General features: G+C 71.2%; 46 protein-coding genes (1 of these 46 only partly in view). 26 read left to right on the forward strand and 20 right to left on the reverse strand.

Translation table 11 applies throughout. The features are described 5' to 3' along the window. Positions 1–224 precede the first annotated feature (224 nt). Entirely contained in the window at positions 225–437 is a 213-nt protein-coding gene (locus K8612_RS33835) for a hypothetical protein (protein ID WP_223739556.1), read from the reverse strand. A gap of 181 nt (positions 438–618) precedes the next feature. Between K8612_RS33835 and K8612_RS33840 the strand changes: the two genes are divergently transcribed. The 8 genes from K8612_RS33840 (at position 619) to K8612_RS33875 (ending at position 13,375) form a co-directional block, all read left to right on the forward strand. Then, positions 619–1,887, forward strand: a complete 1,269-nt coding sequence (locus tag K8612_RS33840) for a hypothetical protein (protein ID WP_223739557.1) — start codon at positions 619–621, stop codon at positions 1,885–1,887. A gap of 136 nt (positions 1,888–2,023) precedes the next feature. Continuing rightward, entirely contained in the window at positions 2,024–4,174 is a 2,151-nt protein-coding gene (gene glgX / locus K8612_RS33845; RefSeq protein ID WP_223765267.1) for a glycogen debranching protein GlgX, read from the forward strand. 37 nt (positions 4,175–4,211) lie between these two features. After that, positions 4,212–4,877, forward strand: a complete 666-nt coding sequence (locus tag K8612_RS33850) for a class I SAM-dependent methyltransferase (protein ID WP_223765268.1) — start codon at positions 4,212–4,214, stop codon at positions 4,875–4,877. 579 nt (positions 4,878–5,456) lie between these two features. Further along, positions 5,457–6,581 carry a slipin family protein gene (locus K8612_RS33855; protein ID WP_223765269.1) on the forward strand — a complete coding sequence of 375 codons (1,125 nt, stop codon included), beginning with the start codon at positions 5,457–5,459 and terminating at the stop codon, positions 6,579–6,581. A 126-nt stretch (positions 6,582–6,707) separates the two neighbouring features. Then, positions 6,708–8,003, forward strand: a complete 1,296-nt coding sequence (locus tag K8612_RS33860) for an AAA family ATPase (RefSeq protein ID WP_223765270.1) — start codon at positions 6,708–6,710, stop codon at positions 8,001–8,003. Further along, positions 8,000–8,809, forward strand: a complete 810-nt coding sequence (locus K8612_RS33865) for a hypothetical protein (protein ID WP_223765271.1) — start codon at positions 8,000–8,002, stop codon at positions 8,807–8,809. The genes K8612_RS33860 and K8612_RS33865 overlap by 4 nt, the downstream gene beginning before the upstream one ends. A 145-nt stretch (positions 8,810–8,954) precedes the next feature. After that, entirely contained in the window at positions 8,955–11,459 is a 2,505-nt protein-coding gene (locus K8612_RS33870) for a VIT domain-containing protein (protein ID WP_223765272.1), read from the forward strand. A gap of 101 nt (positions 11,460–11,560) precedes the next feature. Further along, positions 11,561–13,375 (forward strand): acyl-CoA dehydrogenase, encoded by a 1,815-nt coding sequence (locus tag K8612_RS33875; protein ID WP_223739562.1) that lies wholly within the window; start codon positions 11,561–11,563, stop codon positions 13,373–13,375. Between the two features lie 78 nt (positions 13,376–13,453). Here the strand turns inward: K8612_RS33875 and K8612_RS33880 are convergent, their stop codons facing one another. Beyond that, a complete protein-coding gene (locus tag K8612_RS33880; RefSeq protein ID WP_223765273.1) occupies positions 13,454–14,380 on the reverse strand; it encodes a hypothetical protein in 927 nt (308 codons plus the stop codon). A 156-nt stretch (positions 14,381–14,536) separates the two neighbouring features. Between K8612_RS33880 and K8612_RS33885 the strand changes: the two genes are divergently transcribed. After that, entirely contained in the window at positions 14,537–16,207 is a 1,671-nt protein-coding gene (locus tag K8612_RS33885; protein WP_223765274.1) for a hypothetical protein, read from the forward strand. On the opposite strand, the gene K8612_RS33890 is transcribed toward K8612_RS33885, so the two are convergent. Beyond that, the gene (locus K8612_RS33890) at positions 16,198–17,289 is read right to left on the reverse strand and encodes a hypothetical protein (protein ID WP_223765275.1); all 1,092 of its coding nucleotides are present in this window, start codon (positions 17,287–17,289) and stop codon (positions 16,198–16,200) included. The two genes, K8612_RS33885 and K8612_RS33890, sit on opposite strands and share 10 nt — an antisense overlap. Before the next feature lie 207 nt (positions 17,290–17,496). Between K8612_RS33890 and K8612_RS33895 the strand changes: the two genes are divergently transcribed. The 3 genes from K8612_RS33895 (at position 17,497) to K8612_RS33905 (ending at position 19,371) form a co-directional block, all read left to right on the forward strand. Then, on the forward strand, positions 17,497–17,811 hold the full coding sequence (locus K8612_RS33895) for a hypothetical protein (protein ID WP_120575710.1): 315 nt from the start codon (positions 17,497–17,499) through the stop codon (positions 17,809–17,811). Between the two features lie 239 nt (positions 17,812–18,050). After that, a complete protein-coding gene (locus tag K8612_RS33900; protein ID WP_223765276.1) occupies positions 18,051–18,752 on the forward strand; it encodes a LysM peptidoglycan-binding domain-containing protein in 702 nt (233 codons plus the stop codon). Positions 18,753–18,984: 232 nt separating this feature from the next. Next, positions 18,985–19,371: a response regulator gene (locus K8612_RS33905; protein WP_223739567.1), complete on the forward strand. Its 387-nt coding sequence runs from the start codon at positions 18,985–18,987 to the stop codon at positions 19,369–19,371. Here the strand turns inward: K8612_RS33905 and K8612_RS33910 are convergent. After that, a complete protein-coding gene (locus K8612_RS33910) occupies positions 19,365–21,278 on the reverse strand; it encodes a PAS domain-containing sensor histidine kinase (protein WP_223765277.1) in 1,914 nt (637 codons plus the stop codon). The two genes, K8612_RS33905 and K8612_RS33910, sit on opposite strands and share 7 nt — an antisense overlap. Before the next feature lie 119 nt (positions 21,279–21,397). Further along, the gene (locus K8612_RS33915) at positions 21,398–21,658 is read right to left on the reverse strand and encodes a hypothetical protein (protein WP_223765278.1); all 261 of its coding nucleotides are present in this window, start codon (positions 21,656–21,658) and stop codon (positions 21,398–21,400) included. A gap of 189 nt (positions 21,659–21,847) precedes the next feature. Here K8612_RS33915 and K8612_RS33920 point away from each other — a divergent pair, with 189 nt between their 5' ends. Then, positions 21,848–22,534, forward strand: coding sequence for a response regulator (locus K8612_RS33920; protein ID WP_223765279.1), 687 nt, complete (start codon positions 21,848–21,850; stop codon positions 22,532–22,534). Positions 22,535–22,543: 9 nt separating this feature from the next. On the opposite strand, the gene K8612_RS33925 is transcribed toward K8612_RS33920, so the two are convergent. The 3 genes from K8612_RS33925 to K8612_RS33935 all read right to left on the reverse strand — a co-directional run bounded on the left by K8612_RS33925 (position 22,544) and on the right by K8612_RS33935 (position 27,829). Continuing rightward, positions 22,544–25,477: a bpX6 domain-containing protein gene (locus K8612_RS33925; RefSeq protein ID WP_223765280.1), complete on the reverse strand. Its 2,934-nt coding sequence runs from the start codon at positions 25,475–25,477 to the stop codon at positions 22,544–22,546. Beyond that, positions 25,474–27,291, reverse strand: a complete 1,818-nt coding sequence (locus tag K8612_RS33930) for a hypothetical protein (protein ID WP_223765281.1) — start codon at positions 27,289–27,291, stop codon at positions 25,474–25,476. The genes K8612_RS33925 and K8612_RS33930 overlap by 4 nt, the downstream gene beginning before the upstream one ends. 76 nt (positions 27,292–27,367) lie before the next feature. Next, the gene (locus K8612_RS33935) at positions 27,368–27,829 is read right to left on the reverse strand and encodes a hypothetical protein (protein WP_223765282.1); all 462 of its coding nucleotides are present in this window, start codon (positions 27,827–27,829) and stop codon (positions 27,368–27,370) included. Between the two features lie 244 nt (positions 27,830–28,073). On the opposite strand from K8612_RS33935, the gene K8612_RS33940 reads away from it, so the two are divergent. Then, entirely contained in the window at positions 28,074–29,045 is a 972-nt protein-coding gene (locus K8612_RS33940) for a protein NO VEIN domain-containing protein (RefSeq protein WP_223765283.1), read from the forward strand. Between the two features lie 158 nt (positions 29,046–29,203). Then, entirely contained in the window at positions 29,204–29,674 is a 471-nt protein-coding gene (locus K8612_RS33945) for an SRPBCC family protein (protein ID WP_223765284.1), read from the forward strand. Here the strand turns inward: K8612_RS33945 and K8612_RS33950 are convergent. The 3 genes from K8612_RS33950 to K8612_RS33960 form a co-directional block, all read right to left on the reverse strand. Continuing rightward, positions 29,666–30,421, reverse strand: a complete 756-nt coding sequence (locus K8612_RS33950; RefSeq protein ID WP_223739575.1) for a hypothetical protein — start codon at positions 30,419–30,421, stop codon at positions 29,666–29,668. The genes K8612_RS33945 and K8612_RS33950 overlap by 9 nt on opposite strands. Before the next feature lie 20 nt (positions 30,422–30,441). Then, on the reverse strand, positions 30,442–31,041 hold the full coding sequence (locus tag K8612_RS33955; RefSeq protein ID WP_223765285.1) for a hypothetical protein: 600 nt from the start codon (positions 31,039–31,041) through the stop codon (positions 30,442–30,444). 131 nt (positions 31,042–31,172) lie between these two features. Continuing rightward, complete coding sequence (locus K8612_RS33960; protein WP_223765286.1) at positions 31,173–32,330, reverse strand: AAA family ATPase; 1,158 nt, start codon at positions 32,328–32,330, stop codon at positions 31,173–31,175. Between the two features lie 45 nt (positions 32,331–32,375). On the opposite strand from K8612_RS33960, the gene K8612_RS33965 reads away from it, so the two are divergent. From K8612_RS33965 to K8612_RS33975, 3 genes are all read left to right on the forward strand, one after another. Further along, on the forward strand, positions 32,376–32,996 hold the full coding sequence (locus K8612_RS33965; protein WP_223739578.1) for a hypothetical protein: 621 nt from the start codon (positions 32,376–32,378) through the stop codon (positions 32,994–32,996). Between the two features lie 20 nt (positions 32,997–33,016). After that, positions 33,017–33,727 (forward strand): YqiA/YcfP family alpha/beta fold hydrolase, encoded by a 711-nt coding sequence (locus K8612_RS33970; protein ID WP_223739579.1) that lies wholly within the window; start codon positions 33,017–33,019, stop codon positions 33,725–33,727. Positions 33,728–33,789: 62 nt separating this feature from the next. Continuing rightward, positions 33,790–34,503 carry an esterase family protein gene (locus K8612_RS33975; protein ID WP_223739580.1) on the forward strand — a complete coding sequence of 238 codons (714 nt, stop codon included), beginning with the start codon at positions 33,790–33,792 and terminating at the stop codon, positions 34,501–34,503. 77 nt (positions 34,504–34,580) lie between these two features. Here K8612_RS33975 and K8612_RS33980 read toward each other — a convergent pair whose 3' ends face one another. The 5 genes from K8612_RS33980 to K8612_RS34000 form a co-directional block, all read right to left on the reverse strand. Beyond that, entirely contained in the window at positions 34,581–35,219 is a 639-nt protein-coding gene (locus K8612_RS33980) for a LysM peptidoglycan-binding domain-containing protein (protein ID WP_223739581.1), read from the reverse strand. A gap of 102 nt (positions 35,220–35,321) precedes the next feature. After that, positions 35,322–36,728 (reverse strand): MATE family efflux transporter, encoded by a 1,407-nt coding sequence (locus K8612_RS33985; protein ID WP_223765287.1) that lies wholly within the window; start codon positions 36,726–36,728, stop codon positions 35,322–35,324. A gap of 81 nt (positions 36,729–36,809) precedes the next feature. After that, positions 36,810–38,954, reverse strand: coding sequence for a beta-propeller domain-containing protein (locus tag K8612_RS33990; RefSeq protein ID WP_223765288.1), 2,145 nt, complete (start codon positions 38,952–38,954; stop codon positions 36,810–36,812). A 126-nt stretch (positions 38,955–39,080) separates the two neighbouring features. Beyond that, positions 39,081–40,253, reverse strand: coding sequence for a TIGR02266 family protein (locus K8612_RS33995; RefSeq protein WP_223765289.1), 1,173 nt, complete (start codon positions 40,251–40,253; stop codon positions 39,081–39,083). Between the two features lie 93 nt (positions 40,254–40,346). Next, a complete protein-coding gene (locus K8612_RS34000; RefSeq protein ID WP_223765290.1) occupies positions 40,347–42,173 on the reverse strand; it encodes an Hsp70 family protein in 1,827 nt (608 codons plus the stop codon). Between the two features lie 271 nt (positions 42,174–42,444). Between K8612_RS34000 and atpH the strand changes: the two genes are divergently transcribed. From atpH to atpA, 3 genes are all read left to right on the forward strand, one after another. Then, entirely contained in the window at positions 42,445–42,987 is a 543-nt protein-coding gene (gene atpH / locus K8612_RS34005) for an ATP synthase F1 subunit delta (protein ID WP_223739586.1), read from the forward strand. A 149-nt stretch (positions 42,988–43,136) separates the two neighbouring features. Then, on the forward strand, positions 43,137–44,621 hold the full coding sequence (locus K8612_RS34010) for a PAS domain S-box protein (protein WP_223765291.1): 1,485 nt from the start codon (positions 43,137–43,139) through the stop codon (positions 44,619–44,621). 215 nt (positions 44,622–44,836) lie between these two features. After that, entirely contained in the window at positions 44,837–46,384 is a 1,548-nt protein-coding gene (gene atpA, locus K8612_RS34015; RefSeq protein ID WP_223739588.1) for a F0F1 ATP synthase subunit alpha, read from the forward strand. A 79-nt stretch (positions 46,385–46,463) separates the two neighbouring features. On the opposite strand, the gene K8612_RS34020 is transcribed toward atpA, so the two are convergent. Next, positions 46,464–47,312, reverse strand: coding sequence for an HAD family hydrolase (locus tag K8612_RS34020; protein ID WP_223765292.1), 849 nt, complete (start codon positions 47,310–47,312; stop codon positions 46,464–46,466). Between the two features lie 217 nt (positions 47,313–47,529). Between K8612_RS34020 and K8612_RS34025 the strand changes: the two genes are divergently transcribed. The 3 genes from K8612_RS34025 (at position 47,530) to K8612_RS34035 (ending at position 52,092) form a co-directional block, all read left to right on the forward strand. Then, positions 47,530–50,112, forward strand: a complete 2,583-nt coding sequence (locus K8612_RS34025; protein ID WP_223765293.1) for a PAS domain-containing protein — start codon at positions 47,530–47,532, stop codon at positions 50,110–50,112. 74 nt (positions 50,113–50,186) lie between these two features. Then, positions 50,187–51,041: an OmpA family protein gene (locus K8612_RS34030; RefSeq protein WP_223765294.1), complete on the forward strand. Its 855-nt coding sequence runs from the start codon at positions 50,187–50,189 to the stop codon at positions 51,039–51,041. Between the two features lie 217 nt (positions 51,042–51,258). Further along, positions 51,259–52,092, forward strand: coding sequence for a hypothetical protein (locus K8612_RS34035; protein ID WP_223739592.1), 834 nt, complete (start codon positions 51,259–51,261; stop codon positions 52,090–52,092). 76 nt (positions 52,093–52,168) lie between these two features. Here K8612_RS34035 and K8612_RS34040 read toward each other — a convergent pair whose 3' ends face one another. The 3 genes from K8612_RS34040 to K8612_RS34050 all read right to left on the reverse strand — a co-directional run bounded on the left by K8612_RS34040 (position 52,169) and on the right by K8612_RS34050 (position 54,054). Further along, a complete protein-coding gene (locus K8612_RS34040; RefSeq protein ID WP_223739593.1) occupies positions 52,169–52,861 on the reverse strand; it encodes an NTP transferase domain-containing protein in 693 nt (230 codons plus the stop codon). Between the two features lie 228 nt (positions 52,862–53,089). Continuing rightward, positions 53,090–53,398: an HPP family protein gene (locus K8612_RS34045; protein ID WP_223739746.1), complete on the reverse strand. Its 309-nt coding sequence runs from the start codon at positions 53,396–53,398 to the stop codon at positions 53,090–53,092. A gap of 119 nt (positions 53,399–53,517) precedes the next feature. Beyond that, complete coding sequence (locus tag K8612_RS34050) at positions 53,518–54,054, reverse strand: hypothetical protein (protein ID WP_223765295.1); 537 nt, start codon at positions 54,052–54,054, stop codon at positions 53,518–53,520. Between the two features lie 201 nt (positions 54,055–54,255). Between K8612_RS34050 and K8612_RS34055 the strand changes: the two genes are divergently transcribed. Further along, positions 54,256–57,204 carry a hypothetical protein gene (locus K8612_RS34055; protein ID WP_223765296.1) on the forward strand — a complete coding sequence of 983 codons (2,949 nt, stop codon included), beginning with the start codon at positions 54,256–54,258 and terminating at the stop codon, positions 57,202–57,204. Between the two features lie 31 nt (positions 57,205–57,235). Next, positions 57,236–57,465 carry the 5' portion of an OmpP1/FadL family transporter gene (locus K8612_RS34060; protein WP_223765297.1) on the forward strand. It continues 961 nt past the right edge of the window, so 230 of the gene's 1,191 nt are visible here — the first part of the coding sequence; its start codon is at positions 57,236–57,238; the stop codon falls past the right edge of the window.

Raw genomic sequence — 57,465 nt, forward strand, 5'->3', positions numbered from 1 at the left:
CCGCCACCAACTACCTGGCGGTCCTCCATCTGGCCTGCATGATGCTCTGGCTTAATTAGGGACACCCCCTAGGCCCCTTCGGGCTGTCCCTGGAAGCGCCCGCGGCCTTCACGGTCGCGGGCGCTTCGCCATTTCCAGCGGCGGCGCTTCGCGCGCGAACAACGAGACCCCGCCGACGCGCGGTGGCGTCAGCGGGGTCTGGAGACAGCCGCGCCCTGGGAGGCTCAGGTCACCTTGACGCCCGGCGAGAAGGGCTGGCCCACCGGTTCGATGATGCGCGGGCTCCCGTTGTCCCCCGGCCCGTTGCCGGGACCGCCACCCGGGTCGAAGGTGGACGGCACGTGGCGTTCCCGCCGCTCCTCCTCCGTCCCGGCCTCGCGCGCGGGAGGCAGGTCCTCCAAGGGGATGTGCAGCACGTCTTTCTTGCTCTTGCTCATGACGAACGCCTCCTTTCCCCTCTGAGGTTGGGGTGGGCGGGGGCATTGCGCCACCGGGCGCCCCCCCGCCCGCATGGTCCCCTGCCTCCAGAATGCGTCTCTCTTGGATGACAGGGAGCGGGCGGGGGCTTATCCAAAGAGGTCCAGGCAGCGCGCACCCATCACCGAAAGCGTCCAACGCATGAAGCTGTTGCTGGCAGGCCGACGAGGAGCAAGCGATCCGCTGTTCGCCCCCCCGGAGGCGTCCCTGCCCTGGCTTCAGCGCGTGGAGGCCTGGTTCCAGCAGGTGGCTGAAGGCGTGCTGGAGAGCAGCCACATCGAGGACGGCCCGCAGGGCGCGCCCGTGCTGCACCTGCGCCTGCACCCGGCCGCGGCGGAGGTCATGCTGCTCGCGGCGACCCAGGAGCGCGTCGTCGTGTCCGCGGACACCAGCGCCGCGGGGCCCGGCTACCACCGCTACCTGGTGGACCTGCTCAAGGGGCTGGGCGACCTGTACGGCATCTCCTGGGCCCCGCCCGACGAGGACGTGGGCGTGGGCGACGCCACGGGCTACTTCCACGGCGGCGACGTGGACCTGGTGGAGAAGCACTTCCTGGGCTGGCTCCAGCACTCGGTGGGTCAGGTGCTGCGCATGCGCAGCCTGGGCAACTCCGGCTTCGCGCTGTCCATGCGCTTCGGCCACACCTTCCAGCACCCGGGCGCGCTGCTCACACCCATGGGGCCTCGCGACGAGCGCTGGCTGCGCACCGTGCACGAGGACCCGCGGCAGGGCACGGACGTGTTCCCCTGGTGGAACCCCGGCGTGGACGCGCGCGAGCGCTTCACGCGCGCCCTGTGCCGCCTGTGGACGGACGTCGTCTGGCGCCCGCCGCTCCTGGAAGAGGAGCGTCAGCGCCTGCGCGACGTGGCCCGGCTGCTGGAGCAGGCCTGGCGCGAGGACCCCTCGCTCCCCTACCCGTGGCGCGAGTGGCAGGAGGTGCTCGGCTACCTGGGCCTGGGCGGGACGGTGGCGGAGGAGGTCCACCGCCGCGCCCTGGAGTCGCCCGGCGTGGGGCCGTCCATCGGCTACCGGCGGGGCTCCGTGCAGGTGGCGCTCCCGGAGGGCTGGGAGATCCGCATCCCCGGCTCGCTGGCGGAGGCGCGCCTGGGCGACGGAAGCTGGGTGGCCCGCGACCACCGCCGCACCGTGCGCGTGGTGCCCCTGGAGGACTCCGCGGAGGAGCCACTGGCGCCCACCAGCCCGGAGCGCAAGGCCCTGGAGCTGGAGCACCACGGCGCCCGCGTCAGCGGCCGCGCGTCCCTGCACATGGGCCCCGGCGAGTGCCGGCTGACGGCCCTGTGCCGCTCCGGCAGCCGCCGCGCCCTCTGCGTGGTCAGCTTCGATGATCCCGAGGAGCAGGACTGGGCCCTGGGCACCTGGCGTTCGCTGGACCACGCCGTCGCGGCCTGACGGGCAGGTTGTTTCAGCACCGACCACTTGCCAGAGCGCCGCCCGGTGGACAGTCAGCGCACCCGGACGTCTTGCCGCACAGCGCAGTCGCACCCACATTCCGGCGGCAGTTTCCCCACGGAATCGAGTGAGACGCATGAGCAGCAAGCGGGAGATCTGGCCGGGAAAGCCCTGGCCGCGAGGCGCGACCTTCGACGGCTCGGGCACCAACTTCGCGGTCTATTCGCAGGTGGCCACACGCGTGGAGGTGTGTCTCTTCGACCGGGCGGACCCGACGAAGGAGATCGAGCGCTTCGACTTGCCGATGAGCACCGAGTTCGTCTGGCACGGCTACGTGCCGGACCTGGAGCCCGGGACGCTGTACGGCCTGCGCGTGCACGGCCCCTACGAGCCGGAGAAGGGGCACCGCTGCAACCCGCACAAGCTGCTCGTCGACCCCTACGCCAAGGCGCTGTACGGCGAGGTGGACTGGAAGCAGCCGGTGTTCGGCTACCCCCTGGAGCATCCGAAGAAGGACCTGATGCGCGACGAGCGCGACAGCGCGGCCGGCATGCCCAAGGGCGTGGTGGTGAGCGACTTCTTCGACTGGGGCAACGACCGGCGCCTGGACATCCCGTGGCGCAAGACGGTCATCTACGAGGCCCACGTGCGCGGCCTCACCATGCGCCACCCGGGCGTGCCGGAGCACCAGCGCGGCACGTACGCGGGCCTGGGCTCGCCGGCCATCATCGAGCACCTGCAGAAGCTGGGCGTCACCGCGGTGGAGCTGTTGCCGGTGCAGGCGTTCGCGGACGACTCGTTCCTCAACGACAAGGGCCTGTCGAACTACTGGGGCTACAGCACGCTGAACTACTTCTCCCCGGAGCAGCGCTACGCCAGCCGCAAGACGCCGGGCGGCGCGGTGGCGGAGTTCAAGTCGATGGTGAAGGCGCTGCACGCGGCGGGCATCGAGGTCCTCCTCGACGTCGTCTACAACCACACGTGCGAGGGCAACCACCTGGGGCCCACGCTGTCGTTCAAGGGCATCGACAACGCGTCGTACTACTGGACCATGCCGGAGGCGCGGCACTACCTGGACTTCACCGGGTGCGGCAACAGCCTCAACGCGTCCAACCCGCAGACGGCGCGCTTCATCGTGGACAGCCTGCGCTACTGGGTGGAGGAGATGCACGTGGACGGGTTCCGCTTCGACCTGGCCACGGTGCTGGGCCGCAGCGGCAAGGGCGGCTACGACCCGAACGCGCCCATCTTCCAGATCATCAACCAGGACCCGGTGCTGGGCCGCGTGAAGCTCATCGCGGAGCCGTGGGACGTGGGCCTGGGCGGCTACCAGGTGGGCGGCTTCCCGTCGCCGTGGCACGAGTGGAACGGCAAGTACCGGGACGCGCTGCGCAAGTACTGGAAGGGCGACGAGAACCAGGCCGCGGAGGTGGGCTACCGGCTCACGGGCAGCGCGGACCTGTTCGCGGCGGCGCGCCGGCGTCCGCAGGCGTCCATCAACTTCGTCACCGCGCACGACGGCTTCACGCTGCACGACCTGGTCACGTACAGCAGCAAGCACAACGAGGCCAACGGCGAGCACAACCGCGACGGCGCGGATGACAACCAGGCGTGGAACTGCGGCGTGGAGGGAGAGACGGACGACACCGACATCATCTCCCTGCGCGAGCGCCAGAAGCGAAACCTGCTGGCGTCGCTGTTCCTGTCCACGGGCGTGCCCATGATTGTCGCGGGCGACGAGATGGGCCGGACGCAGCATGGCAACAACAACGCCTACTGCCAGGACAACGAGCTGTCGTGGGTGGACTGGAACCTGGACACGACGCGCCAGGACCTCCTGGAGTTCACGCGCAAGCTCATCCAGTTCCGCCACGGGCAGTCGGTGCTCCAGCGCCGCCGCTTCTTCCAGGGCGAGCACCTGTGGGAGTCCGAGCACAAGGACCTGGCGTGGTTCCGGCCGGACGGCACGGAGATGGGCGCGGAGGACTGGCAGAAGCCCTTCGTGCGCTCGCTGGCGTTCCTGCTGGGGGGCGACGCCATCCCCACGCCGGACGAGCGCGGCCAGCGCGTCAGCGGCGACTCGCTGCTCGTGCTGCTCAACGCGCACCATGAGCCGGTGACCTTCACGGTGCCGCCGCCGGGCGAAGGCGGCGCGTGGCGGCTGGAGCTGTACACGGCGGACGACAAGCGTGGCGACGAGGAGATGAAGCCCGGGAAGTTCGAGATGGCCGGGCGGTCGCTCGCGGTGTTCCGCAAGCCTGGACCGGGGTTCAACGGCGCGGCGTGATAGAGCGTGCGCACCTTGTTTTCGAGGAGCGCACGGCATGGCGGACGCGGACGACGGCGGCAGGAGGGAAGAGGCCGCCGTCGCGCGGGTGTACGGGGAGATCGCCTCCGCCTACGAGGTGCTCTACCCGTCCCTGCATCGCTACGGGGAGCGGGTGGAGCGCTTCCTCGCGGACGTGATGAAGCCGGGCCTGCGCGTGCTGGACGTGGGCTGCGGCCCGGCGCTGCACACGCGGGGCCTGGACGCGTCCGTGGACGTGGTGGGCCTGGACCTGGCGCCGGAGATGCTGGAGCTGGCGCAGCGCGCGCGGCCCGCGGGCACGTGGCGCGTGCACAGCTACATGGAGCCGGTGCCGGAGGACCTGGGCACGTTCGACGTCGCGCTGGTGATTGGGTGTCTGGACTTCTGTGACGACCTGCCGCGCGTGCTGGGGCACCTGGGCCGCGTGCTGAAGCCGGGCGCGCGGATGTTGTTCACGGTGCTGGAGCGCAGGCCCGGGCTGGAGGCGCACGAGGCGTCCACGCGCCGGGCCCGCACGGCGGACGCGGACGTGACGCTGCACCTGTGGAGCGCGGAGGAGACGGCGCGCGCGGTGGAGTCCGCGGGCCTGCGGGTGCGTGGGTACGTGCACGGGCCCGGCTGGGAGATGATGGCCGAGGAGCGCGTGATGTGGTTCGGCTGGTGGGACGTGACGCGCGGCTGAAGGGGCGCTGTCAGGATTTCCGCACGCCCGCGTCCGGTGGCCCCGTCGGCGAACTTCAGGGGGCGCACGGGGTTGTCCCGAGGCGTCCGACTCCATGCGCGGGCGCTTTGCGCCAGGGCATGCCACTCGGACGTTCCTCACGGCCATCACCGCCGGGTGTTCCTGCCGCTATCGAAGGCCGTACCGGTCGCGCGCCACCATGAGGCGCGCATGGCTGCCCTTTGCTGGGCAAAAACCGAACTAGCTCAACCTGGTAGAGCACGAGACTCAAGATCTCGGTGTCGAAGGTTCGAATCCTTCGTTCGCCCGGGACCCCGTCGTTTGTCGCTGGTGCCAACGCGAGTCCACCGCGTCCTCCTCCCCACGCCGCACACTGGCCGGTCGCCAGGGCCTCTGGAGGCTTCCGTGCTGTTCGCGGAAGCGCTCCGGTCGCCGTCCGTGACCGGCATCCGGTGCGGAAGCCCGGGAGGCTGAACGCGGATCCGGACGGTCTGTTCGCGCGACGCGCCCGTGGGGCGGCGGGGTCCTCTTCCCAGCAGCCGGGCTGCACTCCTTTTCTTGTCGTCGAGGTGACGTGTCATGGGCATTGGTCGGGTGGAAGTGGCGCAGAACGAGCGGCTGTTCGTGGTGGTGAACGGGAAGGCGGAGCAGTACCTGGGGCCGGGCCGGCACTGGGTGGTGCGTCCGTTCCAGACCGTCCGCTTCGAGCGCGTGCCGCTGGAGCCACCGGTCACCCGGCTGGATGAGGCGAAGCTCGCGTTGGTGCCGGAGAAGGACCTCCAGGTGCTGGAGCTGGGCGCGGACGAGCGCGCGGTGGTCTTCCATCACGGCCAGCCGGTGCGGTGGCTGGGGCGGGGTCAGCACCAGGTGTGGACGGCGCAGCGGCTGCCCGGTCGGACCGGTCGGCCGGAGACGCCGACGGTGCGGGTGGAGCGCGTGGACGTGTCCGGGGTAGCGACGGAGCCCCCGCGGGACGAGGTGCGCGCGCTGATTCCGGCCAGCGACTACGTGGAGACCACGGCCACGGAGGGCACGGTGGCGCTGCGGTACGTGAACGGCGTGCTGGATGCCGTGCTGCCGCCGGGCCGTCACGCGGCGTGGACGGTCGCGCACAAGGTGCAGTTCGCGGTCATCGACCTGCGCGAGAAGCTGCTCCACGTCACCGGCCAGGAGGTGATGACGAAGGACCGCGTGACGCTGCGGCTCAACCTGTCCGCGGCGTACCGGGTGGTGGACGCGCGGCGGCTGGCGGTGGTGGCGCGGGCGCCGGATGAAATCCTCTACCTGGCCATGCAGCTCGCGGCGCGCGAGGCCGTGTCCACGCGCACGCTGGACGAGCTGCTGACCGCGCGAGAGGCCGTGTCCACGGAGCTGTACGCGCAGGTGAAGTCGGGGGCGGAGGGCGTGGGCCTGGAGCTGCTGCGCTTCGGCATCAAGGACGTGGTGCTGCCGAAGGAGATGAAGGACCTGCTCAACCGGGTCATCCAGGCGCAGAAGGAAGCGGAGGCCAACGTCATCCTGCGGCGCGAGGAGACGGCGGCGACGCGCTCCATGGCGCAGACGGCGAAGGTGCTCGCGGAGAACCCGCTGCTCGTGCGCCTCAAGGAGCTGGAGGCGTACAAGGACCTGGCCGCGAAGGTGGGTCAGGTGCACCTCGTGCTCGGTGAGGGCGCGGTGCCCACGCTGCATCTCAAGGGCGGCTGAGGTTTCTGTGGGAGTCGAGGCCCTCGGACCGGAAGTACGGTCCGGGGGCCTTCGTGCGTTCAGCGGGTTTCGTAGCAGTACCGGTACAGGTTGACCCCTCCCCCCGTTTAGGGCGAGCTAGGGCGCATGTACGTGAAAGAGGTCCACCTCTCCAACATCCGGTCCATTGCTTCTCTGGTGTGGGCCCTGCCGGATCAGCCGGGCCCCGGATGGCACGTCATCATTGGTGACAACGGAGCAGGGAAGAGTTCGTTCCTGCGCTCTATCGCGCTCGCGTTGGTAGGACCAGATGAAGCAAAAGCTCTGCGCCAAGATTGGAACGAGTGGCTGCGAGGCAACGAGCTGAAAGGGTCCATCCGGCTCCAGCTTGAGCCAACACCGGACTACGACCTCATTGTGGGAACACCGGAGGCTCCTGACGCTCCATACTTCCTCAATCTGAGGTTCTCGCGCAGCTTGACCGAGGTCCGGCCTCTTCATTCCTCCTCAGCGACCTCAGCTCCAGAGCATTCCGTTTGGGGGAATGGCTCGGGCTGGTTCAGCGCTTCATACGGCCCGTTCCGACGGTTCACGGGTGGCGACCTGGAGCAGGAAAAGCTGTTCCATTTGAATCCAAAGCTGGCCCGGCACTTGTCCGTATTCGGCGAGTCCGTCGCACTCTCGGAAAGCCTCGAATGGCTCAAGCTCCTCCAATTCAAGAAGCTGGAGAATGACCCTGAGGGAAACCTTCTTGAGCCGTTGAAGCAGTTCATCAACCAGCCCGACTTCCTACCCAACGAAGCCCGACTTGAATCCATCTCGTCCAAGGGTGTCCGATTCGTCGATGGCAACGGCTGCGAAGTTCCCGTAGAGAACCTGAGCGATGGCTATCGCTCCATCCTGAGCATGACCTTCGAGCTGATCCGCCAGCTCGCTCGGACATATGGATCCGACAAGCTCTTCGCGCCCGGAGATCCAACGACCATCATCGTCCCCGGTGTCGTCCTGATTGATGAGATCGACGCTCACCTGCATCCCGTGTGGCAGCGCCGGGTGGGCCGGTGGTTCCGGGAACACTTCCCTAACATCCAGTTCATCGTCACGACCCACAGCCCGCTCATCTGTCAGGCCGCAACCGTGGGCAGTGTGTTCCGCCTTCCCAGACCGGGCAGTGACGAAGAAGCGGGCATGGTGACGGGTGTCGCACTGGATCGTCTTCTCTACGGCAACGTCCTGGACGCCTACAGCACCGGCGCTTTCGGGGACGTGCCCCTGCGCTCTCCCGAAGCGCTGGAGAAGCTCGAACGGCTCGCCATCCTCAACCAAAAGGAACTCGCGCAGGGCCTGTCCCACGAGGAGCAGGCCGAGCAACAACACTTGCGCGCGCAACTCCCCACCGCATCCAGCGCCCTTCCGTCCGACACGGAGGTGCCGCAGCCTTGATCCACCTCCCGAACCTCCCACTGCCGGAGCCCGCCAACACGCAGCTCAAGGGATATCAGCAGGAAATCGACTCGCTCCCCGACTACGCGATGCAAGTCGAGCGGGCGAAGGAGCGATTCAGCAATCTGAACAAGAAGGGCCATCCGACCTTCGACGCCGTCAAGGCGACCCTGTCGAAGATGTGCGTGGGAGTCCAACGCTGTGCCTACTGCGAGGACTCACTGGCCGACGAGGTGGAGCACATCCGGCCCAAGGCACTGTATCCAGAGCTGACCTTTGCCTGGATGAACTACCTGTACGCCTGCGGTCCCTGCAACGGGCCCAAGAACAACCGCTTCGCGGTCTTCGCTCAGGGGACAGGCGTCCATACGGACGTGGGTCGCCGCCGTAACGCCCCTGTGGTCCCTCCCGTCCCAGGCACGCCCGTGCTGCTGGATCCTCGTGTGGAGGATCCCATGGACTTCATGAGCCTGGAGATCCGGCAGACATTCCTCTTCACCGCCACTGCTGCACCGGGCACCGTGGCGTACCAGCGCGCCAAGTACACCATCGAGCTTCTTGGCCTTAACAGCCGTGAATCGCTCCCACGTACGCGCTGCCACGCCTATCGCGACTTCCTCATGCACCTCAGGGGATACGTCCAGGACCGTGCCCACGGCCACGCCCCCGAACACCTCCAGCACCTGGCGCACGACATCCAGACGCGCCAGCACGCCACGGTCTGGCGGGAGATGAAGCGCCAGCACCAGCTCATCCCGGAGCTGAAGCGCCTGTTCGAAGCGGCTCCCGAAGCCCTCGGCTGGTAGTTCCGGACCCAGTGGCCCCGTGGCTGCGGAACCACACCCGGACTGTCTCCCACCGCCCCCACTTCCTGCCTTCTCAGAGGGGAACCGGCGTTGGCCCGGGGGCTGCAATGTCCCCGGGCACACCCTGAAACCAAGGTTCCCGACCATGCGAGTCCTGCTCGCCACGCTCCTCGTCTGTCTTCTGGCCGCCCCGGCCTCCGCGCAGCAACCCTGTCCCCCGGCCGCGTCGCCCACCGCGGGCGTCGCCCAGGGCACCCTGGTGGCTCGCTTCCGTGCGCAGCCCGATACGGCGTGCCCGGACACGGAGCCTCGCACCTTCAGCCTCAAGCAGACACAGGTGGACGCGGAGGTCAGCGGGTTCCTCGCTTCCGTCACCGTGACGCAGGTGTTCGAGAACCCCTACTCCGCTCCCCTCGAAGCGCTCTACGTCTTCCCGCTGCCGGAGCTGGCCGCCGTGGATGGCATGGAGATGCACCTCGGCGAGCGCGTCATCACGGGCGTCATCCAGACCCGCGAGCAGGCCCGCGACACCTACGAGCGCGCCAAGGCCGAGGGCAAGACGGCCGCGCTGCTCGACCAGGAGCGCCCCAACATCTTCACCCAGTCCGTCGCCAACATCCTGCCGGGCGAGACCATCCGCGTGCGCATCCACTACGTGGAGCGCCTCACCTACGACGCCGGCACCTACCGCTTCAGCTTCCCCATGGTCGTGGCCCCCCGCTTCATCGGCGGCGCGCCGCTGCCCACGCGCCAGGGCGAAGGCGTGGAGCCCGACACCACCTCCGTCCCCGACGCGAGCCGCATCACGCCCCCCGTCATCACCGACACGCGCAGCGGCCATGACATCCAGCTCACCGTGCGCCTGGACGCGGGCCTCCCGGTCCACTCGCTGCGCTCCACCACCCACCGCGTTGACGTGAAGCGCGACGGACCGTCCCGCGCCACCGTGAGCCTGGGCCGCGATGACCGCATCCCCAACAAGGACTTCATCCTCGAGTACGTCGTCGCCGACGCGCTCATCCGCCCCGCCGTCCTCATGCACCGCGACCCCGGCGCGGACCACGGCTACTTCCTGGTGATGCTCAACCCGCAGTTGTCCCCCACCCAGCGCGAAGTCGTCCCGCGCGAGCTCTACATGGTGCTCGACACGTCCTGCTCGCAGTCCGGCCTCGCCATCGAGAAGTCCAAGGCCATCACGAAGGAGGTGCTCAACCACCTGATGCCCGAGGACACCTTCCAGGTCCTCAACTTCGACACGCAGGTGACCAAGTTCGCGCCCACCGCCGTCCCCGCCACGCCGGAGAACATCCAGAACGCCCTGCCCTACGTCGCCAACTTCTGGGGCGGTGGCGGCACCGACGTGAACATCGCCGCCCGTGAAGCCATGCTGCCCCCGAACGACCCCGCCCGCCTGCGCATGGTGCTCTTCATGACGGACGGCCTCATCGGCGGTGACGAGCAGGTGCTCGGCACGCTCCAGGAGCACCTCCGTGAAGAGACGCGCATCTTCGCCGCCGGCGTGGGCTCCAGCACCAACCGCTACCTCATCACCAAGATGGGCGAACTGGGCCGCGGCGCCTCCACCCTCGTCAACCTCAACCGCCCGGAGGAGGACGTCGCCCGCGAGTTCGAGCAGCGCATGCGCGGCCCCGTCCTCACCTCCGTCCACGTGGACACGGACGGCCTGCCCGTCAGCGACGTGTACCCCAAGTCCGTGCCGGACCTCTTCGCCGGCCAGCCGCTGTTCCTCGTGGGCAGGTTCACCGGCACCGGTGACGGCGTCCTCCGCATCTCCGGCCGCGTGCGGGGCCAGGTCCGCCACTTCGACGTGCCCGTGCACTTCCCCGAAGTGGCCCCGGAGCACGACTCGCTCAAGAGCCTCTGGGCCCGCCAGCGCATCGAGGAGCTCACCGTGGAGGGCTACCGTGGCGAGACGCCCGAGATCATCCAGGGCATCACCGACACCGCGCTCCAGTACCACCTGATGAGCCGCTACACGTCCTTCGTCGCGGTGGAGCAGGTGGCCCGCACGAACCCCGACGGTGAGACGGTCCGCGAGATGGTCCCCGTGCAGCTCCCCGACGGCATGGTCTCCGGCGCGCTCAGCCGCGAGGAGATCCCCCCCGGCGACCCCATCATCTCCGTGCGCGCCCCGCGCAACGCCCGCCGCGTCACCGCCTACTTCCCCTTCGGCCTGGTGAAGCCGCTCACGTTCGACAACCTCACCCGCTCCTGGCGCGGCCGGTTCCTCGTGCCGCTGGGCGTCGCGGATGGCTACTACACCGTGTTCATCATCGCGGAGCTGGCGGACGGCCGCGTGGAGCGCAGCGAGGTGCGCTACCGCCTGGACTCGAAGGGCAACGACTTCGACGTCGTCCTCTCCCAGAAGGAGCTCGCCGCCGGTGACACGCTGACGCTGGACGTGGACGCGGTGGAGGCCACGCAGGAGGTCAGCGTGTACGGCGACCTCTTCGGCGAGGACCAGCACCTCTTCGACTCGCAGGACGGCCTGCGCTTCACGAAGTCGCTGGTCATCCCGGAGGGCACGCCCGCCGGTTCCTACGAGCTGGTGTTCGTCGCCCGCGACGCCGCCGGCAACCGCTTCGAGCGCCGGGAGACGCTGCGCGTCATCCACGCTCGGCGCGACTGACCCGCGAATCAATCTCGGATACCCTGGCGGCCCGTTTCGGCCCCGCGCCCTCACCGGCGCGGGGCTGGTTGCTTTCGCACCCGGCCGCGAGGAGTCCTTCGATGTCGTCGTCCCTGCACTACACGCCCAACCTCCGCGATATTGAGTTCAACCTCTTCGAGTTCCTGGACATCGGCCACACGTCGCTGGGCAAGGCGCCCTTCGGGGACCTGGACGAGACGGCGGCCCGGCAGACGCTGCAGACGTTCGCGCAGTTGTGCACGCAGGAGCTGGCGAAGAGCTTCGACGAGTCCGAGCACAACCCTCCGAAGCTGGAGAACGGCGAGGTGAAGCTGCCCCCCGGCCTCAAGGCCGCGATGGGCGCCTACTACGACGCGGGCATGCACCTGCTGGAGACGCCCCCGCACCTGGGCGGCCTGGGCGCGCCGCCGTCGCTGGGCTGGGCCGCGTTCGAGCTGCTGCTGGGCTCCAACCCCGCGCTGGCGTTCTTCACGCTGGGCAACCTGCTCGCGCGCGTCATCGACAGGCTGGGCACGGAGTCGCAGAAGAAGCGCTTCCTGCCGCACATCCTGGACAAGCGCTGGAGCGGCTCCATGGTGCTGACGGAGCCGGACGCGGGCAGCGACGTGGGCGCCGCGCGCACCAAGGCCCGGCACGTGGACGGCGACGTCTGGGAGATTGAAGGCGTCAAGCGCTTCATCACCAACGGCGAGTCGGACATCGCGGAGAACATCATCCACATGGTGCTCGCGCGTCCGGACGGCGCGGCGCCGGGCACCAAGGGCCTGTCGCTGTTCGTGGTGCCCAAGTACTGGGTGAACGAGGACGGCAGCCTGGGCGAGCACAACAACGTCGTGTGCACCAAGCTGGAGAAGAAGATGGGCCTGAAGGGGTCCGTCACGTGCGAGCTGACGTTCGGCGACGGCAAGCCCACGCGCGGCCTCTTGCTGGGCGAGGTGCACGACGGCATCCGGCAGATGTTCCACATCATCGAGAACGCGCGCATGGCGGTGGGCCTCAAGTCCATGGCCGCGCTGTCCGCGGGCTACTTCCGCGCGCTGTCGTTCGCGAAGGACCGCGTGCAGGGCAGCGACCTGGCGAAGGCGCGCGACAAGTCCGCGCCGCGCGTGAACATCCTCCAGCACCCGGACGTGCGCCGCATGCTGATGGCGCAGAAGGCCCACGCGGAGGGCCTGCGCGCGCTGGCCCTGTTCACCGCGTCCGTGCAGGACCAGGTGGAGCTCCAGGGCGGCCACCGCTCCACGGCGGCGGGCGAGGCGGACGTGCTCAACGACATGCTGCTGCCGCTGGTGAAGGGGTACAGCTCGGAGAAGGCGTATGAGCTGTTGTCCCTGTCGCTCCAGGTGCACGGCGGTTCGGGCTTCCTCACGGACTACCCGGTCGAGCAGTACATCCGGGACCAGAAGATCGACTCGCTCTACGAGGGCACCACGCACATCCAGGCGCTGGACCTGCTGATGCGCAAGGTGGCGCGCGACGGCGGCGCGACGCTGATGGGCCTGCTGGAGCGCGTGCGCGCGACGGCGGACGGCGACGAGGGCGGCCCCGAGCTGAAGACCGAGCGCGCCGCGCTGGGCGAGGCGGTGGGCCACCTGCAGACGCTGCTCGGCACGCTGATGGGCAAGCTGGGCGAGTCCGTCTACCACGTGGGCTTCCAGGGCAACCGCGTGCTGTTCGCCGTGGCGGAGGTCATCATCGGCTGGCTGCTGGTGCGTCACGCGGCCGTGGCGCTGGAGCGGATGAAGACCAACCCCGGCGACAAGGCGTTCTACGGCGGCAAGGTGGCCAGCGCCCGCTGGTACTGCCATGAGGTGCTGCCCGGCATCGCGCACGCCGCGCGCATGGTGGAGAACGGCAACCTGGACCTGATGGACCTGCCGGAAGAGTCGTTCTAGCCATCCGCCGGATGGGGCCCGAAGGACGGTAGCGACATGTCCTTCGGGCCTTCGGACCGGTGAGTGCCGGGCGTGCGCTCAGGGTTCCAGGTCAACGGCAGAGAAGGCGTAGGCACCCACGGCGTTGAAGGAGATGCCCCCCCAGAAGATGAACAGCTCGACCGTATGACGGCCTTGCTGCATCACCTGGAGGTCGAACGTTTCGCTCCTCGGCCTGCTATCGGACCTATTCGACTCGAACAGCACCTCGCCCCCGGGGCCACGCACTCGCATGCAGCAGATGTGGGAGGAGTATTCACCCTGACACGTCAACCGGTAGGCGCGGCCCGCGACGGCGTCCAGCGCGACGACGTCGACATCGCCAGCGGGCTCGACGTACCCCGAGACGGGGGTGCCGATGGGCACCGGGGTGGCTTCCGTGAGGGTGTTCGCGAAGTCGTCCGGCCCCCGGTCCAGCAGCGAGTATTTGTAGGAAAGATCGAAAGTGGAGGTGAATTTGCGGTTGTGCTCCACGCGGGCGTACACGGGACCATCCTGCGTAGCGAGCACGGCCGACTGGTAGGTCGAGAGCGCCCCCGTGCCCACCGAGCCCGGCAACGTGAGCCCGTCCGCGCCGAGGAGCTCGACACGGCAGCTCGGGGCGTAGTCAGACAAAGATGCATTGCAGCTAAAGCGGTAGATGCGACCGGCCGTGACGTGGAACGAGAACAGGTCCACGTCCTCGAGGTTGTCCAGGTTCGCGTCCACCCATTGGGAGGAGGGGTCCATGAGTTCCACGGGGGTCGCGGCCTCGAGGGAGTCCCCATGGTCATCTCCCTCGCGCACGTCCCGCCTGCAGGACAGGTCCGCCGGGACGTAGCCCTGGGGGCATTCGCAGGCGGCCTCTCCGGAGGACGTCACACATTGGCCCGGACCGCAGTCGGTGTCCTCGCACGGGTCGGAATCACAAGCGCAGAGGATGGCGAGCGCGAGCGCCATCGCCAGGGAAGAAGCAGAACGCAGCATGTCTTGGACTCCCACGGAGGCCCGGCCCCAATCCCCCCCGCGCGACCATCGTTCGTGAAAGGCGACAGGGTCAACGGGTCCGCCCGGCCCGGGGCCTCGGGTGCGGCTCCGGAGACACACACCGGGCTGGCCCGGGGTTCGCAATAGGGGTGCAGCATGATGCTCTCCACCCTCACCGCGCTGACCCTGGCCGCCACCGTCACCAACACCGAGACCGTGCACGACCTGAAGCCCTTCGGCGGCCACGTCGTCGCGTGCACCGAAGGCGGCCTGGAGCTGTTCACGCCCTCGGGCCGTCCGGTGCGCGTGCTCACGGTGGAGGACGGGCTTCCCAGCCACTACTGCCGCGCGCTGGAGTCCACGGGGGACCGGCTCTTCGTCGCCACGGATGAAGGGCTCGTGTCGCTGGATGCCCGCTTCCAGGTGACGCCCGTGCTGGACGTGCGCTGGCAGGCGCTGCCTCCCTCCGAGGACGCGAGCACGCCGGACTACGTGAGCCGGCTGGAGTCACTGGCTTCGGTGCTGACGCCGGGCGCGACCTACACGGCGTTCTCTCCGCGCTTCGCGGGCACGGCGGAGGGACGGCTGTTCGAGCTGGGCACCCAGCGCGCGTGGTCCCTGCCAGGACCGGTGCGCTTCATCTCCGACACGCAGGACGGCGTGGACGTGGGCACCACCGAGGGCGCGTTCTCCATCAGCGCCAGTGGCCGGCTCTCCGCGCTGCGCGACGTGCCCACCGGGCCGCTGTCCTTCACCGTGACGGAGCAGGGCGTGCGCATCGTGGGCAGCCACGGCGAGGTGCACGCGTGGGAGACGGAGTCCGTGCCGCTCCAGACCGTGAGCGTTCCCAAGGGCGCCACCGTGTTGAACACGGAATGGGCGGGCACGCGGGCCTCGGGCGTGTTCAAGCTTGGGCCCAAGGGGTGGCGCCGCGTCACGCCCACGGGGCAGCTCTGCGGCAATCACATCACCGCGCTCGCCCGGCACCAGGGCCAGCTCGTGGTGGGCACGTTCGACCGGGGCGCCTGCATCCAGCGCGAGGACGGCCGGTGGCGGACCATCCGTTCACCTTCGCTTCCCAGCGACCAGGTGCTGGGCATCACCAGCGATGGACCGAACCTCTACGTCGCCACCACGTATGGCCTGGGCTTCCATGACGGGAAGACGTGGACGCAGATTGCATACGGGGCCCGAAACCCCGTGGCGCTGGGGAAGCTGTCCGTGCTCAACGTGTCCCAGATGGATGACGGTGTCGCGCTGGTGGATGGCCGCGGCGTGTCCCTGGTCACTCCCGGCACCGCGCCCCTGTCGCTCGTGAAGCGGGTGCCGCTGCCGAAGGAGTGGAGCAAGCACCCTTCCGTGGGTGAAGCCTCCGGCCGCTTCCTGTGGATGGGCAGCGAGGACCGGGGACTGCTGCGCTGGGACGGCGCGGCGTGGCAGCGCTTCCACGACGGCCGCGACCTCACCGACAACTGGATCACCGCGCTGTCCACCGACGCGCAGGGGCGCGCCGTCGCGGGCACCTGCCAGGATGGCTTCAGCTACTTCGACGGCGCGAAGTGGACCCGCGTGCGCGCCGCGCCCGGGCTGCCCTCCCCGGCAATCGTCTCCGCCGCGCTCGTGCCCGGCGGGGCGCTGGTGGGCACGCTGCTCGGCGCGTCGTACTTCGACGCGGCCACGGGGCAAACGCGGGCCCTGCCGAAGCTGGCCGACCCGCGCGTCTACGCCGTGCTTCCGGACGGCGACTCCGCCCTCTTCGGCACCGAGGGCGGGCTGTCGAGCGCGGCCTGGAAGGCCGTCTCGGCTCCGGCTCTCAGTCAGCGCTGAGACCGCGCGGCCAGCTCGCGCTCCACGTACAGCCGCAGGATGTGCATGAAGTCCTGCGCGTTCGTCACCACGCCGAAGGCCTGGTGCGTGCCCCGGTCCTTCAGCTTGCTCACCACGAACTCGGACGAGTCCACGCAGATGGTGGGCAGCTCCCTCAGGGAGCCGTCCTGCTCCGTCACGAACGCGGGCAGCATGTTCCCCGTCGCGATGGCGTGCAGCGCCGTGGCCACGAGCACCGCCATCGTCGCCTTCACCGCGTGCCTTCGCATCGCGTCCTGCGCCGCCAGGTTGTCCGTCACCACGTCCGGCAGTGGCCCGTCATCCCGGATGGAGCCCGTCAGCACGAACGGCACCCCGTGCTTCACGCACGCGTGCATGATGCCGTTGGTGATGACGCCCGCCTCCACCGCCTTCGCGATGGAGCCCGCCTGCCGCACCCGGTTGATGGCGCGCATGTGCAGCCCGTGCCCGCCCGACGTCGCCTCGCCCGCGCCGCTCATCCCCAGCGTCGTGCCGTAGATGGACGCCTCGATGTCGTGCACCGCCACCGCGTTGCCCGCGAGCAGCGCCCCCACGAAGCCGTTCTCCACGAACCACGTCATGTCCGCCCGCGCCCGCGAGTGCACCAGCGCCGGCCCCGTCACCCAGATGGGATAGCCGCCCCGCTCGCGCTCCTCCACCAGGAGCCGCGCCATGTGCGCGTAGTCGATGGGCTTCTCGCGCGACACCTCGCTCGTCATGAACTTGAACTCGCCCTCCCCGCCCTCCGCCAGGTAGGCCATGTTCACGTAGACGCCCTCGCTGCCGTCCTCCGCCTTGCCCACCACCACGCGCTCGCCCGCGCGCACCCGGCGGCCCTCGCGCACCCAGAGCTCGCCCTGCGCGTCCAGCACCAGCGCGCCGTCCATGCGCGGCTCGCGCGGCATCCGCCACCGCCCGTCCACCCGCACGTACGTGGGCAGGTTCGTCGTGGTGAAGAAGCCCTCCGGCAGCACGCCGTCCGCCGGAGCCGGGGTGAAGCGCGCGTCCGGGAAACCGCTGAACCGCGCCGCCGTGAAGTCGGGATGAGCAATGGTCGTCACCCCGCCACCATGCGCGGGCCCCACCCCTCCGTTCAAGGGCGCAGCGCCTCGCCATCCCCTTGGATTGTTTCCCCTTTCATAAGGGCCACCCACCTGGACGCACCCCGTCACGAACAGCGCCCCGCAACCCGCGCGCGAATCCCGGGTTCAAGCCTCCAGGGACGACGCGCTGGCACCCACGCCCGCGCCCACCCAGGAGGAGTCACCATGAAGCGCAACGGACTGGGGATGCTCGCGGCGGTGCTGGGCCTGACGGTGGCGCTGCCGGCCGTGGCCGCGGAGGCCGACCGCCGCCAGGTGAACCAGCAGCAGCGCATCAACGAAGGCGTGAAGAGCGGCGAGCTCACGGGCCGCGAGGCCGTGCGCCTGGAGCGCCAGCACCGCTCGCTCCAGCGCGAGATCCGCCGCGACCGCCGGGACGACGGCCACCTGGACGCCGCCGAGCGCGCCCGCATCGACGCGAAGCAGGACGCCCTCAGCCGCCGCATCGCCCGCCAGAAGCACGACGCCCAGAGCCGCTGAATCCCCCGGAAATTGCGCACCGCGACAGGGACGCCCCGGGCGGCCCTCCGGGGGCCCTGTCGCGGCTGCGCACCCTTCCCAGGGTCCGGATTCCGCTCCGGGTACGCCCGTTCGCGCCCATGTGCGCGCCTGGAGTGAAAAGCAGGTGGGGGACGCAACACCGGTTCTTGAACGGCGAGAATGGAAACAATCGCAGCCGGTGACCACTCCGGGTCACTGCTCCCCCAAGGAGCCCCCCCATGAGCAGCTACCGCATCCAGTCGGGTGACACCCTGTCCGCGCTGGCCCAGCGCTACGGCACGTCCGTGGATTCGCTGATGAAGGCCAATCCGCAGATCACCAACAAGGACCTCATCTACGCGGGCAAGACGCTGAACATCCCCGGCTCGCGCGACAGCTTCGAGTCCGGCACGCAGGGCGTGCGCGGCGGCGGCGCGAGCGGCAACAGCGGCGCGGGTGACGTGTCGGCGCCTCCGGGTGGCGCGGGCCCGGCCACGCGCGGCCCCGGTGGCAGCCCGTTCGACATCGCGGTGTCGCACCTGGGCAAGAACGCCGGCTCGCTGAAGCTCGAGGGCAGCGGCGTGGGCGCGGACATGGAGGACTGGGTCCCCAACAACGTCAACTGCGCCAACTTCGTCTCCGCGTGCCTGGAGCAGGCCGGGCAGATCAAGGACAGCCAGCACAGCGCGTCCGTGATGACGCTCCAGGCGAACCTGGACCGCGACCCGAACTTCCAGCGCGTCAGCCTGAAGGACGCCAAGCCCGGCGACGTCGTCTCCATGAAGGTGGGCAGCGGCCAGCACGTGGTGATGTTCGCGGGCTGGAAGGACGGCAAGCCCCAGTTCATCGGCTCCAACAACATCAACTCGGACGGCTCGCAGCGCATCAGCTACACGTCGATGAACTACCCCATCATGTCCGTGCACCAGTACCGGGGCTGAACAGACCTGACGCCCGCGGTCCCCGATGGGGCCTTCGCCTTCCCGCCCCCCAGGGGCCCGGAAGGGGGAGGCCCCATCCGTTTTCCGGGGGGATGGCCCGGGCCGCCTGCCCTCCAAGGCACCCGGAGTGGCGCGGGACGCACATTGCCCATGGCCTATCGTCCAGGGCTGGACGTTCCCTGGACACGGGGTCTTTCGGATGGAGCCGGACGGGGGGAGGCTCCCGGATGCCATGCGAAGCCTCATCCTCCTCGTGGAAGACCATGTCGACAGCCGTGAGATGCTGGAGGAGTTCCTCACGCTGGAGGGCTTCGCCGTGGAGGTGGCCGGCAACGGCCTGCACGCCTGGGAGCGCCTGAGGAAGGGCCCCACGCCGGACGTGATGCTGCTGGACCTGATGATGCCGGTGATGAGCGGCTGGGAGCTGATGGAGCGCGTGCAGAAGGAGCCGCGCCTCAAGGACCTGCCCGTCATCGTCGTGTCGGGCGCGGGCGCCACCCGCCCCGTGCCCCAGGGCATCCGGGCGTCCATCCCCAAGCCGCTGGACCTGGACGACCTGATGCGCGCGCTGGAGCCGTTCCGCTCCTCCGCGCAGTCGCAATTAGCCGCCGCCTACTGAGCCTGCGCCGCCGGCTCGCGCGGCAGGAGCACGCGGAAGACGGTGCCCTCCGACGCGCGCGAGCGCACCTCGATGCGGCCCCCGTGGCCCTTCACCACCTGTTCGACGATGTAGAGCCCCAGCCCCAGGCCGCCGTGCGTGTTGCTGCCCGCGCCGCGCCGGAAGGGGTCGAATAGGCGGGGCAGCAGGTCCGGCGGGATGGGGTCTCCGCCGTTCTGCACCTCCAGCACCACGTGCGCGTCCGCGTCCGACAGCGTGAAGCGCACGGGGGAGTCCGGCGGGCTGTACTGGAGCGCGTTGCCGCCCAGGTTGCTCACTACCTGCAGCAGCCGGTCCGCGTCCCAGACGCCGTCGTAGCGGCCCGGTCCCACGCTCAGCGACAGCGAGCGCTCCGGCCACGCCGCCTCCAGTTCCTCCACCGCCTGGCGCACCACCATGCGCACGTCGCCGGGCACCCGCTCGATGGGGATGCCGCCGCCCAGCCGGCTGCGGGTGAAGTCGAGCAGCTCCGAAATCATCCGCGCCATGCGCTCGCCGGAGCGCGCGATGCGGGACACCGCCTTGCGGTCGCGCTCCTGGAGCGCGTCGCCGTGCAGCAGCTTGGTGACGGACAACTGGATGGCGTTGAGGGGGTTGCGCAGGTCGTGGCTGACGATGGCGATGAGCCGCTCGCCGAACTGCGCCGCCTCCCGCGCCGCCTCTTCCGCGCGGCGGCGCTCGGTGACGTCCACCAGCGTGACGACGCCCGCGACGATGTGGTCGTCCCGGTCGCGCACGGGCGCGCTGGAGCCCAGCAGGTGCGCGGTGGTGCCGTCCGGCCGGCGCACCTGGAGCGGCTCCGCCTGGCGCGTCTCACCGGTGCGCAGCGCGCGGGCCATGGGCCACGCGTCGTCCGCCAGCGGCTGGTTGTCCGCGGTGAACATCTGGTGTGACGACTCGTAGTCCGCCAGGCTGGCCGAGGGCCGGAAGGGCTGGCCCAGCAGCGACTCCAGCGCGCGGTTGCCCAGCAGCAGCCGTCCGCTGGGCGCCTCCGCGATGAGCACGCCCGCGGGGAGCTGATCCAACACCGCCGCCAGCCGCGCGCGCTCCGCCTCGATGGTGGCCAGCAGGCGCTGCCGCTCCGCCTCCGCGTTGCGGCGCTGGGTGATGTCCAGCACCGTGGCGGCGCGGCCCACGCGGCGGCCCGTGGCGTCCCGCAAGGACGTCACGTGCACGAACGCGGGGAAGCGGCTGCCGTCGCGGCGCAGGTGCAGCGCTTCGTATTCGTGGAACGGCTTGGAGCTGGCGGCGGCCATGTGCCGGGGCAGCGCGCCGCGCGACTCGGGCGCGACCAGGTCCTCCAGCCGCAGCCCCTGGAGCGCCTCCACGGGCTGCCCGTGCATGCGCGCGAGCGCGGGGTTCGCCGCCACGAACGCGCTGTCCTCCGCGCCCATCACCGCCACGCCCACGCCCAGGTGCGTGAAGATGTCCTCCCAGCGCTGGGGGCCGGACGCGTCCGGGGCGCCCTGTTCACGCGCCGCCTCCGCCGCCTGGCGCGACGCGAGCATCCGCGCCTGGACGTGGGCCTCCAGCGCCGCGGCCTCCACCGCGTCCACGGCGTCATGGAAGCGCTCCACCTGCGCCTCGTCGTCCGGGCCCCCGCCGCCCCGCTCGCGCCACAGCCGCAGCACCGTGTCGCGCAGGCGCCGGAAGTTCGTCGTCGTGGGGTGCCCGTCGGAGCCCTGCACCAGCAGCGACAGCTCGCGCGCCAGCGCGTCGGAGACGCGCGCGCCCGGGTTGGACATCCGGGCCGCCACCGCGGACAGCCCGTGCGTGAAGGTGTCGCCAGTGCCTGGAGCTTCGTGGAGCCACGCGTCCTGCAGGACGTCGCGGGACTGGAAGAGGAAGTCGGCGAGGGGCAGGGACACGGTGCGAGGCTCGCGGGGCGAAGGGGACCGGGGTGCGTCCGGGATGTGGAGGTGGAGGTGGAGGTCACCTCCGACTTAGGCCCCCGTTTCCCATGCGACAAGGACCGTCTGGCGACGTGTCAGGAGGAAGGCGAACGGACCAGCCCCAGCGGCCACAGGGCGGTCAACCGCAGGAGCCCCGCGCCCGGCTCCACGCGGTAGCGGACCTGGAAGCCACAGGCGAGCACCGTCGCCCCGTCCCGCCCCGACGGCGGCACCGGCAGCCCCGGCATCCGGCTGGCGAGCGCCCCCAGCTCCGCCTGGAGCCGCTCACGCACCGCGGGCGTACACGCCGTGAGCGTGCGCACCACGGGGGGTTCCAACTGGCAGCGGTAGGCCATGCGCGCCGCCAAGGGTGTGCATCTACAGCCCAACTGCAAGATGACAGCGACACGGTGATTTGCGCCGTCGCGCGCAGGGCGTCAGGGGGGAACAGTCCTCCGGGCCCACTGTCGGGCAGGTGACGCTGGGGCTCCCGTCAGACCCGGGTGCGCTTCAAGAACCCGAGGAAAAACAGGTCGAATCGGGGGATGGCCCTGGGCGTCCACCACCTGCTGCTCGTCGAGGACGATCGGACATGGCGAGAGGGTGTGGGCCGCGCGGCGCGTGAAGCGGGCTTCGTGGTGTCGTCCGTGGCGGACGGCGCGGAGGCGTTGGACTGGCTGCGTCATCGCCCGCGCGCGCAGCACCCGGACCTCATCCTCCTGGACCTGGTGTTGCCCCGGCTGGATGGATGGGAGCTGTACGGCCAACTGCGCACGGACGCGCGGCTGCGGCACCTGGCGGTGATGCTGATGTCCTCGGCGGGCGGTACGCCGGACGTGCCGCTGCACGGGGTGGTGGGCTTCCTGCACAAGCCGCCGCAGCCGGAGGAGCTGGTGCGGGCCCTGGCCGAGCGGCTGCGCGAGCTGCCCGGGCGCCCGAAGGAAACCCCGCGCATGCCGTACTCGCTGCGGCTGACGGACGCGTCGCTCTACACGCTGCACGCCCTGCCGGCCTCGGTCCGTCACGCGGTGCGCGTGCACCTGCTGCGCGCCGCGGAGCTGGCGGCGTCGGAGCTGCCCCTGGCGTCGTCGTGGTTGATGGCGCTGCACAGCGAGCAGCCCTCGCTGCTGGTGACGGTGGAGGGCGTGCGCGTGGTGCTGGAGGTGGACGACGCCGGCTGCGCGCTGACGGCGAGCATCGTCATCGTGCCCAGCCACCTGCGCTGCGCCTGACGTCGAGGCTCAGACCACCGGCACGCGGTGGACCTCACCGGAGCGCAGGTCCAGCCACGCCACGCGGCCCCACAGGTCGTGGACGACGCACCAGTCCTCCGTGAGGCGCACGACCTGGGGCGGCGTGCCGGAGGACTCCACCGTCACGCGGGTGTGGCCGGTGATGCCGAACAGGAGGGCCGTGTGCAGCTCGCCCTTCTGGAAGCGCGTCACGCGCCACGCGGGAGAGAGCACCTCGCCCACGCGCTCCGCGGCCCACCGGGCCGGGGAGTGGAAGCGCCGCGTGACGATGGGGGCCACGGAGTACCAGGGTTCGGGCTCCGCGCCTCCGGGGACCTCGATGCCCCCGGCCATCGCCTCGCCGTCGGGGGTGAGCGCGAGGGCGCCGGGTGGCTCCCGCAGGCCCTTCATGTCCGCGCGCCCGCGCAGGACGGGGCCGCCGTGCAGTTCGTAGGTCCAGCGCTCCAGCCGCTCGAAGCCCTGGTCCGGGGTGAGGTGCAGGACGAGGAAGGACAGGTGCTTCGCGTCCACGGCCATGCGGAGCACGGTGCCGCCCACCTCCGACACGCGCCACAGCGAGCGAGGCTCCGCGGCGAGCGTGTCCACCATGCTCACGGCGTCGCGCATGGCGGTGAACCACCGCTCCCCGTCGTAGGTGGGCGCCCACGTGTCCAGCTCCAGGTCGCACCAGTGCGTGGCCCGGCGCTCCACCAGGTCCAGCCGGGACACGCGCCACACGTCGCCCCGGCGCGCCAGCGCGAGGGCGCGGTCCCCCTGCGCGGACAGGACCAGCGAGAACGCCGGCACGTCGAAGCCCGCGAGCGTGCGTCCGTCCGGGCCCACCAGCCGCGCGCCCGCTTCACCCAGCGCGAGCAGCACGCGCCGGCCCGGCAGCACCCCGGCGTCATGCACGGCGTGGGCGCCCGCGTGGCTGCGGTCCATCCCCACGCGCACGGGAGGCAGGTCGTGCGCTTCGGCCCAGGGGCGCCGCTGGGAGGCCCGCGGCGTCGGCAGGTCGGCGCGCAGCGCGGTCAGCGCCGGGGCATTGAGCGCGTGCAGTTGCTGGAGGAGCCTGGCGTTGGAGGGGAGCGCCTCCACCTCCTCGTCGCGCATCAGCGCGCGCACGGCGGGGACGAGGAGCGCGCTCCGGGCATCGGAGGCCTCCGCGCGCAGCAGCTCCGTGGCGAAGGCCAGGCGCTCCGGAGCGCGCGTCGGCGTTTCGTCCGACAGCAGGGCCAGGATGTCCTCGCGCGCGGCGCCGAAGCCGTCCGGGAACTCGAGCGCCAGTCGCGCCAGGAGCTTCGCGCTGCCCGCGCCGCCGGCCTGGATGCCCCGCTCCACCCAGGCGCGTGCGAGGTGGCGCGCGGACGGCACGGGCCACACGGCGTCCACCGCGCGCGACCAGTCTCCGGCCTCCGCGAGCGACTCCGCCCACAGGAGCCGCAGGGCCTGCGCTTCGGCGGCGTGGGTCTTCTCCAGACGCAGCACGGCGTCCGCGAACACGCCCGAGCGCCGTGCGATGGCCACCGCGCGCTCCACGTCCTTCGCGAGGAACCACTGGCGCACCACGAGGCCCGGCGGAAGGCCGCGCCCTTCCGCGAGCTCCGCCGCGAGCTGGAAGCGGCCGTGGCGCTCCAGGAAGGACACGGCCTCCTCGGTCGCGTCCAGCAGCTCCGCGAGGACGAAGGCGGCCTCGTCGATGCGGCCTTCGCGCTCCAGGCGGCGGAAGGTCTCGCGGTAGCGCTCGCGCAGCGCTTCGAACACGGCGGGGCCTCCGCCGAACGACTGCGCGGCGCCGCTCCGGCCCTGAGGTTGGATGCGCAGCGTCTCGCGCAGGCCGGGCACCCCGAGCGCGAGCTTCGCGCGTGCGTCCAGGCTCTTGCCCAGGGGGATGGCGTGGCGCAGGGCTTCGTCGAGGTTGCCCTGTTCGAAGAGTTCGAAGAGGTGGCGCAGGTAGTCTCCCTTGCGCTGCCCCACGAGCTGGCCCAGGGGCGTGTTCCGGAGCATCCACTCCTTGAGTTGTTCGAGCGCGCCCGGGCCTTCGGGCTCGGGGGGACGCGTGGGGGTGCTGGAGCCCGGTGAGGCTTTGGCGGCGTCGCCGCCACGCATTCCCTCGAGGAGCCGTGAGAACCAGCCAGCCCGTCCGCCAGTGCCCGTGGCGGAGGTGTGCGCCGTATCCGAGGAGAAGGCGCCCCGCAGACGGTCGAACCATCCCGCGCGACTCGGGGCCAACGCGTTGCCCGGTGTGCCTTGCGGCTCCGTGCGGAAGGCCCTGCGCAGCCGCGCGAACAAGCCTTCGCGACGGACGGTCAACGTCGTCTCACCGGCCTTCGGGGAGAAGGCCCTTCGCAGCCGCGCGAACAAGCCCTCTCTCACCACCGGGACCTCGCGCCCCGCCATGCGCGCCAGCATTCGCTCCGCTTCGGGCGCGAGCGCGGGCACCTTCGGTCCGAACGTCGCGCGCGTGGGCGGAGGCAGCGGCTCCAGCGCGCTCTTCAGGGGCGGAGGCGGCGCGCCCAGTCCCTTCACGCGCACGCGCCGCCACTCCGAGACGTCCAGCCATGTGCCCGGATCCACCTGGCGCAGCGCTCCGGGCCCGTACACCCGTGCGATGCCCTCGTGCACCAGCACGACGGCTCCCGGCGGAGGCGCCAATCGCTCGCGCTCCTTCGGACTCAGCGGCGAGCTGGTGAGCACTCCGGACTCCAGCACCAGCGGCAAGCCGGGCGCGGCCTCCACCGCGCTCTTGCACGGCGCCGCCAGCTTCAGCAGATGGCCTCCGGCCAGCGCCCAGACGGTGGCGCCGGGCCTCCAGGCCGCCAGCACGCGGCGGCGGGCCTCGGCCTCTCCCAGCAGCCCCGGATGGAACCACCACGCCGCCGCCACCACGGTGCCCCGGTGCACCTGGGCGCGAGGCCGCACGGCTCCAGACGTGGCGCTCACGTCGTGACCTCCGGGAGGGCGCGGTACAACACCGCCTGCTCCATCAGGTCCCACAACACGAACTCTCCCGCCTGCGTCAGCCATCCCAACACCGGCTGCCCGTGGCTCGCCGCGGCCTGCACCACGGGGCCCGTGGCCACCGCGAGCATCCGGGACGCCTGCCCCGAGAAGAAGGAGAAGGTGCGTTGATCCGGTTGAAGCGCGACCAGTCCAGGCGGGGACGGAGCAGGTGGCTGCACCACGCCCACCACGCGGTACCCATCAGGCACGGTGATGACCGACACGCCGGTGTCCAGGAACAGTCGCCAGTCCGACTCACTGTCACGCACCGCGAGCAGCCCCGCGTCGGGATGCCCCCCGGACGGCGCGTAGCCGAAGTATGCGTCTCCCTGGCGCGCGTTGATGGGGCTCATGCGATCCGGCCCTTCGCCCAGCACCTTGAGCCGTGAGATGCGCACGCGGCTCGTCCCTCCCGTCTCGGGCCTCAGCACACACAGCGGTCGTGAGTTCACCTCCGCCGTCGCGGATGCCGCCTCCTCCTCCAGGCCCAGCGCCGAGGTCCCCACCGACGAGGGGGGCGCCAGCGAGAACAGCCGCGCATTGCCGTCCCTCAACCAAAGGTGCTCCCGCCCGCGCGGATCCACCCAACTCACGAGGCAGGACGGGGGCGTCCCCGGAGCGAGAACCGGTCGCTTGCGGTCATCCGCCGCGTGATAGCGCGCCTTCCGGAAACCCTCTGGCGTGCGCACCTGCCCGTGCATCACGTAGCCCCCCAGGTGGCTCGCGAGCACGAGCAACCCGCCCGAGTAGCGCCACCCCGCCGCGATCACCTGTTGCCCCGGAGGGACCTGGACACGCCGGGGCTTCGGCACGGTGGCGCGAGGAGAGTGCGGCACGGCCATGGCCTCCACGGCGCCATTCCTGGAGAACAGCAGCACGCGCCGGCCATCGCCAGAGAAGGAGAAGCCAACGATGCGCCGGTCGGCCTTGCGCGGCATCCACCCGGAAGCCTGCGGATGGGAAGCGAAGGGATTGCGCAGCAGGCGCACGCAATCCTCCGGAGGCGGAAGCTCCAGCACCACCGAGCGGGGAACACGGGCCGCGGGCCGCACGTCCACGGTGAGCCGGTGCGCACCGGGCTCCATCGGCTCGGAGACCTCCACGCGGGACATCCCCTCCGCGCCCTCCAGTCGCCCCAGGCGCGAGGAGCCCACGAGCCACACGTCCTCAGGCGCGCGTGAGAGGTCCAGGGCCTCGCGCCACGCGGACAGGTGCCGCGCGGACGCGGGCGTGGTGGAGCGGGCGTTGAGCCACGCGAGGAGCGACGTGCCGCCCAGGCCTGTATGGGTGGCGTGAGCGGGCTCGGTCTGGAGCGCGCCCCAGGTGAACGCCGCGCCCACGGCCTCCGCGCGGCGCGCGAGCACCACGAGCAACGCGAGGTGCGCGATGCGCGGCAGGCCCAGTTGATCCGGCCCCACGTCCAGCAGCACCACGGTGCGCCGGGCCCCCCGCGGCTGCTGGAACGAGGGCTTGAGGAACGACAGCTCACCGAACGCCGCGCGGCGCACCAGCTCCTCTGGAGCCTCCAGGGCCCAGAGCCACTCACTGACGAGCAACCGGTCGAAGGGCCCGCGTCGGGAGAGCCCGTCATAGCCCTGGGGCTCACCGCCCTCGGACTCACCGCGAGGCCGCAGCGTCCCGACCGCCGCGGACAGCCGCGCCACGTGCGGCCCCAGGTGCCGCGCCAGGTCCTCCGGGAACAGCGACAACTGCGTCGCCCAGGGGCGCAGCGCGGGAGGCAGCGCGGTCGTCACGAAGCAACCTCCTCGCCCGGGGCGGACGGCGAGGCACGCGCGACAAGCCTGGCCGCCGCGGGAGGCAACGCGGTCGTCACGAAGCAACCTCCAACGCCTGGGCGGACAGCCACGCGCTCAGCGAGGCGCGCGCGACAGGTTTGGCCGCCGCGACGGAGACGAGCCCCCCTGACGCTGGCAGCACCGCGAGCGGCGCATCACCCTGCCCCGCGAGCAACGCGCGCTCCAGCAACGAAGGCGCCACCTCCGGCTCCAGCGCGCAGGGCAGCAGCAGCGCGGGCGCCAGCGGGTCGCGGCCCAGGTACACCGCGCCATCCACCCAGGGCAGCGAAGCGGCCGTCCCCAGCAACACGAGCACATCCCGTCCCGCGACACCGGTCCACGATGCGAGCGTCCCATCCTCCGCTCGCGCGGCGCGGTGTCCCAGCGCGAGCGCCACGCGGCCAACGCCGGCCACGGCCACGGGCTCCAGGGGCACGGCCCGGGGACGCCAGCGCACGGGGAGGCCCGCGATGACCGGCTCCAGAGGCGGCCTCATGACGCCCTGCCTCCGCGCATCCCACGCCCGTTGAGCACCCGTGCACTCTAATCCCCTTCAGGAAAGTTACCGAAGGTTGAGGGAGGGTGATGCCCAGCAGGAACTCCGTTACTTCACGGGGGATTAGTCAACGGGAGTGGCGGTCGGCGCGAGCCTCACCGCGCCACCCTGCCCCTACATGGGCTGCTCTATGCTGCTCCTTCCCGGTCGGGTGCTAGAGCCCAGACCCGCAGCGAGGGCATTGATGGGCGGCAAGTTCACCGAGAGCTACAATCGCTTCCCCGACGGGCGCCGCGCTTGGATGTTCCAGGCTTCCGACAAAGCTGGCTGGAACTTCGAGAAGCTCTTCGCTGCCCTGCCAGGCAGTGAGGTAGCGGTGCAGATGTGCGGCGACCGCTGGGTAGGATCAGCCTCAAGCCGCAAGCGTATTCGGGAGGAGTTCCAACCCGGCGACCTCGTGTTTCTCTACCAAGCGGAGTCCCAGAAGGCGGTGGTCGGCCTCGCACGCCTCGCCTCTCACGGATATGCGCAGCGCTGGAAAGGCGTGCCCAAGGGCAAGGGCACCTTCTTCGACCTCGACTGGTGGATGCGCACTGTTCCTTTACCGTACAAGGCCTTCAAATCGGATCCAGTGCTCGCGGGCATGGAGAAGGCTCGGATTGCCCAGGGCACTATCTCCCGGGTATCGGAAGCGGAGGCAAAGCGGCTGCTTGCGATCATCGCTCTCGATGCAGGACAACGAGCACAGGTCGAGCGGGAATGGCGATTTCCGGCTAAGAGTGGCGGACTGGCCACACCAACCCCGAAACCCAGCAAAGCGGGTGGTCGCGAAGATGATCCAGTGGTTCGTCGTGCTATCGAGGAGCACTCGATGCGCATCGCACAAAAGCACTACGAGGCTCTCGGCTACGAGGTGGAAAACACTGCCTCCACTCAACCATTCGACCTGCGATGTCGCCGAGATGCAGAGGAAGTGCGCGTGGAGGTGAAAGGGACGCGCAGCGATGGCGGGGCCGTTGAGCTTACGGCCGCCGAGGTGAAGAACGCTCGGGGCAGCGGGTGGCGCACCGACCTCTTCATCGTGGCGAAGATCCGCGTGGAGTCGTCGGCTACCGCTCCGGCCGCACACGGCGGGCAGTTTCGGAAGATCGAAGCGTGGACCCCGAATGACGAGGATCTGCTCCCTACTCACTTTCGGTACACCCCTCCGCGTTAGGGGCGAGAACCAAGTCCAATTCCGTTCTCTCTGGGCATCCTCCCCGCCCACCCTTGGCAATTTTGCTGAAGGGAATTAGACCGCGCCGGGCACGACGCGCGACAGTCCGGAGGACTCGCGCTGTACAGCGCCCCGAGCCCCTCCCCATGCTCCCGAGCATGAGCACGACCCGGCTCCACTCCCACCTGAAGGCCCCCCGCTCGCGCGTCTACAGCGCCCTGATTGACGCCCGCGCCGTCGCGACCTGGAGGGTGCCCGACGGCATGACGAGCCAGGTCCACGTCTTCGAACCGCGCGAGGGCGGCGCGTTCCGGATCTCCCTCACCTACGACGCCCCCACGGAGACCGGCAAGACGACCGCGCACACGGACACGCACCACGGCCGCTTCGTGAAGCTCGTGCCGGACGAACAGGTCATCGAAACCACCGGGTTCGAGACCACCGACCCCACGCTTCAAGGCGAGATGCGCATCACGTTCACGCTCACGGACGCGCGGGACGGAGGCACCGACCTCCTCGCCGTGCACGAAGGACTGCCGCCCGGCGTACCGCCCGCCGACAACGAACTCGGCTGGCGGATGTCCCTGGAGAAGCTCGCGAAGTACGTGGAGTCCCCCGCCTCAGCGTGACGGCAGCTCCCGCGCCGCGACCTTCGGAAGGGCGCGGTACTCCTCCGTCAGCACGAAGCCGTCCCCCATGTTGGTGACGCGGGTGAGCGCGTAGAAGTCCTGGAAGCGGTACTCCGCGCTCGCCTGCCGCAGCAGCCCCTGCCGCAGCTCCTCCACGCTGCCCTCCCCGTCCTGCTTCACGGGCGGCCCCGCCAGCGTCACGAGCGTCGCGTTCGCCGCGCGAAACGTCGCGCTGATGGGGGCCGGGTCCAAGGCCCGGCTCACGGCAATCACAGACACCAGCCGGTCGTCCGCGCCGAACGTCACCCACAGGTTCCGGATGGCGGCCTCGCGCTCCAGCCCCGGGAACAGCGCCGCCGGCACCTCCTCGCAGTCCAGGTCCCCCTGGCTGCGCGGCACCGAGCACTTCACCCCGTGCGCCCGGGCCCACGCGAGCAGCGACTCGCGCGTCGTCTGCTCCAGGTCGAACCCCAGCGCGGGCCGGGCCAGCGCGGGGCGCTCTCCCCGGTAGGAGGCCGCGAAGCGCATCCTCGCGGCCTCCTTCTGCTCGGGGCTCTGCTTCACGTCGTACCCCAGCGGGCACCCCGCCGCGGACGCGGCCTGGGGCATGGACATCCCCATCCATTTCAGGAGCGGCCGGCCGGACGGCGTATGGGCAAAGCCCATCACCGCCGTGAACAGCACGCCCACCCCCACGGTGGAGACCAGCACGCGGCGCACGGCACGCGGGAGAACGATGCGAGTCATGGAGCCCTCGGGAGCGGTGACTACTTGCCGACGATGGACGCCTTGAACGCGGCGTCCGTCACGATGGGAGCGAAGCAGGAGGACACGTCCGCGGACGTCACGCCGTTGTCCGTGAGCGCCGGCACCACCATGTTCGCGATGAAGTAGTCGTACTGGGAGTTGGTGATGGCCATGCCCAGGTGCGCCGCCGCCATGTCCTGCGGGCCCGCGTACGTCTTGCCATCCGTGTACTGGATGGACTCCGGACCGCCATAGGCATAGACGAGGAACGCCGCCAGCTTGCCCTCGAACGTGGCCGCGTCGTCCGCGTACGCCGGGCCCTGGCTCTCGTCACCGATATGGGTGAAGGACTCGCCCAGGTTCGCCGTGCCGTTGGGGCCGTTCAGCTCCGCCAGCGTCTTCGCGACGATGGACTTGTTCACCGCGACGAACGCGTTCGCGCCGAACGTGTCCCACGCGTTCTTGTTGCTGCTCGTGCAGCGCAGCGACGTGCCCGGGCCCTTGCCCGTGGGCATGTAGCCCGTGCCCGCGTCCGGCATGTTGTTGTTGTCATCATCGTCGCCGCAGCCCGCGAGCAGCGCCGCCGAGGCAATAGCCAACACCGCGAAGGTGTTTCGCATGAAGTGTTCTCCCGTGGATGGATTGCCGTCGGCACGGCGCTCCCACCGCCGCCGTCCCGCTGGCAGCAACCCATACGGGCCACCGCGGCCATTGGATTCCGCCGGATTTCCGGAAGGACTTCCGGAAGGCGTCACGCCGCGCGGGCGCTCGCGTCCTCCAGCACCGCCGCCACCTCGCCGCGCAGCGCGCGCAGCGCCTCCGGCAGCGCCTCCGGCGCGAAGCCCGCGTCCATCTCGCGCGCCACGCCCTCCAGCTTCAGCCGCCACGCGGCCACCGCGTCCGCGTCCCCGTCCGCGGGCCGCGACACCAGCAGCACCTGCCCCGCCTGCGCGATGCGCTGGGCCCGGGCCAGCGGCCCCGCGCTCGCCTCCAGCGCCGCGGCCGGCAGGGCCAGGTTCTCCGACGCGGACAGCACGTCGCGCAGCACGTCGCGCGCCAGCGCCTGCGCCTCCTTCGTGGGCACCGCGTAGACAAGCGGCCACAGGTCCGCCACGCCCGGCGTCGTCCGCCCCGCCAGCGCCGCGGCGGCGGCCACCAGCCGCTGCACCTTCACCGCGCGCCGGTCCGACAGCGCGATGCCCGCCGCCCGCAGCGTCCGCAGCGCCTGCGCCAGGTGCGGCCGCACCGGCCCCAGGTCCGCGCGCCTCGCCGCCTGCGCCACCACGTCCAGGGACTGGAGCGACGCCACTCGCGGCGCCGCGTCCGCCCACAGCGACGCGCCTCCCTCCAGCAGCTCCTCCAGCCGGGGATCCGGCACCGGCTCCACGAAGATGCGCGCCAGGAACCGGTCCGCGAACGCGGCCAGCGCGTCGTCCTCCGGCAGCGCGTTGGACGCGCCCACGCACACCCGCAGCGGGCACTGCATGCGCGTGTGGCCGCGCCGGAACGTGCGCTCGTTGAGCAGGCCCAGCAGCGTGTTGAGGATGGCGGTGGAGCCCAGGAACACCTCGTCCAGGAAGGCCACCTCCGCCTCCGGCAGCATGCCCGCCGTCTCCGTCTCCACCAGCCCCTCGCGCAGCTTGCGCAGGTCCACCGGCCCGAAGATTTCAGACGGCTCCGTGAAGCGCCCCAGCAGGTACTCGAAGTACGAACCGCCCAGGCCGCGCGCCGTCCTGCGCACCGCCTCGCTCTTCGCGGTGCCCGGCGGGCCCACCACGAGCAGGTGCTCGCCCGCCACCGCCGACAGCGCCACCAGCTCCACCATCGCCTCGCGCTCGACCAGCCCCCGGCTCGCGTCGGTGAGCGCGTCGCGGACCTCGGCCGCCGCGACCTCGAAAGATACGGACATGCCCGCGAGCCTAGCCTCGCCCCCGGTCCGGCATACAGTGGCGGCATGGATACGAAGTGGAAGTGGCTGACCCTGGCCGGCGTCCTGGGCGCGGGGCCAGCGGTCGCGGACGGGTGGCATGGCTATGCCTCCCTGGGCGCGGGCGTCACCCTGGATCATTTCAGCGACTGGCGCGCCAAGGGCCCCGCCCTCCAGGCCTGGCTCGGCGTGGAGACGCCGCCCGGCCTGTCCCTGGGCGTCGTCTTCGAGACCACCCAGACCTGGGGCCAGCGGTTCGCCGAGGCCCAGAACCCGTCCGAGATGAGCCGCGTGCAGTTGGACTACACCGCCGTGGGGCTGGAGGCCCGCCTGCGCTTCCTCGGCGACAAGCCGGTGACGCCGTGGCTGGGCGCGCGCCTGGCCAAGAGCTGGTCGCAGCCCTTCACCCCGGACAGCCTGGGCCAGTTGCGCCGCGAGGACTTCGACGTCACCAGCATGGCCTTCCGCGTGGGCCTGGACGGGTGGTTCTCCGACCGGTGGGGCATCTCCCTGGCCACCGCCATCCAGTTCTGCGACGTGAAGTTCACGAAGGCCACGGACGACACCAGCGCCAGCGCGGGCGTCAGCGTGAACATGTGCGCCAAACCGCTCCAGAGCATCGTCGCCGGACCCGTGCTGCGCTTCTAGCGCGGGTACAGTGCGCGCCCATGAACGCGCCGCCCCCCACCGCTGGTCCCCGCTGGCTCTACCTGCACGGCTTCGCCTCCGGCCCCCTGTCCGCCAAGGGCGTCTGGCTGGACGCGTACTGGGCGAAGCAGGGCATCCCCCTGGAGCGCCTCAACCTGCGCGTGCCGTCGCTGGAGCACCTGAGCCTGCACGCCATGCTGGACACCGTGCGGGACGCGCTGGGCGCCCCCAACGACCGCGCCGTCCTCATCGGCTCCAGCCTGGGCGGGCTCGTCGCCGCGCGCACCGCGGAAGCCGACGCGCGCGTGGGCGCGCTGGTGCTGCTGGCCCCGGCCTTCCACTTCGTGGAGCAGCTCCAGCGCCGCCTGGGCCCCCATCACTGGGCGGAGTGGAAGCGCACGGGCTCCCTGGAGACGGACGACCACGCGGAGAAGCGCCGCACGCGCGTGCACCACGGCATCATCGAGGAGGCCCAGCGCATGGACGCGGAGCGCGGCCCATGGCCCGACGTGCGCGTGCCCACCCTCATCATCCACGGCCGCCAGGACGACACCTGCGACGTGCGCTACTCGCGCGAATGGTCCAAAGGCAAACGCCACGTCCGGCTGGTGGAGGTGGACGACGGCCACGAGCTGACCGCCTCGTTGGAGCTCATCGCGAGGGAGGCGGATGCCTTTCTCACCCCGTGGCGAGGTGTGGAGCAACCCCGGCAGGTGTTCACTGGCGGCTGAGCCGGGCGCGTCCGTGTGGCCGCCCCGCTCGCGCCGCGAATGCGCCGGTTAATCTGGCGGCCATGAACCGCGAATACCACCGCTGGCACAGCCCGCGGCTGAACCGGGACATGGAAGTGCTGCTGTTCGGGCACTCGGGCGAGCCCGTCATCCTGGTGCCCACCAGCAAGGGCCGCTTCTTCCAGGCCGAGGACTTCGGCCTCATCGGCGCCATCTCGGACTGCATCGCCGCGGGCCGCTATGTCGTGGTGTGCGTGGACTCGGTGGACGAGGAGTCCTGGTACAACAAGGGCGTCGCCCCCGCCGTGCGCGTGGCCCGCCATGCCCAGTGGGAGGACTACCTGCTGCATGAGGTGGTGCCGCTCGCGAAGGGCCGCGCCTCCGGAGGCCGCCTCACGCTCGCCGGGTGCAGCCTGGGCGGCTTCCACACGTACAACGTGGGCCTGCGCCACCCGGACGTCTTCCAGCGCCTCATCTCCATGGGCGGCAAGTTCGAGACGGAGGACTTCCTGGACGGCCACCACGACGAACAGGTGTACTTCCACACCGCGCCGCAGTGGCTGCCGGGCCTGAACGACCCCGGGCGCCTGTCCGCCCTGCGCCGCGTGGAGATGACCCTGGCCGTGGGCGAGCACGACTTCTGCCGCCCCTCCAACGAGAACCTCTCCAAGCTCCTCTGGCAGAAGGACATCCGCAACGACCTGTCCATCTGGGACGGCGGCACCCACGACTGGCCGGTGTGGCGGCGGATGATCCGCCAGTACCTGCCGGCCTGAGGCCGCCGGACACGACAAAGCCTCCGGTCGGAGGGACCCGGAGGCTTTTCGTGATGCGCCATGAGGAGCCGGGAAGGCTACTCGATGGGCATGAACACCTTGAAGCCCGAGCGGCCGTTGTTCGTCGTGTTGCGCTCGATGAAGTCGCTGGCGGACGAGTGGCCGTCGCCCAGCGTCACCGCCGTGTGGCCGTAGATGCTGCCCAGGCGCGTGGAGGTGCTCTCCCAGGTGAGCACGAGGCCCGGAATCTTCAGCGCGTCCTCCAGGGACATGTCCACCTGGCGGAACTTGTCGCGCGGCAGGTTGTTGTCGATCTGGTTGCCGTTGCCCGACACGCCGATGCCCATGGAGTTGCGGATGGCCCGGCTCACGCCCGTGGCGCACAGGCCCTGGCTGTTGTAGCCGCCCATGCCCATGGCCGCCGCGCGCGCCGCCTCCGCCAGCCGGCGCCCCGTGGCGGTCCCGCCGGTGGGGGCGATTCCCATCGGGCCGCCCACGTCCGCGCCGCCACCCACGCCGCGCCCGCCACGCAGGCCCTGACCGCCGCCCGCGTCGAAGCTGTCACGGCCGGAGTGGCCGATGCGCAGCGTCCGCCCGGAGATGATGAGGTCCGGGTTCGAGATGTTGTTGTCGCGCGCCAGCTTCTGCACGGTGGTGCCGAAACGAGCGGCCAGGCCAGAGAGGGTGTCGCCAGGGCGGATGCGGTAGTTGGACATGGAGGCTCCTGGGACAATTGTCGGGTCTTCCTGATCCAGGTTGCGTCCGATTCCTAGATTCTTGGAGTTTCCGCCCACACTGAAACTCCACACCCTCCCGCCTCAGCCCTCCAGGGGCCGGAGGGTGCCCGCGCTGACGCGCCAGAAGCGCCACAGCACGGCGACGGCCACGGTGATGAGCCCCGCGCACAGGCCCCACCAGATGCCCAGCACGCCCATGCCCAGGTGGAAGCCCAGGAGCAGCGTCAGGGGGAGGCCCACGGCGTAGTGGCCCACGATGTTGGCCACGAAGGTGAAGCGCGTCTGGCCGGCGCCGCGCAGCACGCCCGCGCCCACGCCCTGCACGCCGTCGAAGACCTGGAAGATGGCGCCCACCATCAGGAGGGGTAGCAGCAGGGGCAGCACCTCCGGCGGCGCGCCGGCCAGCGTCGCCAGGCTCCGGGGGAAGAGCGCGAACACGAGCCCGCTCAGCGACATGACCACCGCGCCCGTGGCGAAGGCCATCAGCCCGCTCCTGCGGGCCTGCGGCGTGTCGTGGGCGCCCACGGCCCAGCCCACCCGCACGCTGCCCGCGTTGCCGATGCCCAGCGCCATGGTGAAGGTGAGGCTGGCGAAGGAGAGGGCAATCTGGTGCGCGCCCACGCTCACCGGCCCCAGCTTCGCGGCCAGCACGCCCGCCAGCGCGAACACGCCCACCTCCGCCGCGATGTGCAGGCCAATGGGCAGCCCCACCCGGAAGGCCCGGAGCTGGTCCGCCTTCACCGGCTTGCGCGACGGCGTGCCCGGCACGGGGATGCCCTGCACCGCCCGCGCGACGATGAGCACCTCCAGCACCGTGCACAGGAGCGTGGACAGCGCCGCGCCCGCCGCGCCCATGGCCGGCACGTGGGTGAGCGGCCCCGCCCACTCGGGCAGCGACTGGCCGCCGAAGACGAACAGCGGCACCAGCAGCAGGTTGACCACGTTGGCCAGCACGGCGGCCACCACCAGCGGCCGGGGCATCCCGATGGCCTGCAGGTACGCGCGCACCGTGAGGAAGATGAGCATCAGGGGCAGGCTGGGCGCTCGGAAGTGCAGGAAGGCGCGCACCTGGACGATCTGCTCCTCCGCCACGCCCACCCACGGCAGGCCGGACGGCACGGTGATGAGCACCGCCCACAGCACCACGCCCACGAAGGCGGACAGCCACACGCCCTGCCAGAGCACGTCCCGCGCGCGGCGCGGGTTGCCGGCCCCGATGGCCTGGGACACCAGCGGATCCACGCCCATCATCAGCCCCATCCCGAAGCTGCTGACGGCGAAGAAGAGGGCGTGGCTCAGGCCCACCGCCGCCAGGGCGGACGTACCGGCCCGGCCGACGATGAAGGTGTCCGTCACGCCCATCAGGGACTGGCCCGCCTGCGCGATGCAGAGGGGGAGCGCCAGCCGCAGCAGGGCGCGAAGCTCCCCCCTGGCGCCGCGGGCCGGAGGGGAGGACAACACGGAGGGCTCTGCGGCTTCGGGCGGCATGACGGGGCCTATAGGGAAGGGAGTGCGCTGGCGCAAGCGACGCAATCCCCCCCACCCTGTCTGACCGCCCGCCCGCCTGCGTCAGGGCGTGCTGACCGGGAACGGCACCGTGACGAGCGGCGTCTGGAGGCTGTCCACCTTCGACACGCGCACCCCCGCGTCGCTGATGGCGTAGACGTAGTCATCCGCCATCACGCTGCGGCGCACCTCCGGCGCGTAGTAGTAGCTCCACTGCGGCAGATTCGTCGTCTTGAACAGGTCCGACATGGGCACCGCGCCTACCGGGGAGATGCCCGCCGCCAGGTCCACGCGGAACACGCGCAGCTCCGTGCGGAAGCCCTGCCAGTAGTCGTCGTAGGTCGTGTAGTACTTCGAGTAGTCCGTGAAGGGGATGGCCACCAGCCCCTTGGCCGCGAAGTAGTTGAAGGCCTTGTGCTCGTAGAGGGCCTCGCTCCAGCCGTAGGCCTCGCCCACCAGTTGGGTGGCGGTCTCCTTCGGGTTCGCCAGGTCGCTCACGTCGAAGAGGGACAGCTTCAGCGCGCGCGTCCCGCAGCAGCCGCCGTTGGGGTCCGTGTGGACGCCCAGGGTCAAGAGGTGGTGGTCCCCCACCGGGTGCATGTACGTGGAGAAGCCGGGCACCTTCAGCTCGCCCACCTTGCGCGGGTGGGCCGGGTCGCTCAGGTCGAAGGTGAAGAGCGGATCCACCTGGAGGAAGGTCACCACGTAGCCGCGAGGGCCCACGAAGCGCGCGCTGAAGATGCGCTCGCCCTCGGCCAGGTCCTCGCTGCGGCCCAGCTCCGTCAGGCGCCCGTCCTTCACGCCCAGCGTCGTCACGCGGCTGGACGTCGTGGTGCGGCCCCACCACCAGTCCTCGTGCTCCGGCTCCGGGATGCGCGTGGTGACCGTGGTGGCCAGGCGCAGCACGCCCTCGTATTCATCCAGGGCGAACTGGTTGACGGGCGTGCCCTCCACCGTGCCGGAGCCCGCGTACACCGCGCGGCCCGGCTGGCGCAGGTCGAACTTGTGCAGGTAGGTGAAGTCCTTCTGCCCCGGCTCCGGCCACCACCAGGAATGCGGGTGCGCCAGGTACAGCGACTCCCTGGACGCGTACACCGTGCCCGGCTCCGCCACCAGGCTGGTGCGCCCCGGCGCCGCCGTGCGCGCGTCCAGGTCCAGCGAGGCCACCGTCACGAAGCCCAGCGAGGACGGCGCGTTGCTCCGGTAGAAGTCACCGCAGGACGTGGGCAGCGCCGTCTCCACGCCCGCCGCGTCCACGTGCTTGCCCGCGGGCAGCCACTGGTCCAGCGTGTTCGCGCGGATGCGCTTCGCGTTCTGGTCGATGAGCGCGTCGATGGCCTTCGTGAGCTTGCCCTCGTCCTTGTAGAGGTCCTCCGAGTACTCCACCCAGAACTTCACGTCCTCCGGCCAGCGGAACGCGTCCGACAGCACCAGCCGCACGTTGCTGTCCACGCGGCGCGCCTGGGTGAAGACGCCGGGCAGGTAGACCTGATCCACCACCGTGGGGTGCGCCACGTCCGACACGTCCACCGTGGTCACCTTGGTGCTGTCCGCGTTGTAGTAGCCGCAACTGAAGCCGTAGCAGGCCATGTCCGCGACCGGCATCATGCCTCCGCCCGCGCCCCCGCCCACCTTCGCCGGGGTGCCCGGCAGCGACCGGGCCACCTGCGAGACGATGACCAGCCGGTCCCGCGCGTCGAGCAGCATCTCCCGGGGCCAGCCCTCCACCTCCAGCGTCGCCGCCAGCGTGAGCTGCTCCGCGGGCCACGAGCGGTGCGCGTACAGCCGGTTGCCCGACAGCACGAAGATGCGCGTGCCGTCGTTCTGCACGAAGTCCGACTCGTGCACGCCCTCCACCTGGTTGTTGGTGCCGGTGGAGTCCTTCGGCGCCTGGCCGCCGGCGCCGGCGTTCTCGCCGCCCCCCGCCGAGTCCTCCGTGGGCATGGGCCCGAAGACGACGCCGCCGCGCGTCCCCCGGCCGAAGCGCTCCCAGTACCCGGGCTTCTGCTGCTCCAGGTTCGCGCGCATCTGCTTCGTGGCGGTGTCCTCGATGTACCGCTCCAGCGCCGCGCAGTCGTTGAAGGTCTCCAGCTTCAGCGACTGCTGCACCGGTTCGTTGTCCAACCCGTCCGGGGCCTTGTTCCCGCCGTCACCGCACCCCACCGCCAGGAGCGTGAGCCCCACCGTTCCGAAAAGACGCAGCCTCATCCGTGAATCCTCCCTCGAAAGCCTCGCGGGGCTCGGCGCTTTGCCACGCCCATGCCAGGGGAGAATCCCGTCTCGTCCGTGTGTGATTGCGGGGGGTTGGGAGGCGCGCGGGGGCGGCCACCGCTCTCAGAAACCTGAGGCGCGCACGGGCCCCGCGGTGGGAAAACCGAGGGACTGGGGCACGAAGCGCACGAAGCGCTGCTGCAACTGCGCGTCCATGCCCTCCAGCTTCAAGCCCATGCCCGTCTGCGAGCGGAACGCGCTCCCCATCCCGGGCGGGTTGCACCACGCCACCACCGCCTGCGCCTCGCAGGGCGTGCGCTGGCCGGCCATCACCAGCCGCAGGGACAGGCGCGAGCCCTCGCGCGCGGGCGTGAGCGTGCGCACGAAGAGCCCCTGGGGGCTGGCGTCGTGGCTGAAGCCGCTGAGGGTGGGGCCGCCCGGCGTGTTGAACTCCACCACGGTGAAGAAGGGCACCCGCTCCGCGGCCCGCAGCGGCACCGTGCCCGGCGACAGGCGCGCGAGCACCTTCGCCAGCAGCTCGTCCGCGCCCAACTGCCGCTTGAGCAGCAGCGGCGCGCCGCTCAGCTCCTGCGCGCGGGCCAGCACGTCCGGCGCCTCCTCCACCCGCGACATCAGGACCAGCGGCTTGCGCGCGAACTGCTCGCGCAGGCGCGTGGCCAGGGACAGGGCCTCGCGCGGCAGCCGAGACACGTCCACCACGAAGCCGTCCAGCCGGTCGGCGTGGGCCGTGGCCTGCGCCGCCGCGTCGTCCAGGTCCTTGGCGTAGAGCACGTGCAGCCCCTCGTGCTCCAGCGCTCCGCCCAGGAAGGTGTGCAGGAACCGGCCGCCCTCCACCAGCAGCACGCCCCGCCCGCGCGGCGGGCCCGTCCACGCGCGCTCGCGCGACAGCCGCACCGCGGCCACCTTCGCCGCCAGCGCCTCCTGGCTCACCGGCTTGGGCAGGAAGTCGTCCGCGCCCGCGCGCCCGCAGTGCATCACCTCATGGGGTTCATCCGCCGCGGTGAACATCACCACCGGCACGTTGCGCCCCGCCGGGTGCGCCTTGACCAGACGGCAGGCTTCGTCCCCCTGGAGCTTCTCCAGGTGCAGGTCCATCAGGATGAGCGCCGGCGTGCGCTGCGCAAGCTCCGCCAGGCACGCATCCGCGCCCTCCAGCCCCACCGCGTCGCAGCCCATGCGCGACAGGTGCAGCCGCATCACGTCCCGCGCCGTCCGCGAGTCGTCCACCACGAAGACCCGATCTCTCGGGCGAGGAGAAAAGCCGGGGGTCGTCATGACTCCGGGAGATACGCGGACTCCGGGGAAGGCACCACGGACCCGGCGCCACAACGTGCGCTGGTGGACGCCCGTTGCGTGCGCCGCGGGACGTCAGCCGCGGGGCTCCGCGCGGCCGGACAGCAGCTTCGTGAGCTGACGGGCAATCTGGGCGCACTGCGCGGCGTCACCGGCGGCCAGCGCGTCCTTGCCGCCCACCAGGAGCTGCTGCACGGTGCCCACGGCCGTCTCGGCCTCCGGGCTGGGGTTCTCCCGGGCGCTCTGCTGGAGCAGGCGGGCGAGCTTCTCCCCGCGCTCCAGCAGCTTGCGGAAGGTCTCCTCCGCCTTGCGCGCGTCCACCACCCCTTGCGCCTGGGCGTAATGGGACTGCTCCTGGCCCAGCTTCTCGGCCTCGCCCTGCGGCAGGCCGGCCCGGGCCTCCAGGCGCACCAGCTCCATGTTGCCGGAGGTCAGGTCGGTGGCCTTCACCGCGAGGATGCCCTCGCCGGACAATTCGAAGACGACCTCCAGCGGCGTCTCCCCGCGGTTGGCGACGTGCAGGTTCTTGAGGACCACCTCGCCCAGCTTGTGGTTCTCGTCCTGGAACTCGCTCTCCCCCTGGTACACGGGGATGCGCGCCTCGGACTGGCCGGAGGTGCCCGGGAAGAAGATGTCCCGCGCCACCACGGGCACGCCCGTGTTCTTGGGGATGAGCCGCTTCACCCGGCCGCCCATCACGCCCACGCCCAGGCTCTGGCTGGCCACGTCCAGGAGCAGCGCCTGCCCCGCCTGCCGGACCAGCTCGTCCGCCTGCACCGCGGCGCCCAGCGCCACGGCCTCGTCCGGGTGCACGTCCGTGGAGGGGGCGCGGCCGAAGAAGTCCGCCACCAGCCGGCGCACCAGCGGCACGCGGGTCATCCCGCCCACCAGCAGCACCACGTCCACCGAGCGCGGATCCATCCGCGCCTCCGCCATCACGCTCTTGCAGACCTCCAGGCAGCGGCGCGACAGCGGCTCGGAGAGCGTTTCGAAGAAGCTGCGCGTGAGCGCGGTGTTGATTTCGGTGAAGCGCTTCACGCCGGCCGTGTGGTCGCCCAGGCCGGACACGGAGATGGTGGCCTCCTCGTTCTCCGTCAGCTCGCGCTTGGCCGCCTCCGCCGCGACCTTCAGGCGCCGCAGCGACTGCGCGTCCCGGGAGACCGCCTCCTGGAAGGGGTCCTCCACCTGGGCCAGCAGCCACTGGACGATGCGCTGATCGAAGTCCTCGCCGCCCAGCGCGTGGTCGCCGCCCGTGGCCTTCACCTCGAAGACGCCCGCCTTCACGTCCAGGATGGACACGTCGAAGGTGCCGCCGCCCAGGTCGAACACCAGCGCGCTGCCCTCGAAGCCGCGGGACAGGCCGTACGCCAGCGCCGCCGCGGTGGGCTCGTTGACCAGCCGCACCACCTCCAGCCCCGCGATGGCCGCCGCCTCGCGCGTGGCCTGGCGCTGGTTGTCGTCGAAGTTGGCGGGGACGGTGATGACGCACTTGCGCACGTCCCGTCCGAAGTGCGCCTGCGCGTCCAGGCGCAGCTCGCCCAGGATGAAGGCGGACACCTGCGTCGCGGGCAGCACGCGGCCGGACAGCTTCACGCGCACGTCGCCCGTGGGGCCGGCCACCAGCGGGTACGGCACCACCGCCTTGGCCTGCTGCACCAGCTCCGGCGTGTAGCGGCGCCCCAGGAAGCGCTTGGTGGCCCACACCACCGCGTCCGGGTGCTCCTCCCCCAGCGCCTGGGCCGCCTGCCCCACCAGGCGGTCTCCCGCCCGGGTGAGGCCCACCACCGAGGGCGTGAGGCGCCCTCCCGCACGCGAGGGGATGAGGCGCGGGCGTCCGTCTTCCACGGTCGCGACGACGCTGTTGGTGGTGCCCAGGTCGATGCCGATGACAGGTTCTTGCATGGCGAGGGTGGGGCCCACGCTACGGGTAAGCGCCCGCTTCCGCCAAGTCCTGTCGCACCCGGGCCGTCCATTGCCGGGCGCCGGCCTGCCTCCGGGGGTCCCCTGGAGCCCTCCAGACGGCCACCAGCGCACACCCGGAGCGCCCACCCGTGCACGCTTCCCCGCCCGCTGTTCCCTTGGACCCCTGGAAGGCCCGGGCGGCCACGCGCCCCAACGCATGGCGCCGGCATGATTGCCGCCAGGGACGCCCCATGCTAAGGGCGCCAGCGTCATGGTGAACGTCTCCATCGCCCGCCGCTACGCCCGCGCCATCCTCGACGTCGCAGCGGAAGGCAACCGCACCGACGCCGTCGCCGAGCAGCTCAACGCCTTCGCCGCCGTCGTGGGCAAGAGCGCCGAGCTGTCGGACGTGCTGCTCAACCCCGCCTACAGCCGCGCCCAGCGCAACCGCGTGGTGGAGGCCCTGCTCCAGGCCATGCCCTCCCCCGCGGAGCCCGCGCTGGCCAACGCGCTGCGCCTGCTGGTGGACCGCAACCGCCTGGGCTACCTGCCCGACATCGCCCGGCTCTACCGCGACATGGCGGACGCCCGCGCGGGCCGCGTCCGGGGCCAGGTCACCAGCGCCGTCCCGCTCTCCGCGGACGCGCTCGCCCAGCTCCAGCAGTCGCTCCAGCAGCTCACCCAGCGCAACGTCGTGCTGGAGACCAAGGTGGACCCCGCGCTGCTCGGCGGCGTGGCCGCCCAGGTCGGTGGCACCCTCTACGACGGCAGCCTGCGCACCCAGCTCGAGCAGATGCGCCGCGAGCTGAAGTAACCCCAGCCTCCACTCCCGGTACGACCAACGTGCCGGGTTGTCAGGGTTGCCCCGCAGTCCTAGTCAAACCTGTATTTCCCGTCGGCTCCGGGAATGGGTATACTTCTGGTCAACGCGGACAAGCCCGCGTTTTCCGAGACGACCCGCCCATGCCGCAGCCTGTGTTCCAACGGCTTCCCGGAGCCCTTCCGACCCCGGGGGTTCCCGAGGAGACCCTGCCCTTCCTGGGCGCGTTGCTCAACGCGCCAGGTTGGGGGGTGGCGCTGGTGGACGGGGCCTCCCGCATCGTCTGGATGAACGACCTGCTGGCTTCGCTGTGCGGCCGCCCGGCGCAGTTGTTCGCGGGGCGCCTGCTGTCGGAGGCCTGGCCGGGCCTGGCGCCGACCTTGTCGCCGCTGCTCGCGCGGGCGCAGTCCGGTGAGCGCGTGGCGGAGGAGCTGGTGTCGGGCCGCTTCGGCGAGGTGGGCACGCTGCGCCACCTGACCGTGAGCGCCATGCCGGCGGGCCCCGGGGTGGGCGTGCTCCTGCTCCTGCGGGACACCTCCGCGCGGCTTCGCGAGGAGGAGGCCCTGCGCGCGAGCGAGGAGCACATGCGCTCCATCGTGGAGGTCTCCTGCGACGGGTACTTCTTCCACGACCGCGGGCAGTTCCTGGAGATCAGCCCCGGCCTGGGGCGCCTGCTGGGCTATTATGAGACGGCGGAGCTGATCGGCCGGAGCATCCTGGACTGCGTGGCGCCGGAGTTCCGCGCCCCCGCCCGCGACGTGATGGAGCGCGGCCTGGAGGCGCCGTACGAGCTGGCGGTGCTCCACCGCGACGGCCGCCGCATCCCCGTGGAGGTCATGGGCCGGTCGGCGACGTTCCAGGGCCGCGCGGTGCGCATGGGCGCGGTGTGGGACGTGAGCATCCGCAAGGCCGCCGAGGAGCGCCTGATGCGGATGGAGCACTTCCGCGACCAGTTCCTGGACGCCGCGGGGGACGGCTTCAAGGCCCCGCTCCAGACGCTCCAGTGCGACGTGCTGGCCCTCCAGCACGCTCCGGCGATGCCGGAGGGCCTGACCGAGCAGGTAGGGCGGGTGGGCCACGGCGTGCGCCGGGTGGAGCGGCTGATCCGCCAGCTCCTGGACTTCACCCGCGCCCGGCTGTCCAACGGCCTGCCCGTGCACCCCGCCCCCGTCCACCTGGGGCAACTGGCGGAGCGCGTGGTGGCGGACCGGCAGCGGGCGCACCCGGACCGCGACCTGCGGCTCGTCGTCCAGGGCGACCTGAAGGGCTCCTGGGACGGCGAGCGGCTCCTCCAGTTGATGGACTCCCTGGTGGGCAACGCCCTGCACCACGGCCCGGTGTCCTCGACCGTGGTGCTCCAGGTGACGGGGCGCTTCGACGGCGTGACGGTGCAGGTGCACGACCCGGACTGCCGGGTGCCGCCGGAGTACCAGGGCACCCTCTTCGAGCCGTTCAAGCACCGCGCCCTGTGCTCCGCGGATGACGGGCTGGGGCTGTCGCTCTTCATCGTGCGGCAGATCGCCCTGGCCCACGGCGGGCGCATCTCCGTGGAGTCGGGGGCGGCGGACGGCACCCGCTTCATCGTGTGGCTGCCCCGCGAGGACGGCCCCTCCCTGTCCGGCGCCTGAGGCCGGGCTCCCCGGGCGGGCGGGCGGGGCCCCCTGTGCCCGGGCCGCCGGCTTACGTGCGCGATAAAGGGGTGCGGGGGTGGGGGAAGGACCCGGCGCGTGGCGCGTTGCGAGAGTCCCGGTGCCCGTGATAGGGGGCCACCCGGTACTCAAGATTCGCGGCGGCCATCCCCGTTTCCTCAAGGCCGCCCCCTCCGCAAGGACGCTAGACGCCCATGGAAATCCGCGCCGACGAGATCAGCAAAATCATCCGGGAGCAGATCAAGGACTACGGCAAGAAGGTCACCGTCGCCGAGACCGGCACCGTGCTGACCGTGGGCGACGGTATCGCCCGTGTGTACGGCCTGGAGGGCGCGCTCGCCGGTGAGCTGGTGGAGTTCGCCAACGGCGTGCAGGGCCTGGTCCTCAACCTGGAAGAGGACAACGTCGGCGTCGCCATCATGGGTGAGTTCAAGGACATCCGCGAGGGTGACTCCGTGAAGCGCACCGGGCAGATCGCCTCCGTGCCGGTGGGCAAGGCCCTGCTGGGCCGCGTGGTGAACGCGCTGGGCCAGCCGGTGGACGGCAAGGGCCCCATCGAGGCCACCGAGCACCGCCGCCTGGAGGTGAAGGCGCCCGGCATCGTGAAGCGCAAGTCCGTGCACGAGCCCCTGCAGACGGGCATCAAGGCGCTGGACGCGCTGGTGCCGGTGGGCCGCGGTCAGCGCGAGCTCATCATCGGTGACCGCCAGACGGGCAAGACGGCCGTCGCCATCGACGCCATCATCAACCAGAAGGGCCTGGGCGTTTACTGCATCTACGTCGCCATCGGGCAGAAGCAGTCCACCGTCGCGCAGGTGGTGGAGAAGCTGACCAAGCACGGCGCCATGGAGTACACGACGGTCGTCGCGGCGAACGCGTCCGACCCGGCGCCCATGCAGTACTTCGCGCCGTACGCGGGCGTCGCCATCGGCGAGTACTTCCGCGACAACAAGATGCACGGCCTCATCGTGTACGACGACCTCTCCAAGCAGGCCGTGGCGTACCGCCAGCTCTCCCTGCTCCTGCGCCGCCCGCCGGGCCGCGAGGCGTACCCGGGCGACGTGTTCTACATCCACAGCCGCCTGCTGGAGCGCGCCGCCAAGCTGTCCGACGAGGAGGGCGCGGGCTCCCTCACGGCGCTCCCCATCATCGAGACGCAGGCGGGTGACGTGTCCGCCTACATCCCGACGAACGTCATCTCCATCACCGACGGGCAGATCTTCCTGGAGACGGACCTGTTCTTCTCCGGCGTCCGCCCGGCCATCAACGTCGGTCTCTCCGTGTCTCGCGTGGGCTCCGCGGCGCAGATCAAGGCCATGAAGCAGGTCGCGGGCTCCATGAAGCTGGAGCTGGCGCAGTACCGCGAGCTGGCCGCCTTCGCCCAGTTCGGCTCCGACCTGGACAAGGCCACGCAGGAGACGCTGGCGCGCGGCGCCCGCATGGTGGAGCTGCTCAAGCAGGGCCAGTACGAGCCGCTCTCCGTCGAGCGTCAGGTCATCCAGATCTACGCCGCCACCAACAAGGACGACGCGGGCAAGCGCGGGTGGATCCGCAACGTGCCGGTGGGTGACGTGGTCCGCTGGATGAAGGAGATGCTGGAGTTCGTGGACAGCAAGTACCCGAACATCGTCTCCGACCTGGTCGCCAAGCGCGAGCTGACCGCCGACATCAAGGCGAACATCAACAAGGCGCTGACCGAGTTCAACGACGTGTTCCAGGCGACCCCGGGCTCCAAGGTCTAGTCTTCGCGCCCCACGCGCGGTGGCCGTAACGGACAGCCCCGTCCTCCCTTCAGAAGGGAGGCGGGGCTTTTCGTTTCTCTCAGCGCAGCCGGGGCAGGATGGCGCGCAGGCTCTTGTCCGCGCTGCCCCGCGTGCCCAGGCGCTGCACGGCGGCGCGCTCGTAGGGCATCACGTTGGCGCGCTCCACCAGTTGCACGTGCGCGCCCAGCGCGGCGGGCATGGCCAGGTCCAGTTCGAAGATGTCACCGGCGACGAGCGTGGACTCCGGGCCGGTGTGCGTGGCGTCCCAGATGCGCCTGAGCGCGGAGAAGTAGCGCCCGCGCTTGAGGTACACCGGCCGGCCCAGCACGCCGTCCAGGTGGAGCGCCTCCGGCAGCGCGTCGAAGCGCGCGTCTTTCGGCTCCGTGTCCTCCAACTGGAACTTGCGCGCGTCGCCGAAGACCTTCAGCCGCTCGCGGCCCCGGGGGGCCAGCTTGTCCAGCTTGGCCTCCACCAGCTCCGTGTGCGCGTTGGTCACCACGGACACGGGCAGGCCCGTGGCGAGCAGCGCCTCCAGCACCTCCCTGGCCTCCGCCTTGAAGGCCGTGGCCGAGTGCCGGTACGCCTCCCGGTACAGCGTCTGCACCGTGTCCGTGCGCAGCGCTTCGTCGTCGCCCTTGCCGAAGCGCTTGAGCAGCCGGTGCGCGGTGCAGGTGGCCGTCAGGTAGGGGTCCGCGGTGGCCGGCGCCACGATGCGCCCCGCGACCTCCCAGCCGTACTGGTCCACGCCCTCATGCAGCGCGGCGACCTCCTCCGCCCACGCCTGGGACGCGTCCTGCCCCAGCACCGCGTACAGCGCGTCCTGGAAGTGCCTGAGGAAGGGCTCGCCCTCCGCCAGCACGTCCGTGAAGGTCCCATCGAAGTCCAGCACCACGCACGCGATTCCCATCCACCTGTCCTTGCAGCCCGGCCGCTTGGAAGCGCGGCCGTGAACGAAAGCCCTGAATGACGCCCCGTCGGCGGCCCCGAATCAAGCCCCCTGCCCTGCCTCCGGGCGGAGGCGGGTGCCAACTCCCGGAAAGCCGGATGGAACCCGGGTCGGGTGGTCCCACGCCCCCGCCACCCCCACCGTAGAGCCTCCCGCGGGGGAGGGGGGCTCCGCGCTCATGTCCGAGCCGACTGGCACCTTTCTCGCGGAGTCCACGCCCGTGCCGCAGGAGTGGCTGCGCACGGTGTTGCAACTGCTGCCGGTGGGGGTGGTCATCGTGGACACGGGGGGCCGCCTGCTCGCCGCCAACGCCGCCGCGAGCGCGCTGTGGGGCCAGGCCGCGCTGGCGCGGATGAAGCTGGAGCACTTCGGCACCTTCGAGGCGTACTGGCCCGGCACGGGCAGGCGCCTGCGCGGCGAGGAGTGGGCCGTGGCGCGCACGCTGCGCACCCGGCAGACCGTCTCCAACGAGGAGGTGGACATCGTCGGGAAGGACGGCGCGCGCCGCACCATCCTCAACTCCTCCGCGCCGCTGTACTCGGCGGAGAGCCGGCTGGTGGGCGCGGTGAACATCAACGTGGACATCACCGAGCGCAAGGCCACCGAGCGCGCCGAGTTCTTCGTCAGCGAGGCGAGCCGGCTGCTCGCCGAGTCGCTGGACTGGGAGACCACGCTCAAGGCCGTGGCGCGGCTGGCCACGCTGGAGTGGGCGGACTACTGCATGGTGGACGTGCTGGGGCCGGACGGCGCGCTGCACCGGCTCGCGCTCAGCGCCAGGGACCCGCGGCGCCAGTCGCTGCTCGACCAGGCGCTGTCCTTCCCACCGGAGCCCAGCTCGAACTCGCCGCTCGCCCGGGCGTTCGCGCGCGGCAGGCCCGTGCTCATCTCCGACATCACGCCCGGCTGGCTGGAGCAGGTCTCCCGCTCGAGCGAGCACCGCCGGCTGCTGGAGGCGCTGGCGCCGCGCTCGTCCATGCTGCTGCCGCTGGCGGTGGGGCGGCGGCGCTTCGGCATCATCAACCTGGTCTCCGCGTCGCCCGCGCGCCGCTACACGAAGCGGGACCTGGGCTACGCCACGGAGTTCGCGCGCCGCGCCGCCCTGGCGGTGGAGAGCGCGCGGCTGTACCGCGAGGCCCGCGAGGCCCTGCGCGAGCGCGACGCGTCCGCGGCCATGCTGGAGGCCTTCTTCGCCGCGTCGCCGGTGGGCATGGGCTTCGTGAACCAGGATTTGCGCTACGTGCGGCTCAACAAGGTCGTCGCGGAGAACAACGGCATCCCGCTGGAGGAGCACCTGGGCCACACGCCCCGCGAGCTGATGGGCCCGGCGGGCGGCCCCATCGAGGACCTCCTGCGCCAGGTGCTGGAGTCGGAGGCGGCCGTGGTGGACGACCCGGTGGAGTACGTCGCGGGCCCGGAGCCGCGCACCTTCCTGGCCACGTACTTCCCCGTGCGCTCCGGCGTGGAGCTGCTGGGCGTGGGCGGCGTGGTGCGCGAAATCACCGAGCAGCGCCGCATGGAGACGCACCTGCGCTTCCTCACGGACGCCACCACCCGGCTGGCCACGTCCCTGGACTGGCGCACCACCGTGCGCAACGTGGCGGAGCTGGTGGTGGCGCAGCTCGCGGACTACTGCCTGGTGGACATGCTGGCCGAGGACGGCGAGCACCTGGAGCGCGTGGAGCGCCGCGCCCGCGACGACAGACTCCAGGCCCAGTTGGAGAAGTCCATGCCCTACGCGCCGCAGCCCGGCGCCCACACCGTCGTGCGCAGGGTGCTGGAGACGGGGCGCCCGGAGCTGGTGGCCGAGGTGGACGAGGCCGCCATGCGCGCCTTCGCCGTCGACGGCGCGCACCGGGAGGTCCTGGAGGGACTGGGCCCCCGCTCGGTGATGGTCGTCCCGCTGATGGCGCGCGGGCGCACGCTGGGCGTCGTGAGCGCGGCGACGTGCTCGCCCACGCGGCGCTTCAGCACGCGGGACCTGTCCCAGTTGGAGGACCTGGCCTGGCGCGCGGCGCTGGCCGTGGACAACGCGCGGCTGTACCGGCAGGCGGAGCAGGCCGTGGCCGCGCGCGACGAGTTCGTGGCGGTGGCGACGCACGAGCTGCGCACGCCCCTGTCCGCGCTGCACCTGCAGTTGTCGTCGCTGCAGCGCACGGTGGACAAGCTGCCGTCGGACGAGTCCGAGCGGGTGGGCCAGGGCCTGCAGGGGGCGCTGCGGCAGGCGGACCGGCTGACGCGGCTGGTGGCGCACCTGTTCGACGTGGCGCGGCTGGGCACGGGGCAGATGGCGCTGGAGCTGGGCGCGGTGGAGCTGTCCTCGCTGGTGCACGCGCTGGTGGCGCGGATGGAGGAGGCGCTGGCCACCGCGGGCTGCGTGGCGGTGGTGCACGCGGACGCGCCGGTGGTGGCGCTGGCGGACCGGCCGCGCGTGGAGCAGGTGCTGATGAACCTGCTCACCAACGCGATGAAGTACGCGCCGGGCCTGCCGGTGGAGCTGTACGTGGAGCGCGACGGGGAGAAGGCCATCATCGCCGTGCGCGACTGGGGCCCCGGCATCCCCCCGGAGGCGCGCGAGCGCATCTTCGAGCGCTTCACGCGCAACAGCGGCGAGCACGCGCGCGCGAGCCTGGGCCTGGGCCTCTACATCTCCCGGCAGCTCGCCCGCGCGCACGGCGGAGACCTGTTCGTGGAGGCGCCGCCGGAGGGCGGGCCCGGCTCGCGCTTCGTGCTGCACCTGCCCCGGTGGAAGAAACCGTCCTGAGCGGCCCCGGCGGGCGCGTGTCGCACGGCGCCACCTTGCCGCCCACCCCCGGGGAGCCATTACCCTCCAGGGCCATGGACGACGCGCGGACGACAGCGGCGCTCGGACGCTGGCGGTGGCTGCCCTGGGGGCTCCTGGCCGTCGCGGTGGCGGTGGCCTCCACGGGCGCGTGGCTGGGCTCGCGCTCGCTCCACGCGCTGGAGGCCCGGAGCGCGCAGTGGGAGCGCGAGGCCTCCGAGTCGGAGGCCCACGTCGCGCGGTTGCAGACGCTGCGGCAGGCCATGGAGCAGCGGCTGCGCGCGCTGGAGCGGCAGCAGCAGGCGAAGGAGTGGGGCGGCGCCGCGGCGGAGCTCCAGGCGAAGAGCGCGGAGGCGCAGCGCACGCGGCGCGAGGCGGCGCTCGAGTCGCTGGGCAGGACGCTGAAGGACGCGCTCGAGGCGGGCGACGTGGCCGTGGCGCTGGAGGACGACGCGCTGCGCGTGGAGGTGTCCGAGCGGCTGCTCTTCGCGCCCGCCACCACGTCGCTCACGCCGGAGGGCGCCGGCGTGTTGAAGCAGGCCGCGGCGGTGTTCCGGGGGCCGCTCGCCGACCACCGCGTCGCGGTGGAGGCGCACACCGACGAGGTGCTCCCCGGCGCGCCCGCCACCACCGCGTGGGAGCTGTCCGCCACGCGGGCCGTGGTGGTGGTGCGGCAGTTGGGCGAGCGCGAGGGGCTGGCTCCGGAGCGCCTGAGCGCCACGGGCCACGCCGCGTACCGGCCGCTGGTGCCCAACGACAGCCCGCCCCACCGCGCCACCAACCGGCGCGTCACGCTGCGGCTGTCCCCCACCCCGGTGACGCCGGAGCGCGCGGCCGTGGTGCTCACGCAGCCGCCGCGCCCCATGAAGCGCCAGGCGAAGGCCAAGGCGCAGAAGACGGCGCAGCGCTGACGCGCGGGGCGCGCCCGTGCATGGACGACGCGGGCGCCGGCCTGGCCTTCCGGGCCGCCCGCATGTCCAGGGGTGCACATGCCCCCTTCCGGACACCGCCCCCCTTCCCCGGGGCGCTGGTTTCACCGGGGGTGATGAGGGTTGAATATTCCGGGCGAGCAGGCGTCCACATGCCGCGGCCCCTCCCGTGGGCCCCTGAAGAAGAGGAGAGGTCGCCGTGGGCTTCTGGAAGACGCTGTGTGCCGCGCTCGCCGTCGCTGTCCTGCTGGGGTCCGCGCCCGCGGAGGCCCGCTTCGGCAAGCGCTCCAAGCCGAACACCTCCGACCGCAAGGACTCCGACGACTCGGACGGCAAGCATGAACACCGCGCCACGCCGGTGGGCCGCGCCTCGGACGCGCCGGTGCGCTCCAGCGTGCGCGCCTCCGGGGTCGGCCCCGGCTGGTTCGACGTCCTCTTCATCTCGGGGCCGGCCAGCTACCACCGCCGCGCGCGCGCGGAGGTGCCCCGCGGCCAGCGCGCGCCCCGGCCCGCGCCGCTCGTGCACCTGAACGTGCAGGGCAACAGCTTCGGCGACGTGGGCGGCGCGCTGGACCTCTTCATGGCCCTGGACGGCCAGCGCTGGGGCATGGACGCGCGCGTGAGCGGCATCGCGCTGGAGACCGATGACGGCTCGGCGGGCACGGACCGGCTGACGCTGCTGGACGCGCACCTCACCCTCTCGCCGTGGTCCAGCGAGCGCGGCCGCTTCCGCATGGAGGCCGGCATCGCCAGCGCGCACGCCCCGGACGCCATCTTCGTGGGCCCCAGCCTGGCCGCGTCGCTGGAGGCGTGCATCGGCCCGTCGCCCTTCGACGTGGAGGCGCGCATCCAGGTGGTGCCCTTCCCGCACCGCCAGGTGGACATGCAGGCCGGCCTGGCGCTGCACCTGGGCGCCCTCAACCTGCGCGGCGGCTGGCGCACCCTGTACCTCAGCGACGGCGGCCACCTGGACGGCGTGGTGCACGCGGACAACTTCACCGGCCCCTACCTGGGCCTGGGCCTGTCGTTCTGAAGGCCCTGAAGCCTGAAGTAAAAACTCCCGGGGTCCCCAGCGCACCGCGCGGGCCCCGGGAGTCTTCGTTCCGGGGCTACTCCTCCGACGACGCCGCGTAGGACGTCGGGGTGGTCTCCGCCCCGGAGCCGTTGGACGCCGCGCCCGCGCGCTTCACGCGCCGCTTGGGAGGCGGGGCCAGCTTGGGCTCCATGCTGAAGACGCGCCCGTAGATTTCAGGCGTGTTGATGTTCACGATGACGCCGGGGTCCTTCACGTTGAGGCGGCGCGGATTGATGGCCCTGAGCACCGCCTCCAGGTCCTCGCCCTCCGCCTCCAGGACCTTGCGCGCCGCGCCCTTCGACAGCACCACCGGCCAGCCCGTGGCGTTGTCGTACTCCGGCCGCAGCGCCATGACGCCCTCGGCGCCGCCGCGCTCCATGTCCTTGAGCATGGACTTCACGGTGGTGACCCGCAGCGCCGGCATGTCCACCGGGTGCAGCAGCACCACGTCCGCGTCCTCGGCCATGGCCGCCTCCAACCCGGCCTTCACCGACGCCAGCAGGCTCTTCTCCCAGTCCCTGCTCGTCACCAGCTCCAGGCTCGGGTGCTGCTCGCGCACCGCGGCCTCGTCGCTGCCCACCACGCCCAGCACCCCGCACCCCGCCTTTCCGAAGGTGGACGCCAGCGACTGAAGGAAGCTCTTGCCCCCCTCATGCTCGATGAGCGCCTTGGGGTGGGACATCCGCCGGGCCTTGCCCGCCGCCAGGATGATCGCCACTGCCTTCATGACCCGCCTCCTCGCCCTCGACGAAAAGCCGGGGGCACCGCCAACAGGCTGTTGACCTCCTCCCGGGATTGCAGCCCGCCCGCCAGTACGAGTCGTCAGACAGCCGCCAGTCACACGAGCAGGTGTTCGCTGCCAGCCCTTTGGGCAAGGCCGGGTGTCCACCAGCGGTCAGGCGGACGGGACGGAGGGCTTCCCCTCCCCCGCGCCGGATGGGCGGCCAGGGGCCTTTCAGTGCAACCAGCCGCTGGAGGCCGCCAGCCGCAGCGGGGCGGCCGTCTCCACGGTCGTTTCTTCCGGCGCCGCCAGCGCCTTGACGGTCAGAATTTCAGCCAGCCGGGCCAGCGGGCGGCGGCGGGCCACGCGGTGCAGCTCGTCCTCCGTCACCTCGCCCAGAAGGTCGCCTCCATGCCCCTCCACCACGGGCAGCACGTGCACGCCGTGGCGGTACATCTGCTGGAGCGCTCCCAGGACGGTGTCCTCCGGGAACAGGGTGATGGCGCGGGTGACGAGGTTCTGGAACTCAGGGCTGCGGCACATCGACACGTGAAGCCTCCGGTGCTCGGCGTTCGGGCGCCGTATGCCGGAGGGCCTTAGCAATCCGCTTGCCGACGTCCGCGAAGGGCGCGGGGGCCTTCGCGGATCCGCCTGCCCGCCCCCTACTTCTTCGGCGCGGGCTTCACCGACTCCACCATCTTGCGGAAGCCCTTCTCCGCGCCGTTCACCGTCTTCTCCGGCCCGGTGAGCTTGTAGAAGAGGGCGCCCTCCGGCCCCTCCACGATGGCGCCGCGCAGCTTGAAGTGCGGCTTGGGCGTGGAGGGCCCCATCATGGGACCGCCGCCCGCGTACGTGCCCTTCACCTCCACCGTGGTGACGGGCAGCCCGTTCACCTTCTCCTGCTTCGTCTTCGCGTCCTTGTCCTCCAGGGGCTTGCCGTCAGGCTTCTGGAACTGCGCCACCCAGCGCTTCACGTTCGCGTCCACCGCGCCGCCCTGCCCCTGCCCGAAGTAGAAGACAGCCAGTTCCGCGTCTTCCGCGTCTCCCTTCACGGCGGGCACCTTGTACGTCGCCGCGCGCATCGGCCGGGGAGGCTGGGCGGCCCACTCCGAGGGCGCACTCCACGTCAGCCCTCCGGCCTCCTCCGCGCTCGCGCCCATCGCCACGGTCATCGCCAACACAGTCAGCAGTCGTTTCATGGGGCGGCAGCGTAGCCGCGTTCCTCCGCGCGTCACGCCCCCTCTCCGCGCACGCCGCGTGAGACGTCCACCCGCGTGCATGCGAGGCCACCCCAGACCTGACTCGCCGCGTCAATCCCTCTCACTTTGTGACCGGGGAACGCCGTGCTACTCACTGACTTGTTTCCAGCAGTTCACCTTGGGCTGGAGGGGATTCCCACCATGAAGAAACAGTTGTTCCTCGGGGCCATCGCCCTGGGAGCCGTCGCCTGCACGCCGGAGATCGCGCAGGACGCTCCGAACCTGAACGTCGGCCTCGCGGAGTTCGACCCTTCGGCGTCTCCCGCCGTGGTTCCCTCCCCCAACGACCTGGCCATCAATCAGCAGACGAAGCGGGTGAACGCGCCCATCAACCCGGCGGCGTCCCCGGCGGAGCAGGAGTTCACGCGCGACTACCTGAACTCGCTCAACGGCTTCCCCACGTCCGCCATCGCGAACACCAAGGTCAAGGACCTGGATCCGCGCACGGTGACCGCGAAGACGGTCATCTTCATCGACCTGTACCAGGGCACGCCGCTGGCGACGAAGCCGGTGACGCCGACCATCGCGTACAACGAGGACACGGACCTCATCAACATCATCCCCCCGGTGGATCCGAACACGGGCCTGCCGGCGTGGCCGAAGGGCTCGCGCTACGCGGTGGCGCTGGTCGGCGGTGAGAACGGCCTGAAGACGAACTCGGGCCAGCCCATCATCGGGTCGGCCACGTGGGCCTTCATCAACTCCGACAAGTCGCTGGTCACCTGCGAGGACCTGACCTCGCCGGACTGCGGCCCGGCCACGGAGATCATCCCCTCTTCGGAGACGGATCCGGCCAAGCGCCTGGCGGACCAGACCGCCAGCGCCCTGCAGTTGGAGCAACTGCGCCGCGGCTACGCGGACGTGTTCAACAAGGCCCTGGCGCCGCAGGGGTTCAAGCGTGAGGACATCGTCCTCATCTGGACCTTCAGCATCGTCAACCAGCCGGAGGCCACCATCAACCTGGCGGCCACCGACCGCGTCCCCACCATCATCCCCTTCCCCAACGACCTGCTGCGCGTGCCGGCCACGGCCACCGCGCCGGCGCACCTGAGCTTCCCCGTCCCCACGACGCCGGGCCTGCAGCAGGACCTGTTCACGGGCCTGAACACGCTGGACGGCTTCTCCACCACGGGCGCCATCGTCACGGAGAACGGCGACGCGCAGGGCGTGCTGGACGGCACCATGTACCGCGTGGCGGCGGACGGCCCGGCGCCTCGCGTGGACGCGGCGTCGCTGGCCGCGGGCGTGAAGTTCTTCAAGCTGTCCAACCTGGACAAGGGCACCCAGCCGGACGTGACGCCCTGCCTGGTGGAGAAGTCCGGTGACTGCGGCACCAGCGTGGGCGAGGCGGGCATCGTCGAGGTCCCGCAGCAGCTCCAGATCGTCCCGAAGGCGCCGCTGGATGGCGCCACCCAGTACGGCGCGGTGCTGACCACGGACCTGAAGGACACCAAGGGCCGCAACGTCGCTCCGGCCACGGCCTTCGCGCTGCTGCGCCTGGCCAACCCGGTGTACGACGCGGCCACCAAGAAGAGCACCATCTCCTCCGTGCCGGACTCGCTGGCGCAGGCGCTGGAGCCGGTGCGCGCGGCGCACAAGCCGTTCTTCGACGCGCTGGCCAAGGCCGGCCTGCCGCGCTCGAAGATCGCCCTGGGCTGGGCGTTCACCACCCAGAGCACCACGTCCGTGCTGCAGCAGTTGTACACGCTGCCCGGCGGCGTCTACGGGACGCCCACGGCGCCCACGTCCATCTTCCCCATCACCTCGCAGGTGAAGGCGGCGATGGCCGGCGCCGGGTTCGCGTCCACCAACGTCGGCGCGGTCTACGAGGTTCGGGCCAACACGCCGTGGCTGCTCACGGGCCCCTTCGGCACGCTGAACCCCGCCGCGCCGCGCCCCACGCGCTACCCGTTCATGCTCTTCACGCCGACTGGCACGGCGCCCACGGGCGGCTGGCCGGTGCTGGTGTTCGGCCACGGCCTGACCAGCAACCGCACCGCGGTGCTCGGCGTGGCCAACAAGCTGACCGGCGCGGGCTACGCGGTGGTCGCGATGGACGCCGTCTACCACGGTGAGCGCACGAGCTGCGTGGGCGCCGCCGCGGTGCTCCCCACGCCGAACCCGGCGGGCGACTCCGCCGCGTGCGCCGACCCGGCCACCCAGCGCTGCGAGGACGACGCCACCAAGCCTTCCTACGGCCGCTGCGTGGCGCGCACGGACGCGGCCCGCGCGGACTGCAGCGCCGCGGCGCTGCCGGCGGGCGTGCCGGCGGACGTGTACTGCGCCAGCATCGTGTCCCCGTCGCAGGGCCAGTGCATGGCGGACAACAAGTGCGAGGGCGGTGACTTCCTCCGCAACGCGCAGGGCGTCCCGGCCGTCTCCGGCTGGAACTTCCTGAACCTGGGCAACCTGTTCACCACGCGCGACAACTTCCGCCACCACGTGGTGGACTTCAGCCAGTTCCTGCGCGTGCTGGCCAGCAAGGAGCTGTCCGACGCCGTGGGCGGCCTGAACGCGGCCCAGGTGGACTACGTGGGCCAGAGCCTCGGCGGCATCATGGGCACCATGTCCACCGCGGTGTCCCCGCGCGTGCGCCGCTCGGTGCTCAACGTGGCCGGTGGCAACCTGACCGGCGTGCTGCTGACCGCGCCCGCCTTCCAGGCGCAGCGCACCGCGTTCCTGGGCTCGCTCGCCTCGGCGGGCATCAAGCCGGGCATGGCGGCGTTCGACACGTTCATCGGCCTGGCGAACACCATCCTGGACCCGGCGGACGCGCGCAACTACGCGTACCTGCTGGACAACAACGCGGCGGCCGGCACGGACGACAAGGTGCACCGCGCGTTCATCCAGTACATCGAGGGCGACCAGGTCATCCCGAACGCGAACACGCTGGCGCTCATCAACGCGGCCAACCGCACGGGCGCGCCGCGCACGGTGGCTTCCTACATGTTCCCGGAATCCGTCATCGGCGCCATCCCGGCCGCCGGCCGTCACGCGTTCCTCAACAACCCGCAGATCCCCGAGTCCGTGCGCAACGCGGCCCAGGACCAGATCATCGGCTTCCTGTCGACCGGCACCGTGGCGCAGTAACGGCAACCACTGAGAGAGGAATCAAACACCCATGAAAAAGACACTCTCCCTCGTGGCGATCCTGGCGGCCGGTACCAGCCAGGCCGCGGGCTTCCAGGTCGACACCCACAGCGCTCGCGCCACCGGCGTGGGCGGCGCCGCCACGGCGTGGCTGGAGGACTCGTCCTCCATCTATTACAACGTGGCGAACATGGTCGGCGTGAAGACGCTGGACATCACGCTGGGCGACACGGGCATCCTCCCCAGCATCACGTTCCAGCG

The organism is Corallococcus sp. AS-1-6 (assembly GCF_020037015.1).
Taxonomy (GTDB): Bacteria; Myxococcota; Myxococcia; order Myxococcales; family Myxococcaceae; genus Corallococcus.

What these genes read in the sequence shown, in the direction of transcription:
- K8612_RS33960 (WP_223765286.1), bottom strand. Translation starts at nt 32,330, where the DNA reads ATGTCCGTATCTTTCGAGGTCGCGGCGGCCGAGGTCCGCGACGCGCTC.
- K8612_RS33840 (WP_223739557.1), top strand. Translation starts at nt 619, where the DNA reads ATGAAGCTGTTGCTGGCAGGCCGACGAGGAGCAAGCGATCCGCTGTTC.
- K8612_RS34000 (WP_223765290.1), bottom strand. Translation starts at nt 42,173, where the DNA reads ATGCAAGAACCTGTCATCGGCATCGACCTGGGCACCACCAACAGCGTC.
- K8612_RS33980 (WP_223739581.1), bottom strand. Translation starts at nt 35,219, where the DNA reads ATGTCCAACTACCGCATCCGCCCTGGCGACACCCTCTCTGGCCTGGCC.
- glgX (WP_223765267.1), top strand. Translation starts at nt 2,024, where the DNA reads ATGAGCAGCAAGCGGGAGATCTGGCCGGGAAAGCCCTGGCCGCGAGGC.
- K8612_RS33835 (WP_223739556.1), bottom strand. Translation starts at nt 437, where the DNA reads ATGAGCAAGAGCAAGAAAGACGTGCTGCACATCCCCTTGGAGGACCTG.
- K8612_RS33880 (WP_223765273.1), bottom strand. Translation starts at nt 14,380, where the DNA reads ATGCTGCGTTCTGCTTCTTCCCTGGCGATGGCGCTCGCGCTCGCCATC.
- K8612_RS34030 (WP_223765294.1), top strand. Translation starts at nt 50,187, where the DNA reads ATGGACGACGCGCGGACGACAGCGGCGCTCGGACGCTGGCGGTGGCTG.
- K8612_RS33920 (WP_223765279.1), top strand. Translation starts at nt 21,848, where the DNA reads ATGGCCCTGGGCGTCCACCACCTGCTGCTCGTCGAGGACGATCGGACA.
- K8612_RS33870 (WP_223765272.1), top strand. Translation starts at nt 8,955, where the DNA reads ATGCGAGTCCTGCTCGCCACGCTCCTCGTCTGTCTTCTGGCCGCCCCG.
- K8612_RS33975 (WP_223739580.1), top strand. Translation starts at nt 33,790, where the DNA reads ATGAACCGCGAATACCACCGCTGGCACAGCCCGCGGCTGAACCGGGAC.
- atpH (WP_223739586.1), top strand. Translation starts at nt 42,445, where the DNA reads ATGGTGAACGTCTCCATCGCCCGCCGCTACGCCCGCGCCATCCTCGAC.
- K8612_RS33945 (WP_223765284.1), top strand. Translation starts at nt 29,204, where the DNA reads ATGAGCACGACCCGGCTCCACTCCCACCTGAAGGCCCCCCGCTCGCGC.
- atpA (WP_223739588.1), top strand. Translation starts at nt 44,837, where the DNA reads ATGGAAATCCGCGCCGACGAGATCAGCAAAATCATCCGGGAGCAGATC.
- K8612_RS34025 (WP_223765293.1), top strand. Translation starts at nt 47,530, where the DNA reads ATGTCCGAGCCGACTGGCACCTTTCTCGCGGAGTCCACGCCCGTGCCG.
- K8612_RS33935 (WP_223765282.1), bottom strand. Translation starts at nt 27,829, where the DNA reads ATGAGGCCGCCTCTGGAGCCGGTCATCGCGGGCCTCCCCGTGCGCTGG.
- K8612_RS34050 (WP_223765295.1), bottom strand. Translation starts at nt 54,054, where the DNA reads ATGAAACGACTGCTGACTGTGTTGGCGATGACCGTGGCGATGGGCGCG.
- K8612_RS34010 (WP_223765291.1), top strand. Translation starts at nt 43,137, where the DNA reads ATGCCGCAGCCTGTGTTCCAACGGCTTCCCGGAGCCCTTCCGACCCCG.
- K8612_RS33985 (WP_223765287.1), bottom strand. Translation starts at nt 36,728, where the DNA reads ATGCCGCCCGAAGCCGCAGAGCCCTCCGTGTTGTCCTCCCCTCCGGCC.
- K8612_RS34040 (WP_223739593.1), bottom strand. Translation starts at nt 52,861, where the DNA reads ATGAAGGCAGTGGCGATCATCCTGGCGGCGGGCAAGGCCCGGCGGATG.
- K8612_RS33970 (WP_223739579.1), top strand. Translation starts at nt 33,017, where the DNA reads ATGAACGCGCCGCCCCCCACCGCTGGTCCCCGCTGGCTCTACCTGCAC.
- K8612_RS33860 (WP_223765270.1), top strand. Translation starts at nt 6,708, where the DNA reads ATGTACGTGAAAGAGGTCCACCTCTCCAACATCCGGTCCATTGCTTCT.
- K8612_RS33940 (WP_223765283.1), top strand. Translation starts at nt 28,074, where the DNA reads ATGGGCGGCAAGTTCACCGAGAGCTACAATCGCTTCCCCGACGGGCGC.
- K8612_RS34020 (WP_223765292.1), bottom strand. Translation starts at nt 47,312, where the DNA reads ATGGGAATCGCGTGCGTGGTGCTGGACTTCGATGGGACCTTCACGGAC.
- K8612_RS33990 (WP_223765288.1), bottom strand. Translation starts at nt 38,954, where the DNA reads ATGAGGCTGCGTCTTTTCGGAACGGTGGGGCTCACGCTCCTGGCGGTG.
- K8612_RS33915 (WP_223765278.1), bottom strand. Translation starts at nt 21,658, where the DNA reads ATGGCCTACCGCTGCCAGTTGGAACCCCCCGTGGTGCGCACGCTCACG.
- K8612_RS33885 (WP_223765274.1), top strand. Translation starts at nt 14,537, where the DNA reads ATGATGCTCTCCACCCTCACCGCGCTGACCCTGGCCGCCACCGTCACC.
- K8612_RS34045 (WP_223739746.1), bottom strand. Translation starts at nt 53,398, where the DNA reads ATGTGCCGCAGCCCTGAGTTCCAGAACCTCGTCACCCGCGCCATCACC.
- K8612_RS33850 (WP_223765268.1), top strand. Translation starts at nt 4,212, where the DNA reads ATGGCGGACGCGGACGACGGCGGCAGGAGGGAAGAGGCCGCCGTCGCG.
- K8612_RS33995 (WP_223765289.1), bottom strand. Translation starts at nt 40,253, where the DNA reads ATGACGACCCCCGGCTTTTCTCCTCGCCCGAGAGATCGGGTCTTCGTG.
- K8612_RS33875 (WP_223739562.1), top strand. Translation starts at nt 11,561, where the DNA reads ATGTCGTCGTCCCTGCACTACACGCCCAACCTCCGCGATATTGAGTTC.
- K8612_RS33855 (WP_223765269.1), top strand. Translation starts at nt 5,457, where the DNA reads ATGGGCATTGGTCGGGTGGAAGTGGCGCAGAACGAGCGGCTGTTCGTG.
- K8612_RS33950 (WP_223739575.1), bottom strand. Translation starts at nt 30,421, where the DNA reads ATGACTCGCATCGTTCTCCCGCGTGCCGTGCGCCGCGTGCTGGTCTCC.
- K8612_RS33965 (WP_223739578.1), top strand. Translation starts at nt 32,376, where the DNA reads ATGGATACGAAGTGGAAGTGGCTGACCCTGGCCGGCGTCCTGGGCGCG.
- K8612_RS33905 (WP_223739567.1), top strand. Translation starts at nt 18,985, where the DNA reads ATGCGAAGCCTCATCCTCCTCGTGGAAGACCATGTCGACAGCCGTGAG.
- K8612_RS33900 (WP_223765276.1), top strand. Translation starts at nt 18,051, where the DNA reads ATGAGCAGCTACCGCATCCAGTCGGGTGACACCCTGTCCGCGCTGGCC.
- K8612_RS33955 (WP_223765285.1), bottom strand. Translation starts at nt 31,041, where the DNA reads ATGCGAAACACCTTCGCGGTGTTGGCTATTGCCTCGGCGGCGCTGCTC.
- K8612_RS34055 (WP_223765296.1), top strand. Translation starts at nt 54,256, where the DNA reads ATGAAGAAACAGTTGTTCCTCGGGGCCATCGCCCTGGGAGCCGTCGCC.
- K8612_RS33895 (WP_120575710.1), top strand. Translation starts at nt 17,497, where the DNA reads ATGAAGCGCAACGGACTGGGGATGCTCGCGGCGGTGCTGGGCCTGACG.